The organism is Sphingobium sp. BHU LFT2 (genome assembly GCF_018604485.1).
GTDB lineage: Bacteria > Pseudomonadota > Alphaproteobacteria > Sphingomonadales > Sphingomonadaceae > Sphingobium > Sphingobium yanoikuyae_A.
On the sequence record NZ_JAFCGW010000021.1, the window covers coordinates 1 to 56051 of the forward strand.

Sequence of the window (56051 nt, forward strand, 5' to 3'; positions counted from 1 at the left end):
TCTGGAAACCGTCACCCCGATCCCAGCGACCGGACAGCGACACGTAACCGCTGCCCAGATCCGGCGCGATGCTGGCGGACAGCTCGGTCGCGTCCTTGCTGCCATAGAAGGCGCTGGCGGCGAAGGCCGGCATCTGGTCGCGGGTGGCGCTGGCCAGTTCGATCGTACCGGCGACTGCGCCGGCCCCGAACGCGCCACTGCCGCCACCGCGCGTCACCCGCACCAGCGCCAGCCGGTCGGGCACCAAAGCCGAGAAGGGGATATAGCCGAAAAAGGGATCGGCCACCGGCACGCCGTCAAGCAGCACCAGCGTACGGCTCGACGCATTGCCACCCAGCGCGCGCAGCGTGGCACCCTGGTTCGAGGGATTGGAGGCGCGGCTGTCGGACCGGCGGAACTGCTGGAAACCCGCGACATCGGCCAGCACGCTCTCGATCCGCCCCGATGCCGCATCCTCAAGCCGATCCCGGTCGATCGTCACGGAACCGTAGGCCGGCGTCCCAGGCGGCAATGACAGGCCAGTGCCCGTCACCACGATCGACGCGGCGGCCATCGCTTCGCCAGCACCATCAGGTGTTTCCGCCTGCGCCGCAAAGGGCGCCATTGCCATGCCGAGCGCGAGCCATTTTGTTCTGCGCATATATCCTCCCCTGCCGTCCCGTCATGCGAAGGGGCGGCATCCCTTCGATAGGATGCCGCCCCTTGCCGGAACATTGGCCTTTGGGCCGATGGCCCTTCTCTCGCTCAGAAGAAGAGGATGGCGCCGGCGGCGATCGTGTCGCCCTCCGCCTCATTGCCATTATGCGCCTTGGACGTGCTGTGAATATATTCGCCGATCAGCGTCACCCAGCTGGTCAGGCCATAACGGCCTTGCCCTACCCAGCTGCTGTTCTTGCGTATCAGCGTCGGGTTGGCGAGCGCGTCGGCGGCATTGGCATAATGGAGATTGCTCTCGCCATAGCTGCCGCCGACCGAGAATTTGCCGAAGGTCGCCAGCCCCTGAAGATAGAAGCCGTCGCTGTCGCGCTTGTTGCCGGCGGCATCGGTGTCGAACAGGTTGAGCGCCGTCGTGCCCAGCCCCGAGCCATTATAATAATAGCCGGTGAGGACGATCGGGCCATAGCCGATCTTGGCACCGGTATCGAAACCGCTGCCGGTATAGGAAATGCCGTCGACGCGATTATGCCGTTGGGTAATCCCCGACAGCCAGGCGCGGGCCGAGAAGTCGCCGAACTTGCCGTCATAGACGATCTTGCCCTGAAAGCCGGGCGACTTGTTGCTTTCACCCGGCCCCGTCAGCGATTCGAGCGGCTGGAAGACGCCGACCGAGGCCTGGAAGCCCGACAGGCTGGGCGAGGTATACGTGATCTGCGGCTGGAAGTCCGTGTAGATATAGCCGATGCCGATGCGACCGAGCGACGTGTTGGACGGCGCGACATTGCCGCCGCTCGACCCGACCGACAGCAAAGTGATGTCGTTCAATATGCCTTCCGAGCCGAACAGGCCGATGTCGCGCCCCAGCTTGAACTCGCCCAGGCCGGAACGGCCGATGGTCATGTAGGTCTGGCGGAAATCGATGCCGGCGGTCTGTAGCGCCACCGGCCGGCCACCGGCATTGGCGCCACCGCCGACCGAATAATCCGCGCTGTTGATGCCGGGATACATGCCGAAATGGGCGCCGACGTCCCAGCCGCCCTGGTTGGTGGTGACGTCGAACTTCAGATAGCCGGGCAACAAGCCGTTGCGGATCGCCGAACTATTGCCGCCAACCGGCACCACGCCGCCGACGACATCCGTATTCGGCCCGGCCGCCTGGCCATTTTCATGGGTGTAGAAGCCGTTGACCGATCCGGAAATCTTGACCGTGACGTCGCCAACCTCAAACCCGACGCCGCTGTCGGCGACGCGGACCACGGGCTTGCCGCCCGAGGCGGCGGGCGCGGCAGCAGCAGCCGGAGCCGCAGCATCTTCCTTTGCCAGCTGGGCATATTCCTCGTCGGTAAGGATCCCCTTTTCATGCAGCCTTTTCAGCAGCTCCGTCGTCGTGCCGGCGCTCGCCGGCGTTGCCCCTGCGACGAACAGCAACGCCATGGCGGCGCTGCCGAGGAATGTTCCCCGTGCCATCTCATCCTCCCTCTTGTGCGCCGGTCGTGCCGGCTGTCGGGAAGAGTGGGCGGCGGCGATGGCGGCCGAAATTGGACTTTGGTTCTCGTCCTCCCTCCGCGCACCTCGCTATACTTTTGGTCAGGGCGCGACGGCGATGCCCCACGGCCCGGCGCCAACCGCTACCGTGCCGACGACCTTGCCGGCGGCCAGGTCGATCACCGAAACATTGTCCGAAAGGCCATTGGCGGCAAAAGCGCGCGCGCCGTCCGGGCTGATGGCGACATGCCAGACCCGCTCGCCGACCGGCACATAGGCCCGGACCTTGCGGGTGGCGACATCGACCAGCGCGACATGGTTGGCGCGGCCGAGCGCCACGACCGCCGTCCTGCCGTCCGGCGTGAAGCGTATGCCGCAGGGCAATAGCTGATAATCCTGCACGCCAGGAATGGCGAAATGCAGCGTCTCGACAATCTTGCGCGTGGCCGGATCGGCAATCTGCACCGTGCCGCCCATCTCCGCCGCGATCCACAGTTCCTTGCCATCGGCGGTAAATTCCACATGGCGGGGGCGCTGGTCGGTCTCGGTCGCATCGACCATCGTCTTGCTCGCCAGGTCGATCCAGTTGACGACGCCGTCATCCTCCGATGTCACCACCACCCATTTGCCGTCGGGGCTCTGCGCCACGCCCTCGGGCTCCTTGCCGACATCGACCTGGAAGGCGACCTTGCGGCTGTCGAGGTCGATCGCGGTCAGCGCGGCATTATCCTCATTGGCGACGAACAAGGTCCGGCCATCGCGCGACAGGAAGAATTGCTCGGGATCCTGGCCTGAAGGCAGGTCGGCGATGACCTTGCCGGTAGCGCGGTCGATCATCTGCACCGCATGGTCGTTGCTGGCGCAGAGCAAGATATATTTGCCGTCCTTGGTGAGGGTGATGCCGCGCGGCCGTCCGCCCACCGGCCAGGTCGCGACCGTCTGCATCGTGGCGGCATCGATGACGCTGACGCTATTGCCCCGCTCGTTGGAGACATAGAGCGTCTCGGCCCGGACGGACGGGATCGCCGCCGCCAGCGCAAGCCCCGCCACCACATGTTTCATCATGCCCGCATCCTCTCGTCCTTTTGGCTCAATAGCCGATTAGCCCCCGGCCCGTCGCGGCGGGATTGTACCAATGGCCAATGGGGGCCGTCCCCGCCCTCCCCTACAGTCGTCAGCGACAGGGACGACATGCGGCCAGCACAGGCACGCGGCACAGACGAGGGTTTGGGATGAGGAATTACGGACGGATCGCATTGTTCGGCGCGGCCTGCCTGGCGGGCGCATCGATCACATCGGCACTGATGGCGCATGGCAATGTCACGCCGCAGGCAGTCGACACATCGGCCCTGCCGGAAATCGGCGCCGACTGGGTGCAGCACAACCCCTATCGCGGCAATGCCACGGCAGCCAAGATCGGCGAATCCGCCTATGGCCAGAATTGCGCACGCTGCCACGGGCTGGACGCGGAAAGCGGCGGCATCGCGCCGGACCTGCGCTATCTGGAAGTCGGCGACAGCGGCGATGAATGGTTCATCCAGCGTTACCAGCATGGCTCCAGCCATGACGGCAAGGTCTATATGCCGCCCTTCGGTGACGTGCTGGGACAGAAGGCCGGATGGGCGATCCGCGCCTGGCTCGAAACCAAGCATCAGGAGTGATTGCGATGGATCGCCGCGCCTTCTTGAGCAGCGCGGCGGCCGCCGCGCTGGTTGGTTATATTTCGGGCGGGCAGGCCGCAAAGGCCGCGCCGCTCGGCAAGGTCAGGGAATTGGGTGTCCTTCGGGTCGCAGTCTATAAGGACAACCGCCCCTGGTCCTGGCGCAAGGACGGCAAGCTGACCGGGATCGACGTCGATCTGGCCCAGGCACTGGCCAAGGGGCTGGGCGTGCGCGCCGACATTGCCGAACTGGTCGCCGACGAAAGCGCTGACGACGACCTGCGCAACGGCGTGTGGAAGGGCGGGCTGCTGGGCTTCCAGCCGGCCGACATCATGCTGCACGTGCCGTTCGACCGGCCTTTCGCCGCACGCAACGATCAGGTCGCGATCATCGCCCCTTATTATCGCGAAAGCTTCCAGTTCGCAGGCGTGAAGGGCGAGATCGACGTCAACGCGCCGCCGACCCAATATCGGGGGAAGCGGCTGGCGGTCGAGATCGACTCCATTCCCGATTTCTACCTGATCGGCACATTCGGCGGCATATTGGCCAGGGATGTCGTCCATTTCCCCGGCGGGACGGAAGCCGTCACCGCGCTGACCGATGGCCGGGCCGATGGCGCGCTCGCCAGCCGGGCGCAGATCGAGGCGGTGCTGCACGACAGCGGCGCCACCAACATCGTCCGCCGCACCAGCCCCCTGCCCGCCTTCACCTCGGCCGGATGGGACATCGGCATGGCGGTGAAGGAGAATAGCCGGAACCTGGGCGATGCGATCGAAACCATCCTGGCCGACATGACGCAATCGGGCGCACTCAAGGCGATCTTCGAGCGCCATGGCGTCGTCTATGCGCCGGCCGTCGCAGCGGGCTGATCGGGCGACCCAAGGTCCAATTGGCACAGCCGCCGTGCCCCATAAGGTGCTGCATCGACGGCGTTGATCACGCCGGAAAACAAGGGAGGATGACTATGACGGGACGTTTCACGCGTTCGTTCCTGGGGGTGGCCGCGATCGCGTTGGTCGCCGGCGCCGCGCCGCTATTGGCGGCCGATCCCGCCAGCGGGCCGACCGATGCCGACCTGATGAACGATGCCGCATCGACCGGCGACGTGCTGACCTATGGCATGGGACCGCAGGCGCAGCGTTTCAGCACGCTCAACCAGATCAACACCGACACCGTCAGCAAGCTCGTGCCCGCCTTCGCCTCGTCGCTAGGTGGCGAGAAGCAGCGCGGCCAGGAGGCCCAGCCTCTGGTCTATGATGGCACCATCTATGTTACCGGTTCCTATTCGCGGCTCTATGCCTTCGACTCCCGCACCGGCGAGGAGAAATGGGAATATAATGCCCGCCTGCCCGACGACATCATGCCCTGTTGCGACGTCGTCAATCGCGGCGCGGCGATCCATGGCGACAAGATCATCTTCGCCACGCTCGATGCGCGGCTGGTGGCGCTCAATCGCCATACCGGCAAGGTGGTGTGGAACAAGCAGATCGCCGACTACAAGGCCGGCTACAGCGCGACCGCCGCGCCGCTGATCGTCAAGTCCATGGTCATCACCGGCAATTCGGGCGGCGAGTTCGGCATCGTCGGCGCGGTCGAGGCCCGTGACGTGGATACCGGCGAGCTGATCTGGCACCGCCCGGTGATCGAAGGCAACATGGGCACCTTGCGCGGCAAGGATAATGGCATCACCGGCAAGCTCAACGCGACCTGGCAAGGCGATCTCTACAAGACCGGCGGCGGCGCAACCTGGCTGGGTGGCACCTATGATCCGGAAACCAATCTTCTCTATTTCGGCACCGGTAACCCGGCCCCCTGGAACAGCCATTTGCGGCCCGGCGACAATCTCTACACCGCGTCCACGCTGGCGATCGATCCCGAAACCGGCGTGATCAAATGGCATTACCAGACCACCCCGCATGACGGCTGGGATTTCGACGGGGTCAACGAGTTCATCCCGTTCGACGCGACGATCAATGGCAAGCCGATGAAGCTGGGCGCCAAGGCGGACCGCAACGGCTATTTCTTCGTGCTCGACCGGACCAACGGCAAGTTCGTCAGCGCCAACCGCTTCGTCATGCAGACGACCTGGGCCAGCGGCTATGACAAGAATGGCAAGCCGATCGTGATCCCGGCCGGTCGCCCCGGCGCGCCGAGCGCCACCGAAAAGGGCAGCACCGTCTTCTCCTCGCCCAGTTTCCTGGGCGGCAAGAACTGGATGCCGATGGCCTATAGCAAGGACACTGGCCTGTTCTACATCCCGTCCAACGACTGGGGCATGGACATCTGGAACGAGCCGATCGCCTACAAGAAGGGCGCCGCCTATCTGGGCGCGGGCTTCACCATCAAGCCGATCGCCGAGGATCATATCGGCGCGCTGCGGGCGATGGACCCCAGGACCGGCAAGATCGTCTGGGAATATAAGAACAAGGCGCCGCTGTGGGGCGGCGTGCTGTCGACCGCCGGCAACCTGGTCTTCACCGGCACGCCCGAAGGATACCTCAAAGCCTTCGACGCAAAGACCGGCAAGGAATTGTGGAAGTTCCAGACCGGGTCGGGCGTGGTCGGATCGCCGGTCACCTGGGAACAGGATGGCGAACAATATGTCGCCGTCATGTCCGGCTGGGGCGGCGCGGTGCCGCTGTGGGGCGGCGAGGTGGCCAAGTCCTTCAAGGACATCAATCAGGGCGGTTCGCTCTGGGTGTTCAAGCTGGCCAAATAAGGAGGCGAGGACGATGATCGTCATGGGGCGCGGACAGCATATGCACGGCGGAAATCGCGGGCAATTTGCCGCGCCCCCGCCTATGATCCATCATCATGGCCAGGGGGCGGACATGCAGGTCGAAGACAGTGATGCGATGATGGAAAGGGTGCTGATCGTCGACGATCACCCGCTGGTGCGCGACGGGCTGCGCAGCGTGATCGCGGTCAGTTTCGACGGCTGCGAGATTTTCGAGGCGGCCAGCCTGGAGGAAGCGCTGGCGACGCTGGAGAAACAATCCAATTTCGACCTGGTGCTGCTCGACCTCAATATTCCCGACGTGAAGCGGCTCGATGGCCTGAAACTGCTGCGCAGCCGCCACCCGATCCTGCCGGTGGTGATGGTGTCGGGCGCGTTCGACAGGGGAATCGTGCGCGAGGCGCTGGGCGCCGGCGCGGCGGGCTTCATCCCCAAGTCGATGAAGCGCAGCGCCATCGTCGATGCGCTGCACCGGGTGGTGTCCGGTGAAATCTACATGCCCGACGCGATCGACGAGGCGCCGCAGGAAAGCGCCGAGGAAGCCGACATCCTGACCCGGATCGGCAGCCTGACGCCGCAGCAGCGGATCGTGCTGACTCATCTGGTCCATGGCCGGCTGAACAAGCAGATCGCCCATGACCTGAGCGTGTCGATGACCACGGTGAAGGCGCATGTGTCCGCGATCCTGCAGAAGCTCAACGTCTTCAGCCGGACCCAGGCGGTGATCCTGGCCAACCGGGTCCATTTCGACGGCGACAACTGACCGCGGAAAATAGGAAATCCCGCGCTTAACTTCGCATATTTCCCGCACATTTCGACATTTTGATGCCGATGTTGGAAATCATGTTGCGCGCCCCATCCCTATCGTCCCCTGTTCCCGACTAGCATGGAACAGGGGCTGTAGGACAGGAAGGGACGGGTCAGAAGCTGGCCTTCAGCCCGTCGATCACGAACTGCGCCGCGAGCGCGGCGAGCAGCACGCCGAGCAGGCGGGTAATCACCGCCTCGATCTTGGTGCCCAGGATCGCCATCAGCGGCCCGGCCGCCAGCAAGGCGCCCAGCATCAGCACCAAAGTCACCGCCACCGCGACCAGTACGACCAGCCGGTCGACCATGCCGTCGGCGCGCGACATCAGCAGCATGACGGTCGCGATCGAGCCCGGCCCGGCGATCATCGGCATCGCCATCGGGAAGACGGAGACATCCTCCACCTCCGGCGTCTCGGCGATCTTCTGCGCCCGATCCTCGCGCCGCTGGGTGCGCTTTTCGAACACCATGTCCATCGCAATCATGAACAGCATGATGCCGCCGGCAATGCGGAAACTGTCCAGTTCGATGCCGAGCACGCCGAGCAGCTGCTTACCCCACAGGGCGAAGACCAGCAGGATGGCGGCGGCAATGCCGACCGCGCGGATCGCCATCGACCGGCGCTGGGCAATGCTCGCCCCGCTGGTCAGGCTGGCATAGATGGGCGCGCAGCCCGGCGGATCGATCACCACGAACAGGGTGACGAAAGCGGATATGAACAATTCCATCATGACGGCGCCCCCACCTTGTCGTCGATCACCACATCATAGCCGGTCCCGTTCCACATGCGGACGGTGACCCGGCGGCTGCCATCGGTCGCGACATCGGCGGACCAGATCAGGCTGTCATCCTGTGGCACCGGCGGCGCCTCCCCCTTTGCCGGGGGCGGACCTTCGGGCCGCGCGCCGCGCTTGCAGGTCGCAACCTTGCCAGTCAGAAATTCCGGCGCGTCCCGTTCGGTCGCCAGACGATCGCCATGATCGAGGATCCACTGCCAGCGGCCCTTCTTGTCGCGCCGCCACAGGGTGGTGAAATAGCCGACCGATCCGTCCGGCCGTTTCCAGTTACCGGTGCTGGCGGCGAGCAGGCCGTCGCAGGAGACATAGACGATCGAGGGAGACCAACTGACCGAGGCCGGCGGGTCCGCCTGCTTCTTCAGCCAGTCCTTCGCCACCACCCGCTGCGGCACGAACATCACGGCGTCATCCGCTGCCGTCTCGCGAAAGGCGGTCCATTGCCCCTTTTGCTGGGCAAGCCGGTTGAAGGCGATTTCGGCCGCGATCACCGAGCTGGGATCGGGCTGGTAACGCATCGGCGGCTTGGCCGCGACCAGCATCACCAGGCTGAGGGCGAGGAGCGCGCCGCGCCCCTTCACAGCCCCTCCGGCTTGGCGAGGCCCGCGCGCGCATGGGCGGCGACCAGCGTGTTGCGCAGCAGCACCGCGATCGTCATCGGGCCGACGCCGCCGGGAACCGGGGTGATGGCGCGGACATGTGACAGCGCCTCGGCCGTGGCGACGTCGCCGACGATCCGGCCCTTGCCATCTTCGGTATCGACCACGCGGTTGATGCCGACGTCGATCACCGTCGCGCCGGGCTTGATCCATTCGCCCTTCACCATTTCGGCGCGGCCCACTGCAGCGACGACGATGTCGGCGCGGTGGACGATGCTAGCGATGTCGCGGGTGCGGCTATGGGCGATGGTGACGGTGCAATTTTCGGCCAGCAGCAACGCCGCCATCGGCTTGCCGACGATGTTGGAGCGGCCGACCACGACCGCCTCCATGCCCGACAGGTCGCCCAGTTCATCCTTCAGCAGCATGATGCAGCCCAGCGGCGTGCAGGGCACCAGCGCATCCTGTCCGGTGGCCAGACGCCCCGTGTTGACGACATGGAAGCCATCGACATCCTTGGCCGGGTCGATCGCGGCGATCACCGCCGCTTCATCGATATGCCTGGGCAGCGGCAACTGGACCAGGATGCCGTCGACGCGGTCGTCATGGTTCAGCTCCTCGATCAGGTCGAGCAGATCATCCTCGCCGATGCTGTCGGGGCGCTTGAACTCGAAGCTTTCCATGCCGGCGGCCAGGGTCATCTTGCCCTTGTTGCGGACATAGACGCTGCTCGCGGGATCTTCGCCCACCAGCACCACGGCCAGGCCCGGCTTGCGGCCCGTCTGTTCCACGAAGGCGGCGACGCCATCGGCCACCTTGTCCCGCAGTCCGGCCGCAAAAGCCTTGCCGTCGATAATCTTGCCGATCGTCATGTCGCGTCTATCCATGTCTCGATGATGGCGGTCAGCCGGTCCAACGCCTGCGCCCCGCCCTGTATCCGCAATCGCTTTAGCCGGTTGGTATCACCCGATTCCAGCAAAATCGCGCCCCTGGGCCAATCCAGCCGCTTGGCCAGCAGCGCGATCAGCGCCGCGTTGGCCTTTCCCTTTTCCGGCACGGCGCGCACGCGGGCGGACAGCCAGTGCGCGCCATGTTCGTCGGTCCAGCGCCCGCCGACATCCTCGCGCGTGGCGCCGGGCGTCAGGCGGACCGCCAGAATGAGGTCACCCCCGTCCCGGCGCCAGCCGGTCACATCAGGCTGGAGAAGAGCGGCGGCAGGATCGCCTGGCGGATGATGAGAATGCCCAGCAGGACAACCATCGGCGTCAGGTCGAGCGCGCCGAGGTCGGGCATGACCCGGCGGATCGGATTATAGATGGGCGCCGTCATCCGATCGAGCGCGACCATCACGGTGCGCACGAAATCGCTGCCCATGTTGACGACGTTGAAGGCGATCAGCCAGCTCATGACGGCCTGGATGATGATGATCCACCACAGCACGTCGAGCAGGATGACGATGGTCTGATAGAGGGCGTAGGCCATGCGGTCTCCGAAAGAGCGGTTGGCGCTCGCTCTAGCCGAGGCATGGGGCCGGCCACAAGTCGAGACAGTCCCTTATTCCACCAAAGGACGCCATAGTTCTGCAAAAGCCGGTTCGACAGGAAGGGGTAGCGGGACCAGCCTGTCGCGCTATAGCGGAGCCATGGATTTTCGTGACGCCTCCCCCACCGACGCCCCGCTGATCGCCGCCATGCATGTGGAAAGCTGGCGCATCGCCTATGCCCATATCATGGACCCGGCCTATCTGGCGGGCGGGATCGAGGCCGAGCGGCTGGCCACCTGGACGCAGCGGCTCGAACATCCGGCGCCGGGACAGCGCATCATCATCGCCGAACGGAACGGGCAGCCGATGGGCTTCACCTGTATCATCGGCGGGGCCGATGATCGCTGGGGCACGCTGGTCGACAATCTCCACGCCCTGCCCGCCGCGCGCGGCACCGGCCTTGGCACCGCTTTGCTGGCACGCGGCGCGCAATGGGCGATCGAGGGCTGGCCGCAGACCGGCCTGTTCCTGTGGTGCTACAGCGACAACCTGGCCGCGCGCGGCTTCTATGCCTCGCGCGGCGGGGTCGAGGTCGAGGATTGGGACAAGCCCGGCCCGGACGGCCGGACCCTGCCGGAAAAGCGCATCTACTGGGCTGATCCGGCGATCCTGCTCCGGTAAATCGGCGCTTATTTGCGGATCAGCGTGCCCGCACCGCGATCGGTGAAGATTTCCAGCAGCATGGCGTGCGGCACCCGGCCATCCAGGATGACGGCGGCGTCGACGCCGCTCTCGACCGCCTTGACGCAGGTTTCCAGCTTCGGGATCATGCCGCCGGTGATGGTGCCGTCGACCTGCAGCGCATGGATCGCCGCCGGATCGAGATCGGTCAGCAATTCCTTGTCCTTGTTGAGCACGCCCGGCACGTCGGTCAGCAGGAAAAAGCGCGACGCCTGAAGCTCGGCGGCGATCGCGCCGGCCATGGTGTCGGCATTGACATTATAGGTATGGCCATCGGCGCCGATGCCCACGGGCGCGACCACAGGGATGATGCCGTCCTGGGTCAGCGTGTCGAGGATGCGACGATCGACCGAGACCGGATCGCCGACAAAGCCCAGATCGACATGGCGCTCGATGCCCGAATTGGGATCGGGCGCGCGGCTGTGGCCGACCTTCTCGCACAGGACGAGGCCGCCATCCTTGCCCGAGATGCCGACCGCGCGGCCACCCGCGCCGCTGATCCAGCCGACGATTTCCTTGTTGATGGAGCCGGCCAGCACCATTTCGGCGATCTGGGCGGTTTCCTTGTCGGTGACGCGCAGGCCGTTCACGAACTGCGATTCGACGCCCAGCTTCTTGAGCATCGCGCCGATCTGCGGCCCGCCGCCATGGACGACGACGACATTGATGCCGACCGCCTTCATCAGGACGACGTCCTCGGCGAAGTCGCGTGCAGCCTCCGGATCGCCCATGGCGTGGCCGCCATATTTCACGACGAAGGTCTTGCCCGCATAGCGCTGCATATAGGGCAGCGCCTCGACAAGGGTTTCGGCCTTCGCGAGGAGCGCGGGATCGGGGGCGTAGTTGCTGGTCATGCGCGCGCGCATAAGCCCATATGCGCGCTACGGCAAGTTATCGATCGAGGCGACGGCCCAATGCGACCGCTGCGGAGATGAGCGGCGGCACCAGGATGATCGACAGCAGCACCTTGGTAATCATCTGCCCGACCATCAGGTCCATGATCGGCCGCTCGCCATAGAAGGAGATGGTGATGAACAGCAGGGTGTCGACGATCTGCGACACGACGCTGGCCACCATGCCGCGCAGCCAGACCAGACGGCCCTCGCCCCCGGCCAGGCGCGAGAAGATGAAGACGTTGAGCGTCTGCGACGTGCCATAGGAAATGAGGCCCGCCAGCATCATGCGCGATCCCTGCCCCACGACGATCGGGAAGGCATCGACGGCAGGCGGATACATGCCCGGATCATGCGGCAGGGCGATGACGATATGGATCAGCGCGGCCGACACCAGCAGCGGCACGAAACCCAGGCGCACCAGCGCGGTCGCGGTCTTCTGGCCGTGCAGTTCCGACACGGCGCTGGAAATGATGACCAGCAGCAGGAAGGCGAAGATGCCGGCCTCCACCGCGAGCGGCCCCAGGGCGACCTGTTTCACCCCCAGCACGCCGGCCATGCAGACCATGCCGCCATAGAGGATGGAAAAGACGAAGAGGGAGCGGGTCAGCGGCGCGGGCGATGAAGTCATCGCCAGCCCTTACCGGGATTCGGCCTGCGGGGGAAGATGGCGCGGCATGCCCTGCCCCATCCCCTTTCAGGCCAGCATGGTGCGCAGCAGCGCGCGCAGTTGCGCGGGCTTTACCGGCTTGTTGAGCAGGGGGATGTTGGCGGCGGCGAGCTGGGTCTTGAGCGGTTCGCCGCGATCGGCCGAGATCATGACGGCGGGGATGCGGACGCCGAAATGATCGTGCAGGCGGGTGATGACCGTGTCGCCAGTCTCCCCGTCCTTGAGATGATAGTCGACCAGGATGATGTCGGGCCGGCGGCCATCGGCGAACAGGGCAGCCGCCTGGTCATAGCCGTCGGCGGTGACGACGCTGCACCCCCAGCCGGTGAGCAGGGTGCGCATGCCCGACTGGATCTGCTTTTCATTGTCGACCACCAGCACCGACAGGTCGCGCATCGACCGGTCGCGGGTCGGCTGGCCGGTGTCGCCATCCTCCTCCCGCTGGGGCTGGCCGATGGGCAGGGCGATCGAGAAAGTTGCCCCCTGCCCCGGCTGCGAGCGCAGGCTGATGGGGTGGCCCAGCATGTCGCTGGCCCGCTTGACGATGGCGAGGCCCAGCCCCTTGCCCTGGCTGCGGGTGTCGAGCCGGCGAAACTCCTCGAAGATCAGCGCCTGTTGCTCGGGCGCGATGCCGGGACCGCTGTCGGTCACGCTGATTTCCACCCGGTCGTCATGCTGGATGCAGGCGACCGAGACCGTCCCGCGCGGCGTGTAGCGGATGGCGTTGGAGATGAAATTCTGGAGGATGCGGCGCAGCAGGCGCAGGTCGGTCTCGACCCAGAGCGGCTGCGCCTCGATCCGAAAGGCAAGGCCAGCCGATCGGGCCATGGGGGCAAATTCGACATTCAGCGTCTGGAGCAGCCGGTCGATGCGGAACGGGCCGATTTCCGGCTGAATCGCACCAGCATCCAGGCGCGAAATTTCCAGCAGCGCCTCCAGCAGATCCTCGACCGAGTCGAGCGCGGTCGAGGTCTGGTTGACCAGCGCGCGGGTCGGCAGCGCGAGCCGTCGGTCGCCCAGCGCCGCGACGAACAGCCGCGCGGCATTGAGCGGCTGGAGCAGATCATGGCTGGCGGCGGCGAGGAAGCGGGTCTTGGACAGGTTCGCCTTTTCCGCAACGATCTTGGCATCGATCAGCGCCGCCTCGATCGCGCGACGCTCGGCCACTTCCCCTTCCAGCTTGCGGTTGAGATCGACCAGTTCGCCGGTGCGTTCCGACACGCGCCGTTCCAGCGTCTCGGCGGTTTCCTGAAGGCTGGCCTGGGCGCGAAGCATGTCGGTGACGTCGGTGAAGCCGAACACCTGGCCGCCATCGGCCATGGCGTTGCTGCGCAATTCGAAATGCCGTTCCCCGGCGGTGCAGAGGCAGACCATCGCCTGCTGGTCCGCGCCGCCGCCGCGCCAGTCGAGACAGCCCTGATCGTCCATCGCCAGCGTCTCGCGGCACCAGCGCTGCAATTCGGCATGGCTGCCGAGCGCGCCGGCGAAATTTTCCGGCAAAGCGAGCAGCCGGCGCAGCGCATCGTTCCAGGCGGCCAGTTGTCCGCTGCCGTCGAACACGCAGACCCCCTCCGACAGATTGTCGAGCGTGGATTGCAGCACGACATTGCGTTCGGCCAGTTCGCGGGCGCGGGCGCGGGCATCCTCCGCCTTCGCCTCGGTAATGTCGGTATAGATGCCGACGATGCCGCCTTCGCTGGTGCGCAGTTCGTTGATCTGTATCCAGCGACCATCGGCCAGCCGCTGCACCTGGCCGCCATCGGCAATGCCATGCTTGGCCAGGCGATCCGACACCCAGCGATCGGGCGCGACCTGAGCCCCGGCCGGTCCCTGGCTGTGGGCGGCGATGCGGGCGATGTCGTGGAAGGTCAGATTCTGATCCAGTTGCTCGGCGACCTGCGGCCAGAAGCCGAGATAGGCTTCATTGTAGAGGATCAGCCGGTCTTCGGCATCGAACAGCACGAAGCCTTCGTTGATCGATTCGATCGCATCGCGCAGGCGCACCTGCGCGGCGTCCGCATCGGCATGGGCCTCGGCCAGATCGGCATTGGCCTTGGCGAGGCGGCCCAGCGCATCCTCCAGCTGGAGCGTCCGGTCGCGCACCTTGGCTTCGAGCGAGATGGCGGTTTCGAACATGGAGAAGGCGTTGGCCGACATGTCGGTCGAGCGTTCCACCCGATCCATCAGCGCGCCGTTGATCTTGCGCAGCTTGCGCACCTCCTCACGCAGGGCATCCAGCTCCGCGTCGGTTTCAAGGGCGGTGCGCAGCTCGCTCATCGGCCGATCGCCAATCCGCTGAAGGTCTGGTTGACGTGCAACGCATGATATTGCTCGCCATAGGTGTTGAAGCCAATGACCCGGTTGCCGGCATAGAGGGCTGAAACATCGCGCGAAATCTGGCGCTGTTCGGCATCGATGCGGTTGAGCACGCAGTCGAAGGCGATGATCCGGTCCACCTCGCCCACGCGGGCGTGCAGGTCGGAGAAGAGCTGGCGCATGCCGGCGATCCGATCCACCGGCTCGCCGATATTGAGGACGATCCCCTCGTCGATCGCGCAATAGAAGGTCAGGCTGCCGTCGGCATTGGCGCTCTGGATCGAACGGACATGATATTCGCCGCCGGCCCGGACCATCGGCGGATGCGCCGCGAAAAATTCCATGCCCAGCTCCTCGCCGGCATGGCCGGCCAGGCGCAGATATTCGGCCGCGGCCGGCTCTGCATTGATCTCGGTCACGATGCGTTCGTGCGGGATCGCGCCGGTAATCACCATCTTGGCCGCGCCAGGCTGATAATGCTGCGCCTTGAAGACGTGCATCGGCCGGGTCGAGGAGAGGATCGCCACCACGGCGGCGCGGGCATGGAAGCGGCCACCATCGAAGATCGCGGTCTGGCGGAAGGCAAGATCGTCGCCGGACGATCCGCCGATCAGCGGAATATCGCCCAACGCATCCTGGATCGTCATGGTCAGCAGCTCCTCGCGGTGCGAGAGGCCGTCGACCAGGAACAGCGCGACATGATTGACCAGCCCGCCCAGCCGGCGGCTGTCCCGTTCCGCCTGCGCCGCCAGCGCGCGCACGATTTCGCGCGCGGCGACCGGATCGAAATTGTCGATGTCGTCGAAACAATGGGAGGTCATGCAGAAATCGGCGGCGGGAAAGCCGATCACGGTCAGGCTGTCATGATCATAGCCCGCATCGGTCAGTTCGCCCGAGCTGGTGCAGCCGATCACCGTGGTGCATTCGCTATGCAGGTTGATCGCCCGCGCCAGGCTGTCCCGGTCATAATGCTGGGAACAGAAGATCACGGCGCCGGCCAGCGGCTCCGTGCCGAGTTGATCCACCAGATCCGCCATCGCCTCGAACGGATCGTCGGCATGGGAGGACGCAAATCCTATCCCTGCCCTTACCCCTGCGCCTGTCGCCATTGTCTCTCCCCATCGCCCATTTTCTTATGCTTTGGGGCATTATCATGTAGCGGGTTCCGCTGGCCTGTCACGCGAAACAAGCCGGCTTTTGGCGCCGTGGATCAGGTGGAAGACCAGCAATGCGACGAATGGCATGGCAAGCCCCAGCAGCAGCGTCGCGGACAGGCGCGGCCAGTGCTTTTCCACGGCCTTGAGCGGATAGGAGAGCAGGCCAAGCGCATAATAGCTGACGGCAACCGTCGACAGCCCCTCAACCAGTTGCTGCAGCTGGAGCTGCATCCGCGCGCTGCGGTCCATCGAGGCGAGCAGGCGGCCATTCTGGTTTTCGATATGGGTTTCGATCCGGGTGCGCAGCAGGGCGGTGAACTGCGCCGCGCGGCCGTTGAGCAGCGCCAGCCGATCGGTCAGCGCCGCGCAGGTGCGCACGGCGGGCCATAGCCGCCTTTCGGTGAAGTCAGCGAGCGAGCGATGGCCGGCGATCGGCACGACATCCAGTTCGGCAAGGCGACTGGCGACGATCCGGCCATAGGCGGCGGTCGCGCTCATCCGATAGGCGCAGCCGCTGTCGATCGACAATATGTCGGCGGACAACTGGATCAGTCGCCCCAGCAGCACATCGTCGCGCACCTCGCCGGCGGCCAGCGCCCGGCCGACCTGCTCCAGCGCCTGTTCCAGCCAGTCGAGATCGGCCCAGGCCGTGCGCGCGGGCGGCAGGCCAAGCAGCGCCAGATTGCGATAATTGCCCAGTTCCTGCAGCCGCTGGACGCAGCGGGCAAGATCGCCGGGCAGCAGGCCATTGGCGGCCACCACCATCCGGCCATAGCCATCATCATGAATGCGGAAATCGGTCCAGATGCGCGCGCCGCCACCGACATGGCAGGTGACGAGCTGGCCCGCCGGGAACCCGGCACTGGCCACCAGCTCCGCGGCGGCGCCCTCATCCGCGACTATCGCCAGCCGCACGGCGCGGATCACCGCACCCGGCAGATATTCGGCCCAGGCGATCGCGGCACGGGCGTCGGCCGCGTCGGGAAAATCCCAGCCGACCGGATCGCTGCCACCGCGCACCAGGGTGACCGTGCTGGCCTCGCTATGCTGTTCCCAGTGAAGATGGATGTCGGCGCCCAGCCGGGTCTCGCGATGGCGGCTGTCATGCCCCGGACGCAGATCGCCCGGCATGGCCGGCAAGGCCGCCAGTTCCGCCGTGCGCGCGTCCGCATCGAGCAGGCGGACAAGCTGGATCATCCGTGCCGGGACCGTCAGCGCGGGCTCGCGGCGCAACTGCATCTCGCCCACCACCTGCGGACGCAGCGCATGTTCGGTGAAGCGCCGCTCAGCCACCACGCGCCGGCTCTCCAGCGGCTTCCAGCAGATCCGCCTCCGCATCGGTGAAGACGCGCGAGCGGACGATGAAGCGCTGCCCGTCCGGGCTTTCGAGCGACATGCCGGCGCCCCGCCCCGGCACCACGTCGATCGTCACCTGGGTATGGCGCCAATATTCGAACTGGGCCGCGCCAATCCACACCGGCACATCACCCGCGACATGGCCCAGCAGCACATCCTGCGGGCCGACCCGGAATTCGCCGCGCGGGAAGCACATCGGCGCCGAACCGTCGCAGCAGCCGCCCGACTGGTGGAACATCAGCGGGCCATGCTGGTCGGTCAGGCGCGCGATCAGCGCGTCGGCCGCTGGCGTGGCGAGAATGCGGGCAGGACAATCGGCCATCGATCCGATCCTTCAGAACCAAAACTGGCAGAAGCAAAGCTGGCGGGCATCCGGGGGAGGATGCCCGCCAAAGGTGCGGAGCGCCAAGAAAGGAGAGAGAAGGGGCGCTCCGCGGTGGATCCGTCAGAAGAAGCCCAGCGCCTTGGGGCTGTAGCTGACCAGCAGATTCTTGGTCTGCTGATAATGGTCGAGCATCATCTTGTGATTTTCGCGGCCGATGCCCGACTGCTTGTAGCCGCCAAAGGCCGCATGGGCCGGATAGGCATGATAGCAGTTGGTCCAGACGCGACCGGCCTGAATGCCCCGGCCCATGCGATAGGCACGAGCGCCGTCGCGGGTCCACACGCCCGCGCCCAGGCCGTAGAGCGTGTCATTGGCGATGGCGAGCGCCTCCGCCTCGTCCTTGAAGGTGGTGACGGCCAGCACCGGGCCGAAAATCTCCTCCTGGAAGATGCGCATCCTGTTATGCCCCTTGAGCACGGTGGGCGTCACATAGAAGCCATCGGCCAGTTCGCCGTCATGGGTGGCACGATCGCCGCCGGTCAGCACTTGCGCGCCCTCCTCCTTGCCGATCGCGATGTAGGAGAGGATCTTTTCGAGCTGGTCGTTCGACGCCTGGGCGCCGATCATCGTCGAAGGATCGAGCGGGCTGCCCTGCTTGATCGCCTTTACCCGCGCGATCGCCCGTTCGATGAACTTCTCGTAGATCGATTCCTGGATCAGCGCACGGCTGGGGCAGGTGCAGACCTCGCCCTGGTTGAGAGCGAACATGGCAAAGCCTTCGAGGCATTTGTCGAAATAATCATCGTCCGCATCCATCACATCCTCGAAGAAGATGTTGGGCGACTTGCCGCCCAGTTCCAGCGTGACGGGGATCAGGTTTTCCGAGGCATATTGCATGATCAGGCGACCGGTCGTCGTCTCGCCGGTGAAAGCGATCTTGGCTATCCGCTTGTTCGACGCCAGCGGCTTGCCCGCCTCCACGCCGAAGCCGTTGACGATGTTGAGCACGCCCGGCGGCAGCAGGTCGCCGATGATCTCGGCCAGCACCAGCACCGACATCGGCGTCTGCTCGGCAGGCTTGAGCACGATGCAGTTGCCGGCGGCGAGAGCGGGCGCCAGCTTCCACACCGCCATCAGGATCGGGAAGTTCCAGGGGATGATCTGCCCGACGACCCCCAGCGGCTCGTGGAAATGATAGGCGATGGTGTCATGGTCGATCTCGCTGATCGATCCTTCCTGGGCGCGGGCGCAGCCGGCGAAATAGCGGAAATGATCGATGGCGAGCGGAATGTCGGCATGGGTGGTTTCGCGGATCGGCTTGCCATTGTCGATCGTCTCGGCGAGCGCGATGAGGTCGAGATTGGCCTCCATGCGATCGGCCATCTTGAGCAGGATGTTGGACCGCTCGGTCGACGACATCTTGCCCCAGGCATCCTTGGCGGCATGGGCGGCGTCGAGCGCGGCCTCGATATCCTCCGCCGTGCCGCGCGCGACCTGGCACACGACCTGGCCGGTGACCGGCGAGATATTGTCGAAATACTGGCCCTTGGCCGGTGCCGTCCACTGGCCGCCGATATAATTGTCGTAGCGGTCGCGGATCAGGGTCTGGCCGGCGAATTTATCCAGCGCCTGTTGCAGCATCATCTTGTCTCCTGGGTCGATTTTGTGATCGTCTTTCAGCCTTCAGAAGATGGCAAAGCAGGCCGCCGGTGCAATTGGACCTTCGGTCGGATCGCCCCGTCTGCGGGACGAGGCGGACATGAGACGCGACCTGCGCCGCCCCCTCGACAGCGCCCCGACGGGCTGCTCTATCTGGCAGGCCCCTTCCCTGCCCGGAGAGATTTCCCCCATGTTCCAAGTTTCCCACCTGGTCATCGTCGGTGGCGGGTTCAGCGGCACGCTGCTGGCGATCAACCTGCTGCGCTACGGGACGATGCGGGTGACATTGGTCGAGCGGCGGCCCGAGCGGCTGGGCAAGGGTGTCGCGTTCGGCAGCGCCCTGCCCGATCATATCCTCAATGTCCGCGCCGGCAACATGAGCGCCTTTCCCGATCAGCCGGGGCATTTCGCGCAATGGCTGGCGGAGACGAGCGGCGGATCGGACGCCAGCTTCGCGACGCGGGCGACCTATGGCCGCTATCTTTCCGCGCTGCTGGACAAGACCCGCGCCGAGGCGGGTGACCGGCTGGACGTGATCGATGATGCGGCGGTCGATATCCGCATGACCGGCGATGGCTGTGTCGTCGAACTGGCGTCGGGCAAGACGCTGGCGGCCGATGCGGTGGCGCTGGCGCCGGGCAATCTGCCGCCGCATGACCTGCCGCCATTTCGAGACAAGGCGCCCCCGCTCTATGTGTCCGAACCCTGGGGCGCGGACATTGCCGAGGGGCTGACGCCGAGCGACAAGATACTGCTATTGGGCACGGGCCTGACCGCGGTGGATTGCGCGCAGACGCTGGACAGCGCGGGTTTTCGCGGATCGATCCTGGCGCTGTCGCGGCGCGGGCTGGTGCCGCACAGCCATGCGCCGGCCATGCCCTTCCCCGCCCTGCGCGAACGGCCGGCCGCCCATTGCGCCGGGCTGGTCCGCACCATCCGCCAGCGGGCCGATGCGGTCGGCTGGCGCCGCGCGGTCGATGAGCTGCGCCCCTTCACCCAGGATATATGGCGGGCGGCCTCCCCGGTCGAACGGGCGCGCTTCCTGCGCCACGCCCGGCCCTATTGGGACGTGCATCGCCACCGCATCGCGCCGCAGGTGGCCGAACGAATCGCCGCGATGCAGACAAGCGGGCGGCTGCGGATCGCGGCGGGCCGGATCATCGGCGCGCAGGACGCCGACCAGGGACTGATCGTGCAATGGCGGCCGCGCGGCGGCGAACAGGTGCAGGAAATCCGGGTGGCGCGGGTGGTCAATTGCACCGGGCCGCTGGCCGATCTGGGCCGGGCCGACGATGTGCTGCTGCGCCGGCTGGCGGATCGTGGCGCGATCCGGCCGGATGCGCTGGCGATCGGTATCGACACCAACCGGCAGGGCCATGCCATCGCACGCGACGGCAGCGCGCAGGAGCGGCTGCTGGTGGTCGGGCCGATGACGCGCGGCGCCCATTGGGAAATCGTCGCCGTGCCCGATATCCGCCGCCATAGCTGGGACATGGCGCGCGCGCTGACCGGCGCGCAATGGGTGGAGGCGGAAGGGCTTTAGAGCAAATTCCGATCCGACTGCGTCAGATTGGTTGCTCTAAGTTTTTGGTTTAACGCGTTTTCCGAGTCATCAGGTGATTCCACCTGATTAGAAAACGCTCTAAACCGGCAGCTCGACCTGCGCGCGCAGCCCGCCATCGGGCGTGCGCGCCAGCGACACCCGGCCCTGATGCGCCTGCGCTGCCGACTGGACGATCGACAGCCCCAGACCCACGCCGCCGGTGCTGCGGTTGCGCGAGGGTTCGCCGCGATAGAAGGGCTCGAAGGCGCGGGCGATATCAGCCTGTTCCATGCCCGGCCCGTCATCCTCGATCGTGACGATCGCCCGCCCCTCGTCGCGCATCACCCGCACCCGCGCGCGGTCGCCATATTTGATCGCATTGTCGATCAGGTTGGTGAACAGCCGTTTGAGCAGGATCATGTCGCCCGCGATGATGACAGGCTCCGCGCCCGTCAGGGTCACGTCGCGGCCCATGTCGGCGAAATCGTCGACCAGCCCCTCGACCAGCAGGCCAAGGTCGAGCGGTTCCTTGAGGCGGGGGCGATTTTCATTGTCGACGAAATCCAGCGTCGTGCCGATCAGCGCCTCCATCTGGCGGATTTCCTCCTCGGCCGCGATCCGCACCGATGGGGGCGCGGCGGTGAGGTGGAAATGGAGGCGCGACAGCGGCGTGCGCAGATCATGGGCGATCGCCCCGACGACCGAGGTGCGTTCGCGTACATAGCGGGCGATGCGTGCCTGCATCTCGTTGATCGATTGCGCCGCCAGCCGGATCTCGCTCGGCCCGTCGAGCGGGATCGGCTGCTCCTCCTGCCCTGCCCCCATCCGCTCGGCCGAGGCCGCGAAAGCGCGGATCGGGCGGGTCAGACGCGCGCTGAACCAGAGGCTGAGCGGCACCACCAGTAGGATGCCGACGAGGAAGGCATATTGGCCGAGCAGCCGCCAGAGCGACCGCCCGCCCCGCGCTTCCCGCGTGATCATCCGCCACTGACCGTCGGGCTGGCGGATCGCGGCGATGAAGGTGCCCAGGATGAAGGGATCGGCGAGCCCATCGGGGCCATAAAGCTGCATCTCCGCCACGAACTGGCCGATCCGCTCGCGATCGCCGGGGTCTAGGCGGATGCGCACATCGGCCGCCGGCAGGCTGAGGCGTCGCGCCAGCAGCGCGGCGATCAGCCGATCGGCCGGGTCGGTCGATGCCGTCGGCGCGGCGGCCTGCCGCACCTCATGCACCACCGGCTCGTCGCGCAGCAGGGGCTGGCTATGGACGATGCGGGCAATCTCATAGACCGACAGCGGCACCCGTTCGGGCGGGATGAAATAGAGCAGCAAAGTGAGGCTGAAGGCGGTCAGCGTCAGGATCACGACCAGGGCCAGCGCCAGCAGATGGGCGTGGATCGAATTGGCCCAGCGCAGGAAGCCCGCCTTCATCCGCGCTGCACCGGCGCCTGGAAGATATAGCCTTCGGACCGGACGGTGTGGATCAGTTCGCCGCGTGCGCGGGTGCCAAGCTTGCGGCGCAAGCGGCTGACCTGGGTATCGATCGCCCGGTCGAACACATCGGCATCCTCGCCCCGCGCCAGTTCGACCAGCGCGTCGCGGTTCAATATCTGCTGGGGATGTTCGATGAAGGCGAGCAGCAGGGCGAACTCCCCCTCCGACAGGCTGATGATGATGCCGGCGGGATCGCGCAGCACCCGGCGCACCGGATCGAGCTGCCACCCTTCGAAATGATAATGGGCCAGCACCGGCTGGCGCGTGTCGGCGACCGGGCGACGGCGGCGCTGCAGCGCACGGATGCGGGCGAGCAGTTCGCGCGGCGACAGCGGCTTTGGCAGATAATCGTCGGCGCCCATTTCCAGGCCGGTGATCCGATCCCCCTCCGTCCCCAGCGCCGACACCATGATGATGCCGGCATCCTGCTGTCCCGCGAGCGAACGGGCGATCGACAGCCCGTCCTCGCCCGGCATCATGACGTCGAGGACGATGATGTCGACCGGCTGATGGGCGAGGATGGCGCGCATCGCCGGGCCATCGGCGGCTTCGCTGACGACATAGCCTTCCTGTATCAGGAACGCGCGGACCAGCGCGCGCAGCGACGGATCGTCATCGACGATCAGGATATGCGTGTCGCCCGGCGCGCTGTCGCCTGTCAGCTTCGCTGTCACCCTTATCTCTCCTCTTCCCATTCCGCCCCTTCTAGCCGCCGGCCCGCGCCGGATTTTGTCAGGCCCGACACAAAGGACGGAATAAGCGCCTGCATTCTGCGCCGATTTTGTCGGCGCTGACAAATTAATCCGGCGCCCCCCTGCTAGAAGGATCGCACAAGAGGACCGGAGCAACCGGGCCGGCAGGGAAGAGGAGTGGGCCGCATGGCGGCAAGCCATCATCATGTCCGTCACTGGAGCCGCCGATCGGCGCTGGGCCTTATCGCCTGCGTGCCGCTGGGGATTGCGAGCATGGCCAATGCCGCCGAGTGCGTCGATCCGGCCAGTCTGTCCGCCGCGCAGAAGAGCATGCGCAAGTCGCTGGGCTTTCGCACGTCGAGCGATGCGACCAAGCGCTGCGGCCTGTGCGCCTTCTTCACCGCCGCCCAGCCGGGTTGCGGCAAATGCGCGCTGCTGAGCGGCGGCATCGTGCCGGCCGAGAGCGTGTGCGACAGCTGGGCAAAGAAGAGCTGATGGCGAACGCAGCGCGCCAATATGTCTGGGACTTGCCCATCCGCCTGTTCACTGGGCGCTGGTCGGCCTGATCGGCTTTTCCTGGTGGAGCGCGGAAACCTATCACATGGACTGGCATCGCCTGTCGGGTCAGGCCGTGCTGTTCCTGATCGCCTTTCGCCTGATCTGGGGCCTGATCGGGTCCGGGCCGGCGCGCTTTGCCCAGTTCCTGCGCGGGCCGCGCGCGATCTTCGCCTATCTGACCGGCCGTGCGCCCGCGGCGCCGGGCCATAATCCGCTCGGTGGCTGGAGCGTGGTGGCGATGCTGCTGGCGCTGTCGGTCCAGGTCGGCACCGGCCTGTTCGCGGTCGATATCGACGGCATCGAATCCGGGCCGCTGTCGCATCTGGTCGATTTCGATCAGGGGCGATTGGCCTCCGACATGCACGGCATCAGCTTCACCATCCTGCAGATGCTGATCGGCCTGCATGTCCTGGCGGTGCTGTTCTACCTGCTGGTGCGCCGCCGCAACCTGATCGGGCCGATGGTCAGCGGCAGGGCGAAAGTGACCGGCGAGCCGGTGGCGGTGCGGCGCGCGTCGCCTGTCGCCTTCGCCGTCGCCATCCTGCTGGCGGGCACGCTTGCCTGGTGGGTCTTTGCCGATCCGATGCTGTGACAGACATGAAAGGGACGAGGATGAGGATGCACGATACAGCGCGGATGAAGCGGCCGATCGCGATGCTGGCACTGCTCTGCGCGGCGCCGCTGGCGGCGGCACCCGGCGATATCGTCGCCACCCGGATCGCGGGCTTCCGCGAGGTCGGCGCGGCATTCAAGAATATCAATGACGAGCTGAAATCGGCCACGCCGCAAACCTATGTGATCCAGATTTCGGCGCGGCAGATCCGCGACTATGCCCGCCAGCAACAGGGCTGGTTCCCGGCCGGCAGCGGCCCGAAACCCGGCGTCAAGACGGCGGCCAAGCCCGAAATCTGGAGCCAGCCGGCCGCATTCAAGGCGGCGCAGGACGGCTTTACCGCACAGGCCAACAGCTTCGCCACCGTCGCGGCGAGCGGCGACGTGGCGAAGATGCGGGTTGCGGCCAAGACGCTGGGGCAAAGCTGTGGCACATGCCATCGCAGCTTCCGCGTCGAGGAGAAGCGCTGATGTGGCGCCAGGCGGCCGCGATCCTGTGGCTGGCACAGCCGGCCGCGCTCTGGGCGCAGGCCGCCGACCTGCCGCCCGAGGCGGCGAGCGGCGAGCCGCTGCCGGCCGGTGTCAGCGTCCGCAAGGTCGGCGCGCAGAGCGTCTATGTCGATGCCCATGGCCGCACCCTCTATGGCATGGACATGCGCGCCGTGACCGGGCGCACCGGGCACCAGCCGCTCTGGTGTTCGGGCGATTGCCTGACCCAATGGACGCCGCTCGCCGCGCCCGCCAAGGCGGAGATCGTGCCTGCACCGCCCGAGTTCGGCGGCGATCGCAAGGCGCCCCGACTGAAGCAGGACGGCCCCGACTGGATCGTGATGCAGGGACCGGGCGGGCCGCAATGGGTCTATAAGCGGGTCAATCTGGTCTTCACCCATGTTGGTGAGCGGCCCGGCACGATCGGGCATGAGGGCGAGGACGGCCTCGTCTGGAACAGCCTCAAATATATGCCGGCCGCGCCCAAAATCGAGGCGCCGGCCGATGTGACGGCGCGGCTGGTGGACGGGCGCTATCTGCTGGTCGATGGCCAGGGCAATTTGCTGGTGACGCATAAGGGCAAGGCTTGCGGTTCGGCCTGCGCCAACTGGCGCGTCTTCCCGGCGGGCATGGCGCGACGGGGCATGGGCGCCTGGACCGTGCGGCCCGATGGCGACCGCGCCCAATGGGCCTATCGCGACCGGCCGGTCTTCACCATCGAGGGCGACGACCCGGCCGATATTCCGGCCGATGCCGAGCCGCTGATCCCATGATATTTCGCAAGGAGAGGATGATCGTGCAGAATCATCGCAAACTATTCCTGCTGCTGGGCGCACTGCCACTCGCGGCGTCGGTTTCGGCGCAGGGTGATGCCCCCGCGAAGTCCGCCGCCCCTGCCGCGTTGCCCGCGCCGCCGGCCAATGGCGAGATGGGCTTCGTTGTCAGCCATTTCGCGCCCGCCATCTATCAGGGCAAGGAGGATTGCCCGCAGGGCCTGGCCGCGACCCTGCGCGAAAATTATCTCCAGACCCAGCCGACGGGCGAGCGGACGCGGCTGCTGGAAAAGGCGAACGAGAAGGAACTGACCGCGCGCTGGACCGGCTATGCCTTCGGGCCCGACAATCTCAACATCTGCACCCATCCCGACAAGTTCGACCGGCCGCCCCAGCGCATGGTGCAGGGCAAGGTCGCGCAGGGTCTGAACCTGGACGATGATGCGGACGGCGCGGCGGCGGACGACAGCTGCGGCCATGCCAATTTTACCGGGCCAGCCGGCGAGCCGGGCGTCGACAACCAGATGTGGCGGGCGATGGGCTGCGTGCGGACCTGGCGCGGGGTCGACGGCACGGGCGGCGATATCGTCAAGGGCCTGACCCAGTTTCTGGTAAGCGGCGAACATAGCCAAGTGCTGCTGCTCAGCGGCGTCGACAGTCTGGAAAATGACCCCGACGTGACGGTGATCTACGCCAATACCGAGGATCGGGCGGTGGTGGATTCGCGCCAGAATTTCATCCCCGGTGCCAGCTACAGCGTCACCGCCAATGCCGCCCATCGCAATGTGCTGAAAGGGCGGATCGTCAACGGCGTGCTGACCACCGAGCCGGCCCATATCCGTCTGAAGCAGAATTGGGGCCAGGGATCGGAGCGGGACATTCGCGGCCGGCGCAACGAATATGATTTCACCAGGGCGCGGCTGCGCTTCACCTTCCAGCCGGACGGATCGATCAAGGGCATCGTCGGCGGCTATCAGCCGATCTGGAACGTGATGGCCAGCGCATCGGTCGGTGGCGAAGGCGCGGCGACCACGGCGGGCTATGACTGCGCCGCCATGTATGCGGCCTTGAAGGCGATGGCCGATGGCGATCGCGATCCGGCGACCGGCCAATGCCGCCGCATTTCCAGCGGCATGGAGGCCTGGGCCGTGCCCGCCTTTGTCACCGACCGCCTGCCCCAGCCCAAGGTAGCGCAGCGATGAGCGGGCTGTTTCGCCAAAGGGCGCGCTGGACGCTGCTCGCCGGGTTGCTGCTGAGCGCCTGCACGGTCGAGAAGGCGCCGCAGACCGCCGCCACGCCCGACGCTAGCTTCGCGCCCTTGAAGACGCCGCTGAGCCAGGTGGCGGGGATGCGCCGCCTGACCGAGGCGCAATATCGCAACAGCATCGCGGACATTTTCGGTCCCGACATCAAGGTCGCCGGCCGGTTCGAGCCGATCGTGCGGCCCGTGCATGAGCTGATCGCGACCGGCGCCAGCGCATCGACCATCTCGCCCGCCGGGCTGGAACAGTTCGACGCGATGGCGCGCAACATCGCCGCGCAGGTCTTCGCGCCGGATCGCCGCGCCCAGTTCATGCCCTGCGCCCCGCGCGACGCGGCCGCGCCCGACGCCGATTGCGCCGCACGGACGCTGATGCCGATCGGCCGTTATCTGTTTCGCCGGCCGATGACGCAGGAAGAGATCGGCGCCTTCGTCATGATGGCCGGCAAGGGCGCTGGCGATGGCCAGGGTTTCTATGACGGGATGCAGTTGGCGCTCGCCGCCATGCTGGTGTCGCCGCAATTCCTCTACATCATCGAGAGCGCGGAGCCCGATCCGGAGGCGCCCGGCAGCCTGCGGCTCGACAACCATGCCCGCGCCGCGCGGCTGAGCTATCTGCTGTGGAACACGACGCCCAATGAGGCGCTGCTGCGCGCGGCCGACGAGGGCAAGCTGACCGATCCGGCCCAGCTTGCGGCGATCGCGCAGAAGATGGTGCGATCACCCCGGCTGGAGGATGGCGTGCGCGCCTTCTTCGCCGACATGCTGTTGTTCGAGAAGTTCGACGAGATGGCCAAGGACCAGATCGTCTATCCCCGCTTCAACCCCGATGTGGCGTCGGCCCTGTCCGAACAGATGCTGCGCATGATCGTCGACCAGCTGGTGACGCGGCAGGGCGATTATCGCGACCTGTTCACCACCCGGCGGACCTTCATCAACCGGGCGCTGGGGCCGCTCTATCAGGCCAAGGTGTCCAGCATGCAGGGCTGGGTGCCCTATGAATTTGCCGATGGCGACGATCGCGCCGGGCTGCTGGGCCAGGCCGGTTTCCTGGCGCTCTATTCCCATTCGGGGCGCAGTTCGCCGACCCTGCGCGGCCGGGCGATCCGCGAACTGCTGCTGTGTCAACCGGTGCCCAATCCGCCCGGCAACGTCAATTTCACCGCCGTGCAGGATGTCGGCAACAAGGCGATGCCGACCGCGCGCATCCGCCTGAACGCCCACAATAGCGATCCGGTCTGTGCCGCCTGCCACAAGATCACCGACCCGCTGGGCCTGCCGCTGGAGCGGTTCGACGGCATCGGCGCCTTCCGCCGGACCGAGAATGACGCGCCGATCGATACCGCCGGCGTGTTCGAGGGCACGGCCTTCCAGGGCAATGTCGGCCTGGGCCAGGCGCTGGCGGCGAGCAAGTCGACCACCGAATGCGTCGCCGGCCGCGCCTTCCAATATGCGACCGGGCGCATGCCGGAGGATGAGGAGGCAACCGCGATGGCGCTGGAACAGGGCTTCGCCGCCGATGGCTATCGCATCCAGGCGCTGTTCCTGCGGGTCGCGACCATGGCCGATGCCTATCGCGTCAGCACCCCACCGCTGGCCAAGCCGCAGGTCGCGATGATGACCAGCCCGCATATCCGTGAAGGAGACCGCCCATGAGCTTCACCCTCGATCGCCGCACCGCGCTGCGCGGCATGGTCAACGGCATGGCCGTGGCCGTCGGCCTGCCGCTGCTCGACATCTTCCTCGACGGCAACGGCACCGCCATGGCGGCGACCGGCGCGCCGATGCCGATCCGCTTCGGCACCTGGTTCTGGGGGCTGGGCGTCAATCCGCCGCGCTGGTTCCCCAGCGCCGCCGGCAAGGATTATGAGTTGAAGGTCGAGCTGGCCTCGATCGAGGCGCTCAAGCACAAGGTCAATATCCTGGGCGATTTCACCCTGCCGCTCGATGGCAAGCCCAACCTGCCGCACATCAGCGGCGGCATCGGCATCCGCACCGGCATGGCGATCGATTCCGACCGGGGCCTGCCGGGGCCGTCCTTCGACGTGTCGATCGGCGATGTGATCGGCACCCGCACCCGCTTCCGCTCGATCGAGCTGTCAGCGACCGGCGATCCGCGCAATTCGCTGTCGGGGCGCGGCAATGGCAATCTCAACCCGGCGGAAGTGTCGCCCGCCGCCCTTTATACAAGGCTGTTCGGCGCCGGCTTCCATGATCCCAACAGCGCGACCTTCACCCCCGATCCGGCGGTCATGGCGCGGCGCAGCGTCCTGTCCGGCGTGTCCGACCAGCGCCAGGCGCTGGAGGCGCGGCTGGGTGCGGCCGACAGGCAGCGGCTCGACCAATATTTCACCTCGCTGCGTCAGCTGGAAAACCAGCTCGACGTGCAACTGACCAAGCCGGCGCCGATGCAGGCCTGTGTCGTGCCGCCCAAGGTCCCCGACCTGCCGGTCAATGCCGAGATCGAGAATGTCATGCGCAATCACGAGATCATGACCGATCTGCTGGTAATGGCGATGGCGTGCGACAATGTCCGGCTGTTCAACATGAACTTCAACAATGGCGCATCGTCGCTGACGCGGGTGGGCAGCACCATCACCCATCATCAGCTGACCCATGAGGAGGTGCTGGATAACCGGCTGGGCTATCAGCCCGAAGTCACCTTCTATGTCGACAAGTGCATGGAAGCCTGGACCTATTTCATCAAGGCGATGGACGCAGTGAAGGAAGGTGACCGCACCCTGCTGGATAACAGCCTGGTCTTTGCCCATAGCGAGACCGAATTCGCCAAATTCCACACCATCGACAATATCCCGATGATGACGGCGGGGTCGGCCGGCGGGCGCATCCATACCGGCCAATATATCACCGGCGACGGATCGCCGGTCAGCCGGGTCGGCCTGACCCTGCAACAGGCGATGGGCGTGCCGGTCGACCGTTGGGGCACGGGCAGCCTGGAGACGAACAAGATCATCCCCGGACTGATCGTCTGATCCCCTACTCGACCCGCGCCGCGTAGAGGCCGTGATGCGACAGCATGAACAGGGTCTTGCCGTCCGGGCCACCGAACAGCAGCTGTAGCGGCCGTTCGGGCACGTCGATCCGACCGATCGGCTTGCCGTCGGGCGCGTAGACGAAGACCTGGCCATTGACGACATAGACCCGGCCCTGCGCGTCGCTCACCACACCCTCCCCGCCACGATCGGCGAAGGGCTTGAGGTCGGTCAGCGTTCCGTTGCCGGCGACCAGCGCGCTGTAGGTGCGGTTTTCCGATCCGTTGGTGACATAGATGCGCTGGCCCGGCTTGCCCTGGACGAAGCCATAGCTGTCGAGCGTGTGGGAGAAGCGCAGGCCGCGATGGTCGACCGGTCCCTGGGCGAAGACGCGCCAGGCCGGCAGGGCGATGCTGCCATCGGGCGAGACATAGGCCTGCGCATTGGGCTGCGCCGTGTCGCGGGCGAACATCTCGGCAAGCGTGGTGAATTGATAGGTCTTGGGATCGATCTGGTCCCTGAACTCGCCATTCACCCACCAGTTGACCGGGAAGATGGTGGCGGCAGCGCCCTGTGCCGCAGGCGTCGCCGGGATGACTCTGACCTGCGCGTCCGGCGCGCCGGGGGTGACGCTATAGACGGTGCCGTTGCGGCCATAGGAGGAAAGGACGAGCAGATTGCCCGACTTGTCGATGGTCAGGTTCACCGGATCGAGCGCGGCGTCGCGGATCATCTCCAGCCGGCCCGCGTCGGACCAGCGCCATATGCGCTGGAAGAAACGGTCGATGAAATAGAGCCGGCCCTGTGCGTCCACCGCGCCGCCGCCCACCCCATAGAAGCCGTCAGCGAGCTTCCGAACGCTGGCGCCGCCGAAGGTCGAGGGGGCGACCGGATCGGGCTTCGCCGGCACGTCCAGCACGGCGAACTCGCGTTCGCGTACTTCCAGGCCATGGGTGATGTCCTGAATCGCGTTTTCGAACGGATATTTGGTGAGGCGCAGGAAGGTGCCACAGCCATTTTCGTCGCAGGTGCCGACCCCGCTTTCCGCGTTCACATGGACGTTGCGGAAGCGGATGTCGTGGGAATTGTAGAGCGACACGGCGGTCGGCGCGGGCTTACGTGTGCGGGTGACGCGATAGCCGTGGAAATTGGCAACCAGGATATTGTGGGAATCCCGGATTTCGAGCGCAACGGCATCGCCGCTCTCGCCCGCTTCCCCTTCGGTCTGGGGCGCCAGCAATTCCCAGTTGGCGACGCGGTTGAGGCCGATTTCGGTGCGGACATGATGTTCGACCGAGGCCTGGATCAACCGGCCCGGCGTTTCCGTGTCGGAGATCAGGATGCCCGGATGGCCGAATGTGCTGGGGCTCCAGATATTGGCGAAGGTGCCCCCGCCCCCCTGCGTCACCCAGAGGCTGGCATATTGGCCGCCCCAGCGGCGCGATGCGTCAGGATCGGCGGTGGCGTTGTTGTTATAGGGATTGCGCCGGCTGCCATCGAAGGCATCGGTGCCATGGCCGCCCTGGAACTTGACGTCGTTGACCATGGAACTGGCGCCGGCCTTCCATAGCAAGCCGGTCGCGCGCGGATTGGCGCCATTGGTGTCGAGCGCCAGGCCGGCGACGATCGCGTCACCGCCCTGCGCGCTTTCGACCAGCGCCTTGGGGGCACCGACGCCCTGGAAGGCAGGCGTGCCATCGGGCAGGACGATCTGGGTCAGGCTGGGGTGGAGGCCGAGCAGCACCGTGTCGGCGCGCAGCCGCAGCGTGTCGCTGACCTTGTAGAAGCCGGCAGGGAGGTAGACGACGCGGTGGCTGTCGATCGCCTTCTGCAGCGCGGCGGTGTCGTCCGTGCTATTGTCGCCCTTCGCCCCCAATGTGCGGACATTCACCCATTCGGCGACGGGCGGCAGCGGGCGGATGGCGGGCGCGCCGGGCGCCGGCAGGCTGGCGATCGGCTGCGCCTGCATGTCGGTCTTATAGTCGCCGATCCGGCCAAGCCCCGGCAGGGTCAGGCCATGGGTGAAGGAGGTAACCTTATAGACCTTCCCCTGCCCCGCCACCGTCCGGCCGCTTTCGCGGAAGCGGGCAAAGGTGGGCGTATTGGCGGCCAGCACATTCTGGAAGCCGACCTGGGTATAGACATTCTTCTCGTTGGAGATGATCACGCCGGCCTTCGACACATTTTCGAAGCGGACATCCTGACCCCAGAGCCAGTCGCCATAGCCCCGATCGATCTCGATCCCGACCGGCACATTACGGAAGGCGACATTGAGCAGGGTCAGGCCCGCTTCATGCTCGCGAATGGCGGCGTCGCGCTGTCCCTCGAACGTCGCGTCGACCAGGGCGAAGGGCCAGGCCGGCGAGGTCTTTTCAGCGAGGATGCCATAGCGGCCGCCCTTGAAGTGCAGATCCTCCGCCTCGTTGGCGACATGATAGAGGCCCGCGAGGCCCGAACCGATGTCGAAATCGACATGGCTGACGAAGCTGTGCTGGGCGGAATGGAAGCGGATCGCGGTCGCCGCAGGATTGCCGTCCATGATGCGGAAATCGATATTGCCGAGCGCAGAATAGAAGGTGCCCGGATTGGCGTCGGCAATTGTCTTGTCGAACGGCACGCTGCCGGCCGGGGGGAAGGCGGCGGGCCAGCTTTCCTTGTCGGTCTGACGCTTGCCGCCAGTGAAGATCAGCATATGGGCGACGCCGCGCTGAAAGCCGGGCGTGTTGGCGCCGAGCAGGATCACTGGGCGCTGCGCGCCGATGCCGAAGATGCGCACGCCGGGCCACAGGAACAGGGTACGGCTGATGCGGTAGGTGCCCTGGGGCAGGAAGACGATGCCGCCGCCGGGCGTCGCCGCGGCGGCGTCGAGCGCCTGCTGGATCGCGGCGCTGTCATCGGCGCGGCCATCGCGCACGCCCTTCACCGTCACGGCGCGCGCGTCGTCGGGCATGGCGGTATAGACGGACGGGGAAGCGGCAGCAGGCTGTGCTGCGGCCAGGCACAGCAGGACGGATGCGCAGGCCCCGTTCAATCCACGATACATCTATCAGGCTCCGTAAAAAGAAGATGTCCCGGCCGTGCAGGACCGGGACAAGTTTGGGGGGAGAGATGTTATGTTTTATCAGAAATTGAAGCGGACACCGGCGCGGTAGATGCGGCCCAGCGTGTCGTAGAGCGCCGGGTTGATATCGAGACCGGTGTTGGTCTGGGGCGAGGCGACCGGATCCTTGTCGAACAGATTGTCGACCTTGCCATAGAGGGACACACGGTCGCTGAACTTGAAGGTGGCGCCGATGTCGACATAGAAGGCCCCCTTCATCTTGTTGTAATCGATGGTCGGGTGGTTCGCGGTCGAGGCCGGGCAGGACGACTGGCAGACCACATATTGATTGCCGAAGGTGCCGTCGCTGATCCAGCGTTCCTGCACCGTCAGGCTGAACTTGCCGCTGTCATAGGTCTGCACCGCCAGCCATTTCCAGTCGGGCGTGTTGCCGTTGTTGGCGCCGGCCTGATCGACCGGATCGACACCGGCAATGCCCGCCTCCACAATGAACTTGCGGATATGGGTGCCCAGCGCGCGGACGGTGAAGTTGCCCGGCAGGCCGAGCGGCTGCTGCCACTGATAGCTCGCCTCGATATCGAAGCCGCTGGTCCGCCAGGAGGCAAGGTTGAACGGCTGGACATTGATATAGTTGAGGCTGGGGTTGGCATTGTCGAGGCTGAAGCCGCCGCAGAAGGCCTGATTGCCGTCATAGCAGAACTGGACGATCTGCTGTGCCGACAGGCTGGAGACGACGCCCTTCAGCTTGATGTCATAATAGTCGAACGACAGGCTGAGGCCCGGCAGCCAGGAGGGACGCGCCAGCACGATACCGATTTCGGTGTTGCGGGCAATTTCCGGCTTCAGATTGGGATTGCCGATGGTGTTCTGGAATGCCTGAACCGCTGCGCCCTGGAAGGGATCGCTGAAGTTCGGCAGGGTCGTGACGGTCGGCGCGGCGAACAGTTCCGACAGGTTGGGCGCGCGGACGTCGCGCGAGGTGACGGCGCGCAGGCGGATGCCGTCGAGCGGCGTATCCCAGGTGCCGCCGACCTTCCACGCCCACACTGTTCCCGACGTGCTGTAATGGGTGCCACGCCCCGCCGCATTCAGGTTGGCGCGGCCGACCGCCTCGCTGTCGAACAGCGGCATGTCGATTTCCACGAAGCCTTCATAGACTTCATATTTGCCGCGACCATTCTTGTAATTGCCGGCCGCCCAGTTGCTGCCCTGCGCGCCATTGAGCAGCGGGTCGGCCGGATAATCGGCGCTGTTCGGGCTGAGATCGGACACACCCGCGCCATAGGGATCGGCATTCACGCGGTAAAATTCGCGGCGATATTCGGCACCGAAGGCGACCGACAGCGGCCCTGCCCACAATTCCACCGGATTGCCCGAGAAGTTGAGGCTGGCGACGTCCTGGGTCAGCTTGGTGTGCTGGAACGGGCCATTGTCATGCGGCGCGACATAGGCGAGCGCGGCCGCCGAGGGGGTGAAGCCGCCGAAGATGTTGATCGGCTGGCACCCGAGCGCGCGAGCGGCCGGATCGGCGCAGACGATCGCGCCGTTGAGGGTGATCGCATTGGCCGCCGCGGCATAGCGGTTCTGCAGCACGATATCCTTCACCCGGATGTCCGAGATGGTGATGCCATGTTCATAATAGGCGTCATAATTCCAGTCGGTGCCGGCCGCGCCGAACTTGCCCTTGGCACCGGCGACGAAGCGATATTGCTTGCGATCGGTATAGACCTGCGGATCGGGGAAGGCGGCGTTGGACGAACCGAAGCCGAAGGAGGTGATGCCGGCGGTGGCGCACTGGTCGCGCACCGACTGCGGCAGATAGGGGTTGGAGCATTGGACGGTCAGGTTGGCGCGGCCATAGCCGGGGCTAGGCTGGTTGTTGGTCTTCACCTGCGCGACATTGACCGTGACATAGGCTTCGTTGTTGTCGGCGAAATCATAGCCGATCCGGCCATAGCCATTGATGCGCTCCAGCGAGGATTTGAGCGAGGCGCCCGAACCCGGCGCGCCCGACAAGTCGCCGCCCTCGCAGAAGCTGTTGCCGCGATAGCAGTTGGTGACCGCGCCGGTGCCGGTCGGCGTACCGTTCGAGCCATAGTTGAACTGATAGGGATTGCCATTCTGGTCGAAGGCTATGCCCTGCAGCGGGCCATTGTTGATCAGGCCGTAGCGGGCATATTGATAGGGCTGGGCATAGTCGCGGTAATTATATTGCGGCAGGCCATTGTTGGTCTGGCCGGTATTCATCAGCGTGGTGGCGCGATACCAGTTGCGGCTGCCGGCCAGATCGGTGCCGAAGTCGCCGGCGCCCACGCCGCCTTCATGGTCATATTCGCCGCTGACGACGACATGCAGGCGATCATCCATGAAGGATTTGCCGTAGGCGGCCTGGACCAGCGCGGTTTCGTCATCGCCATATTTGGTGATGCTGCCCAGGATATTGCCTTTGAAGCCTTCGAAATGGGTGTCGGTGATGAAGTTGACGACGCCGCCGACCGCGTCCGAACCGTAGGAGGCCGACGCGCCGCCGGTGACGACATCGACGCGCTTCACCAGCAGCTGCGGAAACATCGAGATGTCGGGCACGCCGGTGACATTGGCGCCGACGACGCGCTGGCCGTCGAGCAGGGTCAGGGTGCGGATCGCGCCCAGGCCACGCAGCGAGAAGGAGCTGAGGCCCTGCTGGCCGCTGGAGGTGGAGAAGGTGCCGGTGGCGGCGCCGGTCGAGCCTTGCAGCGACGGCAACTGGGCGATGGTGTTGAAGATGTTGGGCTGGGCGTTGTTGGCGATCTGCTCCTCACCGATGACGGTGGTGGGCGTCGGCGCATTGAAGCCGCTGGTGGTGATGCGCGATCCGGTGACGATGATGTCGGCGCTCTGTGCGGCCGGCGCATCGCTCGTCTGGGCCTGCGGCGCGGGTTCGGCCGCCGGTTCGGTCTGGGCCTGGGCGGTGCCGGCCAGCGCCATGATGGCGACGGCGGCCAGGCTGACGCCCGCCATATGCCGATGGATTGCGATCTGCACGTTCATTCCTCTTCCCCTCTTGTCACCAGGCGCCCTCCCGGCGTCGGCGCGCCCATGGCGGGCTATTGTGTGAGTATTAATCCCGAGCGGTCGCCACCGCACTTACGACATAGGTCGTAGGCGGCGGCGAACCGTCGCTTTTTCAGGGCTTTGCGGCGTAAAGCGCGTGGTGCGTCAGGATGAAAAGCGTGCGCTTGTCGGGGCCGCCGAACAGGATCTGGAGCGGCCGGTCGGGCACGTCGATGCGGCCGCTTTCCTTGCCGTCGGGGCCGTAGACAAAGATCTGGCCATTGGCGACGAATACCCTGCCCTGCCCGTCCACCGCGACGCTTTCGCCGCCGCGATTGGCGAAGGGCTTCAGCGCCGTCAGCGTGCCGCCCGGCCCCACCGTGCCGCTATAGGTGATATTTTCCGACCCGTTGGTGACGAACAGCCGATCCCCGATCTTGCCGGAGACGAAGCCATTGGCGTTGAGGCCATCGGACCAGCGCCAGCCGGTATGATCGATCGGCCCCTGTTGCCAGACGCGGAAGGCCGGCAAGGACAGGCTGCCGTCGGGGGAGAGATATTCCTTGGCCTTGGGCGTGCCGGCATCGCGGGCGAACATTTCGGCCAGCGTCGTGAACTCGTAGCTCTTGGGGTCGAGCTGGTCGCGAAACTCGCCATTATTCCACCAGTTGACCGGCAGCAGCGTCTTTGCCGTGCCACTGCGCACCGGGGTCGGCTGGATCAGCGTCAGCGCGTCCTTTGGACCGGCGGGGTCGAACGAATAGGCGCCACCCTTCGCGCCGAGCGAGGACAGGACCATGACATGGCCCGAAGCGTCGATGGCGAGATTGACCGGATCGAGCGCATGGTCGCGGACGATCTCCAGCCCCTTGCCCTCGCTCCAGCGGTGGATGCGCTGGAAACGGCGGTCGATGAAGTAGAGCGCGCCCTGTGCATCGACAGCCGCGCCGGAGATCGACCAGAAGCCATCTTCCAGCTTCTCGACCTTGGTGCCCGAGGGCGCGATCGCCGGGACGGCGCTGCCGGCCGGGCCGATATCCAGCGCGGCGAACTCGCGTTCCCGGACCAGCAGCTTGCGGCTCACATCCTCGATCGCATTGTCGAACGGATATTTGCTGGCGCGCAGGAAGGTGCCGCAGCCTTCATCGTCGCAGGTGGCATAGCCGCTTTCGCCATTCACATGGACGTTGCGGAAGCGGATATTGCCCGAATTGGTGATCTTCACCGCGCTCTTTTCTGGCGCATAGGTGCGGGTCACGCGATAGCCATGATAGTTGGCGAACAGCAGGTTGCTGGAGTTGCGGATGTCGAGCGAGATGGCGTCGGGGCCGTCATCCACTTCCTGTTCGGTCTGCGGCGCCAGGAACTCCCAGTTGTGGACGTTATCGAGCACGAATTCGTTGCGGGCATGATGTTCGACCGACATTTCATAGACATGGCCGGGCGTGTCGGTGTCGGTGATGTAGAAGCCCGCCTGGGCAAAGCTGTTGGGGCTCCAGACGTCGGCGAAGGTGCCGCCGCCGCCGTCCGTCACCCAGATGCTGGGATATTGGGCGTCGAGCCGGCTGTCGGTGACCGGGTCGCCGGTGTTGACGCGCAGCGTGCCGAGCATCTTGCCATCGGCGGTCGGCGTGCCGCCGCCGCCCATGATCTTGACGTCCTCGACCAGGCTCTGTTCGCCAGACCGCCAGAGCAGGGCCGAGGCGCGCGGGTTCACCCGGCCGGTGAAGAGGCCGAGGCCCGAGAGGATATTGTCGCCACCCTTGCGGCTTTCGAGGATCGGCAGGACCGCGCCGAGGCCGGCATGATTGGGGTTGTTGTCCGGGATGAAGAGCTGGGTGATGGCCGGGTGCAGGCCAATGAGAATGCTGTCCGGGCGCAGGGTAAGCTTGTCCGTCACCTTGTAGAAGCCGGTCGGGAAATAGAGGATGCGGTTGGCGTCGATCGCCTTTTGCAGGGCGGCGGTGTCGTCCGCCTTGCCGTCGCCGACTGCGCCCAGGGTGCGGACATTGACCCACTGGTCCATCGGCGGCAGGTCGCGGATCGCGGGCGCGCGCGGCGCCGGCATGGCGGAGAGCGGCTGGATGTCGGCGGTGGTGGCATAGTCGCCCGTGTGGCCGAGTGCGGGGACGGCGAGGCCATAGGAGAAATTGGCGACCTTATAGGCCTTGCCCTTGCCGTCGATCGTCCTGCCGCTGTCGCGGAAGCGGGCGAAGACCGGGCTGTTGACCGCCAGGGCGTTTTCGAATCCGACCTGGGTGAAGACATTCTTCTCGTTCGAGATGACGACGCCGGCCTTCGATATATTTTCGAACCGGACATCCTTGCCCCAGAGGCTGTCGCTGTAGCCCCGGTCGATCTCGATCCCGACCGGCGTGTTCCTGATCGCGACATTGACGAGGGTAAGGTCGACCTCATGCTCGCGGATCGCCGCGTCGCGCTGGCCGTCGAAGCTGGAATCGAGCAGGGTGAACTGCCAGGCGGGCGAGGTCTTTTCAGTGACGATGCCGTATCGGCCACCCTGAAAATGGACATTCTCGATCACATTGCCGGCCTGATAGACGCCGGCAAAGGCAGTGCCGAGACGGAATTCCATATGGCTCAAGAAAGCATGCTGGGCCATGCGGAAGCGCACGCCGGCGGCGGCCGGATTGCCCGCGCCGATCTCGATATCGACATTGCTCATCGACGAATAGAAGGTGCCCGAATTGGCATCCCGCACCACTTTGTCGCGGGGCACGACGGTCGGCACCGGGACGGGCACCTTGCCGACCTGATATTGATCGCCGCCAGCGAAGATCACCATGGTCGACACGCCCTGCTGGAAGCCCGGCGTGTTGGCGCCGAGCAACAGCACCGGCCGGGTCGGGCCGACGCCATAGACGCGCACGCCCGCCGGCACGATCAGCGAGCGGGTGATGCGATAGGTGCCCGACGGCAGGAAGACGATGCCATGGCCGGTCGTATCGCGGGCCTGGTCGAGCGCCTGCTGGATCGCGGCGCTGTCGTCGGCGCGGCCATCGCCGACCGCCTTCACCGTCACCGCATGGGACTCCGCCGGCGCGACCGGGAAGACCGAGGTCGTCGCGGCGAAGGCCGGTGCCCCGATGGTTGTTGCCGCCAGCAAAGCCGCGATCATGCTGCGTCCGATCATGTCCGCCTCCCATCCTCATTTTTATAGATGGTGCATGGCTAGGGGAGCGGTCGCGGCTTGGCACTTGCGACAAAGGTCGTAGTTTTCCTGTGGGGTGACGCGGCCTTATAGCGGGAAGACCAATCCCCCTGCCCCAGCGACCAAGGACGCCCGCTTGCCGATTTCCGCCGACCCTGCCCCCGTTTCGCCCAAAGCCGTCGGACGCGCCGTCATCGTCATGGGGGTGAGCGGCTGTGGCAAGTCGACGCTGGGCGCGATGCTGGCGCAGGCGCTGGATTGCCCGTTCCTGGAGGGCGACAGCTATCATTCGGCGGCCGCGGTGGAAAAGATGCGCGGCGGGCAGGCGCTGACCGACGCGGATCGCTGGCCCTGGCTCGACCGGCTGGGCGCGGCGATCGCGGGCACGGTGGCGGCGCAGGGCGTGGCGGTTGCCGCCTGCTCCGCATTGAAGCGCGCCTATCGCGACCGGCTGCGCGCGGCGATCGGCGTGCCGGTGCATTTCATCCTGCTCGACAATGACCGCGACGAGTTGCTGGCGCGGCTGGGCAACCGGCCGGGCCATTACATGCCCGCCAGCCTGCTCGACAGCCAGCTCGCCACGCTGGAACCGCCGCTGCCCGAGGAAGGGGCGATGATCCTGACCACCAATGTCCCGGCGAGCGAACTGCGCGACCGGGCGCTGACCTGGCTGGGATCTGGCCTGGCTGGGATAAGGTCACACCGACGCGACAGTTGAAAGTTCATAGTGTCGATAACCAGTGATGGCGGGCAGAAAATGGGCGTAATGCGCCTGTCACGCGCCGACGAAGCGACAGTGACGCGACACTGGCGCGCTTTCCAAGCGACAGTCAGGCGACAGTGAAACGACAGCAAGGCGACAGTCGGACCGGCGCCGGGCGGCGCGCGCGACGCCGAATAGCGAACCGGCGAAAGGCGTGATGTCGGAAGAGCGGCCTGTTCCATCCGGCAGGATAGATCAGAGAAAGACCGAGTAGGAAAGCGCCGCCAGACGACCGCAGGCGACCAATGTCAGACATTCCTCCCCGGAACGGGGAGGTGGCAGCGCGAAGCGCTGACGGAGGGGCAAGAGCCTATTAGTGCTGGGCTATTGGGCTTGTGCCCCTCCACCGCCTGCGGCGGTCCCCCTCCCCAAGCAAGCTTGGGGAGGAATTGGGTCGCGTGCGGCTCAGCGATAGCGGCCCATCGTCACCTTGAGCCAGACCGGCTTGTCGATGATGTTGAGGCCATAATCGGTCTGGTCGCCGTTCCAGATGCGGTCGAAGACCCAGTTGTCGCCTTCGAAATGGCCTTCCTCGACCTTGACGATCATGCCGTTGGCCGGGGCGCCTTCGCGCGAGCCGAACTGGACGCGGACATGGTCACCGGTGAAGAGAAATTCGTTGGCCGAAAGCTGCGCCACGACCATGCCGCCGACCATCGCCTTGTCCCAGGCCGGGGTGTCGGCATTGGGGAACCATTCGCGCTGGCCGAACTGCCACTGGCCGAAGCTGGCCGTGACCGTCCAGTCGCCCATGGTGGTGCTGAGCGGCGTGCCGTCGTCCGGCCGCGCCGCGCCCCAGGTCGGATGGCCAAAGGCGATCTTCGCCCAGGGGCGCATCGCCGCGCCGATCACGCCGAATTTCGAGGCGAAGGCGTGGATGGTCGCATCGTCGAAGCTCTTGGCGCCGAGCGGATAGTTGAAATAGTCGGCATCATCCATGCCGAAGGGCGCGAAGCCGATCGCACCGCGCCCCAACGCCGACCAGAAATAGCGGGCATATTCGGCAGCATTGCCGATTTCGGGCACCATCAGCGCATTGTCGGGACGGGTGTAGAGATCGAGATGTTTGAAGACGTTGCGGCTGCCCCGGTCATAAATGTCGGGCGCGGCGAGATCGAGCGAGGGGGCCGCCGCCTTCCAGATGTCGATCACGTCGCCCTGCGGCCCGCCACTCGACACGCTCATCGGGTCGACCGGCTTGTAGGGATCGGTCAGCGAGGCGTTCACATACATGGGCAGCGGCTTGATCGCCTTGCCGGCCTTGGCCAGTTCCTCGATATAGCGGGCGGTGTACCAAGTATTGAAGGTGCGATCGGCGGTATCGCCGAACACGCTCTTCCAGCTGCCCGCCGGCTTCTTGAGGGCACGGGTCAGTTCGGCCGGGACCGGGCCGTCGAACAATTTCTGCGCGGTGGCGCTGAAGTCGCGGGGATTCTGGTAGCTGCCGACTTCGTTTTCGGGCTGCACCATGATCACTGTATTCTGCGCATCATGATCGCGCACATAGGTCATGAGCTTGAGGAACGCGCGCTTGTCCGCCGCCAGCGTGGCCGCGCCATGGGGCGAAAGCACGCCATGATCCTTGCCATCGGCGGTCTTCATGCGCGGGAAGCGGCGATTGTCGAGCTTCACCCAGTCGGGGGTATAGGCAAGGCCGGTATTCTTCCAGGCGCCGAACCAGAGGAGCACGATGCGCTTGTCATGGGCACGCGCATCGTCAAGCAGGGTCTGGACGAAGCTATAGTCGAACTGGCCTTCCTTGGGCTCAAGCTGCTCCCAGGCGACCGGCACTTCGACGGTATTGGCATGGATGCTGTCGAGCCGGTCCCAGACCTGCTTCAGGGGGGCGGCATAATTGCTGCTGTTATTGACCTGGCCACCCAGCATCAGGAAGGGCGCACCATCGACGATCAGGGCGTGGCGGCCATTTTTGCTCTCGATATGCGGCACCTGTCCGGCAGTCTGGGCCAGCGCGGGGGTTGCGAGCAGCATGGCGCCCGTGAGCAGGGGAAGAAGATTGCGCATCAGATCGGGTCTCTCAGGGCTGTTCGTCTAGGGAAAATATGCGGGTGGCGGTGGTCCATTTGGCGCCGGGGACGGACCAGGACAAGGGCCGCTGGACGCCGTCCATCTGCGCTTCCCAGGCCTGCACCGCCGGATCGGCGGCGTCGGCCGCCGCCTTGGCCGCCGGGTCGAAATCCGGGCCGGTCTCCATCAGCATGACCAGCCGGTTGCCGCTGCGATAGATGTCCATCGCCCGGACATCCGCAGCGCGGATGCTGGCGCCGATGGCCGGCGGCAGCGCGCCGGACGCATGCCATGCCTCATATTGGGCGATGGCAGCCGCATCGTCAGCCAGGTCGATCAACAACACATGACGCATCACATCACCCAGCCGCCGTCGATCACATGGACCGCGCCGGTGGTGAAGGCGGCATCGTCGCTGGCGAGATAGAGGACCAGGCCGGCAATCTCCTCCGCCTTGCCGAGGCGTCCCATCGGCTGGCGCGCGACGAAGGCGGCCTGGGCGGCTTCATAATCGCCGGTGTCGTGCAGCCGCTGCTGCAGCGAAGGCGTGTCGACGGTGCCGGGGCAGATGCAGTTGCAGCGAATGCCCTGTCCGACGAAATCGGCGGCGACCGCCTTGGTCAGGCCGATCACGCCCGCCTTGGTCGCGCCATAGGCAAAGCGGTTGGGGATGCCCTTCACCGAGCTGGCGATGGAGGACATGTTGACGATCGCGCCCGCGCCCTTTTCCACCATGCCCGGCAGGAAGGCCGAGATGGTGTGATATTGGGCGGTCATGTTGAGCGCGACGGCAAAGTCCCAGTCGGACTGGCTGCATTCCAGGATATTGCCGGCATGGACGACGCCGGCAATGTTGGCGAGGATGTCGATCGGGCCGATGTCAGCGGCCAGGGCGCGCACGGCGGCGCCGTCGGTCACGTCGAGGGCGAGCCGCTCGCAGCCCTCCAGCCCGTCAAGCGCGTCGAGATCGCGGTCGGTGGCGAAGACGCGGGCGCCCTCCGCCACGAAACGCTCGACCGAGGCGCGACCGATGCCGCGGGCGGCGGCGGTGATGAGCGCGGTCTTGCCGGCGAGGCGGCCGTTCTGCGGGGCGCTCATGCGCGCGCCACCATCGGCAGACATTCGGGACCGATGGGATCGAAAGCCTTGTAGGTCAAAATAAACTCCTGATGGCCCAGTTGTTCGGAAAGGCTGCGGTCGCCCGCCGCGACGGCGAGGATGGCATCATAGATTTCCTGGCCGACCTGATCGAGGGTCGCTTCCCCCTCCAGGATGCGGCCGGCATTGACGTCCATGTCGGCGGCCAGGCGGCGGCCGGTTTCGGGATTGGCGCAGATCTTGATCACCGGCGAGATCGCCGATCCAACCACCGATCCGCGCCCGGTGGTGAACAGGGTGACATGCGCGCCACAGGCAATCAGCTCCACGATCTCGGCATTGTCGGAGATATTGGGGAAGCCGAAGCGCGGTTCGCCATCGGGCACTACGTCGAGCAGATAGAGGCCGCCCATCGGGGGAATATCACCCGGCTTCAATATGCCGTCGATCCGCGAGCTGCCCGACTTGCTGTAGGCGCCCATGGATTTTTCCTCCTGGGTGGTGAGGCCGCCTTCGGCATTGCCCGGCGCGAAGCTGCCAAAGCCCATGACGGTATAATAGGCCTCCGCCTTCTGCACGCAGGCCTCGATCGCCGCGGCGAGTTCGGGCGTGGCGGCGCGGTCGGCCATGATCTTCTCGCAGCCGACCAGTTCGCCGGTCTCCTCGAAGATGCAGGCTGCCCCTTCCGCCACTAGCCGGTCGAAGGCGCGGCCGACCGCCGGATTGGCGGTGATGCCGCTGGTGCCGTCCGACCCGCCGCAGATGGTGGCGACAACCAGTTCTTCCACGCCCATCGGCACGCGCTCGACCGACGCGATCTGCGCCCGCACCCGTTCGACCGCTTCCAGCCCGGCGGCGATGGTGGCGGCGGTGCCGCCCTTCTCCTGGATCACCAGCAATTCGGCCGGGCGGCCGCTGGCCTCCACGACGGCGCGCAATTTCTCCCGGTTGAAGCTTTCGCAACCGAGCGAGACGATGACGAGGCCGCCGACATTGGGATGGGTCGCGATCGCCTCCATCACCTTGGCTGCATAGGCGTTGGGATAGCAGCCGGGGAAGCCGATCAATTGAACATCGGGATCATCGGCCTTGTCGACGATGCGGCGCGCGACATGGTGCGCGCATTCCACCAGATAGGCGACGGCGACGACATTGCGGATGCCCTTGCGCCCGTCGGATCGGAGCCAGCCCTGGATCATGCGCCCTGCTCCAGCGCGGTGCGGGTGTGGCTGCTGATATAATCGCTCTTCATATTGTGCATATGGACCCATTGGCCGGCGACGACGGGCGCGGTCATCGAGCCGATCGGCGCGCCATATTTGATGACCTTGTCGCCCTGCGCCAGCGCCACGCGGGCGATCTTGTGGCCGATCGCGATGCCTTCGCGCGCGGGGATGGTGCCACCCGCGACGGACAGGATATCGCCCGCTTCGATCGCGCTGACGCAGATCAGCACATTGTCGTTAGGGTGCAGCAGGATGAGGCGGCTGTCATGTTCAAGCATGGCTGTGGGCCTTGGCAAGAGGATGGGCACGGGCGGCGGCGTCGAGCGCCGGCCAGAGCGTGTCGGGGAGAACGGCGCCGAGGCGGGCGATCGTGTCATGGACCTGATCCGCGCCGACCAGGCCGGGGATCACGGCCATGACCTGCGGGTGGCGCAGCGGAAATTGCAGCGCAGCGGCGGGCAGCGCGACGCCGGCGTCGCGGCAGAGCGCCGCCATGGCATGGGCGCGGGCGAGGATCGCCGCGTCCGGGGCGACATAGTCGAAATGGAGCGGGCCGCTGAGATCGCGGGCGAGGATGCCGCTATTATAGGGACCGCCGACGATGACCCGCACATCGGCGCTGGCGCAACGGTCGAGCAGTTCCTCCGCGCCGCGATCGAGCAAGGTGTAGCGGCCGGCGATCAGGATCGCGTCCAGCTCCACCCGGTCGAGCAGGTCGTGGCAGATCGCGACCTCGTTGACGCCGATGCCGATCGCGCCGATCGCGCCGGCGTCTTTGAGGTCGCGCATCGCCCGATAGCCGCCGTCGAGAAAGGCGGCGAGATGATCCTCATGCGCGTCGCCATGGGTCAGGCGACCGATATCATGGGCGAGCAGCAGGTCGATGCGGTCGCGGCGCAGGCGCTTCTGGCTGCTCTCGAAGGAGCGCAGCACGGCGTCATGGCCATAATCGAAATGCGGCTCGAACGGGTCGGCATCGACGAAGCCATGGCGTTCGCCTTGCGCGTCGGTGGGGCGCAGCAGGCGGCCGACCTTGGTCGAGACCCGCGCCCTGCCCTGCGGGTCATGGTCGGCAAGCGCCGCGCCCAGCCGCCGTTCGGCAAGGCCAAAGCCATAATGGGGGGCGGTGTCGAAATAGGCGATGCCGGCGGCAAAGGCGGCGTCGAGGGTGGCGCGCGCCTCCGCATCGCTGACGACGCGATAGAGATTGCCGATGGGCGCGGTGCCCATGCCCAGGGTCGGGAAATCGATCATGCGGCGGCTCCCTGCGTGACGCGATAGAGACGCGCGGCATTGTCGGCGAAGATGGCGCGATGCGCCGCGACCGGCACCAATGCGCGGGCGAGGTCGAACCAGGCGGCATAATCGGACGCGAGGGTCAGCACCGGCCAGTCGCTGCCCCAGAGCAGGCGATCCGGGCCGAACAGGGCAACCAGTTCGGCGATGAAGGGAGCGGCGGCGCCCTCCCCTGCTCCCGGCGCCAGCTCTGTCAGCAGGCCCGACAGCTTGCAGGCGACATTGGGGCAGGCGGCGAGATCGGCCATGGCGGCGCGCCAGTCGGCCGGGATCGTGTCGCCGACGAGCGGCTTGGCGGCATGGTCGATGATGATGCTGAGGTCGGGCTGGCGCTGGGCCAGCCGGGCGAGCGAGGCAAGATGCTGCGGCCGCACCAGCGCGTCGAGCACCAGGCCTTCGCGGGCCAGCGCCGCGAAGCCGGGTGCCAGTTCCGGATCGTCGAAACAGTCGGGCGCGCGGCCCTGCATCATCGGGCGGATGCCGACCAGTGGGCCGGCGACCTGCAGCGCGGCGACGCGAGCGGCGACGTCTCCCGTAAGATCGACCCAGCCGACGACGCCGGCGATGCGATCGGTTTCGGCCGCCAGCGAGAGCAGCCAATGGGTGTCGGCGTCCGATTCCTGGCTCTGCACCAGGATCGCGGCATCGACCTTGTTGGCATCGAGCTGCGCGAGCAGATCATCCAGCCCATAGTCGCGATGGATCGCCGGCAGGTCGGCACCGGGCCATGTGCAATCGTTGCGGCCGAGCTGCCAGAGATGGACATGGGCGTCGATCATGCCGCCCCACCCTTGCCGCGCATGCGATGGGCATAGGCCGCGACCACCAGGAAGCAGAGCGCGGGCACCAGCATTGCGGCGTTGATCGTGCCGGCCATGTCGGAAATCAGGCCCATGACCGCGGTCAGCACCGCGCCGCCGATGATGGCCATGACGATCATCGATGCGCCCGGCTTGGTCAGCGGGCCGAGCCCGTCGAGCGAGAGGACGAAGATGGTCGGATACATGATCGACATGAAGAAGCTGGCGGCCACCAGCGCGACGACGCCGGGCAGGCCGAGCCAGACCGAGCCGACCAGTGCGAGGCCGAGATTGACGAGCGCGAACAGCCGCATCAGCCGCGCACCATCGAAGCGGGAGAGCAGCGCCGCGCCGGCAAAGCGGCCGGCCATGAACAGGCCGAGCGACAGGGTCAGCAGCCAGGCGGCATGCTGGGCGGTGATGCCCGGCAGCGCGGCCTGCGCATAGCGGATGAGATAGCTCCAGATGCCGACCTGCGCGCCGACATAGAAGAATTGGGCGGCGACCCCGGCCAGATAGCGCGGGCGACGCAGCAACTGGCGATAGCCGGCCAGCGGCGAGGCGGCGCCGGCATGGCCCTCCACCGCCGCCTTCGGGAAAGGCGTGCGCGCGAGCAAGGCCGCCCAGGCCAGCACGACCAGCGCGATCAGCAGATAGGGCAGGCGCACGGCCGAGGCAGCAGCGGCGCCCTGTGCCGGGGCATCGGACAGGATCAGCGTCGCGCCGAGCGCCACGCCGGTGATCGAGCCGAGCGGATTGAACGCCTGGGCGAGATTGAGGCGGCGGGCGGCACCGGCGGCATCGCCCAGCACCGCGACCATCGGGTTGGCGGCGGTTTCGAGGAAAGCCAGGCCACTGGCGATCACGAACAGGGCGAACAGGAAGAAGGGATAGCTGACCGCGGCGGAGGCCGGCAGGAACAGCAAGGCGCCGAGCCCGAACAGCAGCAGGCCCAGGATCACCGTCGCCTTGTAGCCGAAACGCTGCGCCGTCAGCGCGGCAGGAATGGCGAAGCAGAAATAGCCCAGATAAAAGGCCGACTGGACCAGGCCCGAGGCGAAGTCCGAAAGGGCGAAGGCGTGCCGGAAATGGGCGATCAGCACGTCGTTGAGATTATTGGCAAGGCCCCAGAGGAAGAAGAGGCCGATCGTCAGCATGACCGCCATCTTTGTGGCGCCGCTATCTTCCTGTCTGTCTACCCTGGCATCTGCCTGCATCACCCATCCTCTCTATTGGCGAACATGGCAGGCCCGTCCCTGTTGGGATCGGGCCTGCGCAGTCGGGGGAGGTTATACGCCTCCCATGCGGATCAGTAGGTGATCCGGGCCGTCAGGCTGATGCGACGGTCATTGACCACCACGTCACGCGGACGGCTGTCGATGCCGAAATAGGTCGCACGACGGGTGTTGGTCAGGTTGGTCCCGTCCAGCGCCAGCGCGAACTGCGGCGTCACATTATAGCTGATCGACGCGTCGAGCTGACCGAAGGGCTTGTTGAACACCGGCAGGCTGCCGGTGCCGTTGCCCGCCGTGGTCACGACATATTTGCTGCGCCAGTTATAGGCAACGCGGGCCGACAGGCCGCCCTTCTCGTAGATGCCGACGATATTGTAATTATATTTCGACAGCAGTTCGAGCGGAACGTTGGTGACCGGGCCGCTGGTGGCGGGCGACGGTGCCTGCGAGTCCACATAGGTGAAGTTCGCCTGCATGCCGAGGCCGTCGAACGGACCGGGCAGGAAGTCGAAGAACTGCTGATAGGCGAGTTCGAAGCCCTTCACCTTGCCCTTGGCGACATTGTTGTAGGACGTCACTTCATATTCATAGCTGTTGCCATTGTCGAAGGTGACGTCGCGATAGGACACGGCGGTCTGGATGTAGTTCTTGATATTCTTGTAGAAGGCCGCTGCGGTCAGCGAGCCGGTCCGCGAGAAATACCATTCCACCGTCGCATCCAGATTGTCCGACTTCATCGGCTTCAGATACGGGTTGCCGCCGCTGGCCGTGTGGATCTGATCCTGCTGCGCGGCGCCCGGTTCGCTGATCGTCAGGCTGGGGTTGAGCTGCGTGAAGGTCGGACGCGAGATGTTCTTCGCGGCGGCGAAACGCAGCTGCAGATTGTCGGTCAGGTGGACGCGCAGGTTCAGGCTCGGCAGGACCGAGGTATAATCCTGGGACACGGCGATCGGGTTGAATACGGTCGGGCCGCTGACTTCATTGCCATTTTCGTCCAGCACGATCGGGGTCTGCTGATAATAGCCCGACACGTCGAGATTGGTGCGGACCACGCGGACGCCGATATTGCCGTCGATCGGATCGGCCTTGAAGAAGGCGGTGGCATAGCCGGTGAAGGTCTTCTGCCGCTGCTGGTTGGTGCCGCTCTGGGTATAGGCTGGCGCGCTGGCAATGCCCAGCGTGTCGAGCGTGTTCTGATAGTTGCGGATGATGCCGCGGTTGAAGGCGATGATGTTGCCGAACAGGTCGGCGTCGCCACGGAAGAAGTCGCCCAGGTCAACCGTTTCCAGTTCGCTGGGGATGCCCGACAGGCCGGTATAGCGATAGCCGGTGTCGATCGTGCGGTTCTTGCGGTCGGCATAGCGGAAGCCGGCCTTGATCGACGACAGGATGCCGGCATCGAAGCGATATTCGGCGTCGAGGCGCGCGGTCTTGTCCGACGCCTTCGATTCATTGAGGTTATCGAGATAGAAGGCGCTGGTGTAGGTCGCCGGGTTGGTGAGGCCGGTTTCCGAACCGATGTTCACGACCGGGACCGAACCGGAAATATCCTGATAGAGGGTGTCGGCAACGCCGTTCAGGCCGAAGATCGAGCGCAGATTCTTGGTCTTGGCATCGACATACTGGCCGTCGGCGGTGATCGTCAGATTGTCGACCGGCTTCCACTTCAGGTTCAGCGAATAGTCCGTCGTGGTCGAATGACGGGTCTGGGCGCTGGTGTTGTTGCCGACCGGCACGTCGATGAAGGTGCCGCTCTCGAAATCGCCATTGTCGGCATAGGTGAAGGCAGCGCCCGGCTGCGGAATGATCGCGCTGCCCGAGCTGTAGGCGAAGAAGCTATAGTCGTCGAAACGGAACTTATAGTCCGAACGGAAGACTTCGGCGGTCAGCTCCAGCGTGTCGCTGGGGCGCCACTGGAGCGCGACATCGGTGCCGAGGCGACGACGATCGCCATAGACTTCGCCGATACCGGTACCATGCGGCAGGGTCGTGGTCTGGCCGGTGCGGCCCAGGCTCGCCAGCACTTCGGCGTCGGTCGCGTTGGTCGGATCGAGCGTGTAGAAGGGCTCGGTCGAGATCGTGTCCTGACGGAAGGCGGTCTTCTGGAAGGAGACGCTGGCGAGGATACCGATTTCACCGATGCCGGTGTCCCAGCGGTCGCTGACCATCAGCGAGGCCGAAGGCTTGAACTTGTCGGTCAGGTCGAAATAGCTCTGGGTCGCGGTGGCGGCGACCTTCAGGCCATCGAAGTCGAACGGCTTGCGGGTGCGGAAGTTGATCGTGCCCGAGAGCTGATCCTCGATCAGGTCGGCCGACGGGTTCTTGTAGACGTCGATGCCCGACAGCAGTTCGGACGGGATGTCCTCCAGGTTCAGCTGGTTGGCGCCCGAGGCGGTGAAGATGTCGCGGCCGTTGAGTTCGGTGCGGACCTGGGTCAGGCCGCGGATCGCGACCGAGCTGCCTTCGCCATATTGGCGCTGGACCTGGATGCCGGTGATGCGCTGCAGCGCTTCGGCGACGTTCCGGTCGGGCAGCTTGCCAATGTCTTCGGCGACGATCGAGTCGACGATCACGTCGCTGTTGCGCTTGATCGACTGGGCGCTGGAAAGGCTGGCGCGGACACCGGTGACAACGATGCCATCTTCGGACGCAGGAGCATCGCTCGACTGTTCCGCAGCCACATCCTGGGCGTACGCCTGCACGCTGCACCCCAGCATGACGCTGGCGAGCGAGATACCGGCGAGCAATTCCGCACGCGACGGCACGTTAAAATTCTTGAACATTTGGTCCCTTCCTCTCCCCTGGCCCCTGGTCGGAGCACTGATCGATTCGGCGCCGCGATGCCGCGGCAAAAACATATTCCCCTGCCGTGATATTTCCCTATTGGGAGCGATACCAACGCGGCGCCCTATTACTCTCCGTTTCCAATTTGTGAAATATAAAAATTGATTTCACCTGTAGATGGTGTGTAGGGAAGGACCAACAGATGATGGCGCTACCAAAGGCGAGATAGCGCCCGATTGGTGAGGGGATCGGGATGGAAGGCAAGGCGCGCTACCAAGCGCCGGCCCTGAAGAAAGGGCTGGAAATTCTGGAGCTTCTGGCCGGTTCCAGCGAGCCGCTGATCATGTCCGACATTTCCGCCGCGCTCGGCCGGTCGGTCAGCGAGATTTTCCGCATGCTCCAGGTACTGGAGGAACATGGCTATATCGCCCGCGCCGAGGATGGCTATCGCCTGACCAACCGGCTGTTCACCCTGGGCATGAGCCAGCCGCCGATTCGCGATCTTGCCTCGACCGCCCTGCCGGTGATGCAGGAACTGGCGCGGCAGGCCGGGCAAAGCTGTCATATGGCGGTGGTGTCGGGCGCGGAAATGGTCGTCATCATCGCGATCGAGGCGCCGGGCCTGTCCGGCTTTGCCGTGCGCGTGGGCTATCGCCGACCGCTGCATCGCTCCAATTCCGGCCGCATCCTGCTCGCCTTCCAGTCGCCCGAAAATCGCGAGGCGATGCTGAAGGACATCCGGGCCAGCGATCCGCAATTGGAGGAAGGCGATCTGGTCGCGCGGCTGGACGCCGCCGTCGCGGCGGGCGGCGCGGTGTCACCCAGCCCGATGCTGACCGGCATCACCGACCTGTCGGCGCCGATCCTGGTCGGCGGGGTCGCCCGCGCATCGCTGACCATGCCCTTCGTCGACGGCGCCGCCAACCGGGCGAGCATCGAGCAGTGCAATGATCGGGTGCGCGGCGCTGCGCAGGCGATCGGCGCGGCCATGTCGCCGATCAAGGATGCGCCGTCCCGCGCCACCGCTATGGAGGAGGATCAATGACCCTGCTGGATCGCCGCACCGCGCTGATCGCCGCCGCCGGCCTTGCCGCCCTGCCCGGCCTTGCCGCCGCGCAGACGACGACGGCCGACGAGGTGATCGAACTATGGCCCGGCCCGCCGCCCGGCAACACGGGCGCGCGGATCGTCCGCAAGATCGACGACCAGTCGAAAGACCCGTCCAAGCCCGATCGCTGGGTGACGGGGATCGCCCGCCCGGTGCTGGTGGTGCGCCGCCCTGCCCGCCCCAATGGCGCGGCGATGCTGGTCGTGCCGGGCGGCGGTTATGGCTTCCTGTCCTACGACAATGAAGGCACGAGCCAGGCCGCCTGGCTCAACGACCGGGGCATCACCGCCTTCATCCTGCTCTATCGCCTGCCCGGCGAAGGCTGGGCGCAGCGGCAGGATGTGCCGTTGCAGGATGCCCAGCGCGCGATGCGGCTGATCCGCGCGCGGGCTGTCAATTTCGCTGTCGACAAGGGCCGGGTCGGCGTGCTCGGCTTTTCGGCCGGCGGCCATCTGGCGGGATCGCTGGCGACGCGGCATGGCGAGCGCGTCTATGCCCCGGTCGATGCCGCCGATCGCGAAAGCGCGCGCCCCGATGTCGCCGGCCTCATCTATCCGGTGGTCAGCCTCGACGCGCCCTTCACCCATGGCGGGTCGCGCGACATGCTGCTGGGTGAAGGCGCCAGCGCCGACATGCGCCGGGCGCGATCGGTGGAGATGCGGGTGGACGCCGATACGTCGCCCATCTTCCTGGTCCATGCCAGCGACGACGGGCTGGTGCCGCCGGCCAACAGCATCGCCCTGTTCCAGGCGATGGAAGCCGCAAAGCGGCCGGTCGCGCTCCATATCTTCGAGGATGGCGGCCATGGTTTCGGCACGCGCCTGCCCAAGACGATGCAGGCGTCGGCCTGGCCCGGCCTATTCATGACATTCGCCGCCAAGCAGGGATTGCTGGCGCAATGAAGACAGCGCTGTCGATAGGTCTGCTCGCGCTTGTCGCCAGCGCTGCGTCCGCGGCACCGGACTCCTATCAAAGCGCGCCCGAACGCCGCACCGTCGCGGAAAAGGATTGGGGGCCATGGCTTGGCCCGTTCCGCGCGAAACTGGTGCCCAGCCTGATGCAGGATTTTGGCGAACGCTATCTTTACGCCCCGGCCAATGCTGCCCTGCCTGCGCCGAAGGATGGCGAGCAGCGCGTCGTGTTCCTGGGCGATTCCATCACCGATCGCTGGAACCTCGCCGCCAGCTTCCCCGGCAAGCCCTATGTCAATCGCGGCATCGGCAGCCAGGTGACGGCGCAGATGCTGCTGCGCTTCCATCAGGATGTCGTGGCGCTGAAGCCGAAGGTGGTGGTGATCCTGTCGGGCATCAATGATGTCCAGGGCTTCCTGCAGCAGGAAACACCTGAACAGATCGAGGCCAATTGGGAAGCGATGGCCGACATCGCCACCGCCCATCATATCAGGGTCGTGTTCGGATCGATCCTGCCGGTCAACAACTACACGGATGCGGCGAAGGATGTGGTGGCGGAGCGCAAGCCGGCCGAACTGGTCGCGCTCAACCAGTGGCTGCGCGCCTATTGCGCACAACACGACCATGTCTTTGCCGATTATCATGCCGCGATGGTCGACCAGAATGGCCTGATGGCCGCCGCCTTTACCCAGGACGGCGTGCATCCGCTGGACACTGGCTATGCCGTGATGGCGCCGATCGCCGCCAGGGCGATCGCGCAGGCGCTAGGAACAAGGAAATGAGGACGACGATGCTGCGTTTCACCGCCCCCCTTCTCGCCGCTGCCTGCGCGGTGGCGCTGGCCGCGCCGGCCCTCGCCGAAACCAAGGTGCCGGGCGATCCCCATGCCAATGATCCGGTCGGCATCGTCGCCGATCCCTGCCCCACCCATGAAAAGCCGAGCGACGAGGCAGGCTGGAAACTGTGGAACCTGCACATGCTGACCCGCGATTTCGGGCAGCTGTGCCGCTATGCCGCCGCCAACAAGGCAATCGAGGGCCAGAAAGTGCGGGTCGTCTTCATGGGCGATTCCATCACCGACAACTGGATCAACCTGGACCCGACCATGTTCCAGAACGGGCTGGTCGATCGCGGCATCAGCGGCCAGACGACGCAGCAGATGCTGGTGCGCTTCCGCAATGACGTGATCGCGCTGAAGCCGCAGGCGGTCCACATCATGGCGATGACCAACGACATCGCCGGCAATACCGGTGCGGCGACGATGGAAACGGTGCTGGGCAATATCCAGACCATGGCCGACCTCGCCCGCGCGCACGGCATCAAGGTCATCATCGCCTCCGTCCCGCCCGCCGCCGCCTTCCCCTGGAGTCCCGGCATGACGCCCGCGCCGCAGGTCGCCGCGATCAATAAGTGGCTGGCCGACTATGCCCGCGCCAATGGGTTCACCTTCGTCGACTATCACAAGGCGATGGCGCAGCCCGATGGCGCGATGAAGCCGGGCCTGTCGAGCGACGGCGTCCATCCGACCAGGGAAGGCTATGCCATCATGCGTCCGCTGGCCGAGGCCGCGATCGCCAAGACTTTGGGGGAAAAGTGATGCAGGATTTCGGACGCCGATCCTTCCTGGCGGGCGCGGCTGCGCTGGGCCTGGCCAATGCTGCCCGCGCGGCCAGCCCGATGGGCACCGCCAAAGGCCCGGTGCAGGCAAGCTGGCCCTCGCTGGTCGACAATTACCGCTATCCCGACTGGTTCCGCGACGCGAAGCTGGGCATGTGGTCGCACTGGGGGCCGCAATCGGTGCCGGCGCAGGGAGACTGGTATGGCCGCTTCATGTATATGCAGGGCCACCCGATGTACGAGCACCACCTCAAGACCTACGGCCATCCGTCGGTCGCGGGGATGAAGGACATCCAGAATCTGTGGACCGCCGACAAGTGGGATCCCGATGCGCTGATGGCCAAATATCAGAAGGCCGGCGCGAAATATTTCATGGCGCTGGCCTGCCATCACGACAATCTCGATTGCTATGACAGCCGCTATCATGCCTGGAACAGCCTGCGCGTCGGGCCGAAGAAGGACATCGTCGGCATCTGGGAAAAGGCGGCGCGCAAGGCCGGCCTGAAATTCGGCGTGTCGAACCATGCCGCCCATGCCTGGCACTGGTATCAGCCCGCCTATGGCTATGATCCGGTCGGCCCGCAGAAGGGCGTGCGTTACGACGCGTTCCGGCTGCGCAAGGAAGACGGCAAGGGCCAATGGTGGGACGGCCTCGACCCCCGCGAACTCTATACCGGCGGCCATGCCGTGCTGCCCGACGGCATCGACACGATCGAGGCGATGGACAAGTGGCACGACGCGAATAACGGCCAGTGGATCGAGACCGGGCCGAAGGATGATCCGGCCTATGTCACCCGCTGGCTGCTGCGCCAGACCGACCTGGTGGCGAAATACAAGCCCGACATGGTCTATATGGACGATCATGAACTGCCCTTCGGTCCCGTAGGGCTGGAAGCGGCGGCGGACTATTATAACCGGTCGATCGAATGGCACGGCAAGATCGACGTGGTCATGACCGGCAAGCAGTTGAAACCCTATGCCCGGTTCGGCATCGTCCAGGATGTCGAGCGCGGCTATACCGACCATATCTGGGACGAGCCCTGGCAGACCGATACCTGCATCGGCGACTGGTTCTACAATATCGCCCGCCTGACCGACAAAAGCTACAAGAGCGCCGAGCAGGTGATCCAGCGGCTGGCCGATGTCGTGTCGAAGAACGGCAATCTGATGCTGTCCATCCCGCAGCCCGGCGACGGCTCCATCGACAGCGAGGCGGAGAAGATCCTGGACGCGATGGCCGGATGGATGGTGCATGGCGGCGAGGCGATCTTCGGTTCGCGGCCGTGGAAGCGCTATGGCGAAGGGCCGACCCAGGCGATCGTGGGCATGCAGAATGAGGAGAAGGCCAAGCCCTTCACCGCGCAGGACATCCGCTTCACCACCAACAAGGGCGCGCTCTATGCGCTGTTCCTGGGCAAGCCGGCCGGATCTACGACCATCCGCTCACTGGCGCGCGGCCAAGGGACTGGCACAATCGAGCGGGTGACGCTGCTCGGCGGCGGCCAGCTTGCCTTCCGTCAGGATGGCGCGGGCCTCCACTTCACCATGCCGCACGGCATCGATTTCGTCCCCGCCGTCCGCATCGACGGCCGGGGTCTGGTTTAATGCAAGTACAGGGAATGACTGGGATGATCGCAAAGGGCTTCAAGGCAAGACTGGCCGGGATCGCATTGGGTGCATCCTGCATCGCCATCGCCGCACCGGCACTGGCCGCGCCGATGGCGCTGCTGGATCGCAATGGCAGCCGGGTCGCGATCGAACCCTATGCCCCCAATATCGTGCGCGTCACCATCGCGATGGATCCCGACCTGGCGCAGGCGGCACCGGGCGAAGGCCCCAATGCCAAGGCCGATGCCAGCGGCTGGACCCATAGCAGCGACGCGACCGGCGACATCTTCACCTCCTCGGCGATCTCGCTGACCATCGATGCCCAGCCCTGGCCCGGCGCGCCGACCCAGATGCAGCGCTATTTCGCCCCGGCCCTGCCGCCTGTCAGCCTGTCGGTGAAGGACGCCAGCGGCACCGTCCTCACCAAGATGACCGGCTGGGAAATGGCGCCCGTGACGGTCAATGGCGAGAAGACCTTCAAGGTCGGCGCCAGCTTCGACGCGCCGCTGGACGAGCATTATTACGGCCTGGGCCAGAACCAGGAAGGCTATATGGA

47 protein-coding genes and 2 pseudogenes are annotated in these 56051 nt (G+C 65.8%); 20 read left to right on the forward strand and 29 right to left on the reverse strand.

Features of this window, described 5'->3' with window-relative positions; all coding sequences use genetic code 11:
* The 3 genes from JQK15_RS23540 to JQK15_RS23550 all read right to left on the reverse strand — a co-directional run.
* A partial coding sequence (locus tag JQK15_RS23540; protein ID WP_214868568.1) for a TonB-dependent receptor occupies positions 1-640 on the reverse strand: 640 nt, incomplete at its 3' end.
* A 104-nt stretch (positions 641-744) separates the two neighbouring features.
* Positions 745-2124 carry a porin gene (locus JQK15_RS23545; protein ID WP_214868570.1) on the reverse strand — a complete coding sequence of 460 codons (1380 nt, stop codon included), beginning with the start codon at positions 2122-2124 and terminating at the stop codon, positions 745-747.
* Positions 2125-2244: 120 nt separating this feature from the next.
* Positions 2245-3207, reverse strand: coding sequence for a PQQ-dependent catabolism-associated beta-propeller protein (locus JQK15_RS23550; RefSeq protein ID WP_214868572.1), 963 nt, complete (start codon positions 3205-3207; stop codon positions 2245-2247).
* Between the two features lie 167 nt (positions 3208-3374).
* On the opposite strand from JQK15_RS23550, the gene pedF reads away from it, so the two are divergent.
* The 4 genes from pedF to JQK15_RS23570 all read left to right on the forward strand — a co-directional run bounded on the left by pedF (position 3375) and on the right by JQK15_RS23570 (position 7303).
* Positions 3375-3803: a cytochrome c-550 PedF gene (pedF, locus tag JQK15_RS23555; protein ID WP_004208341.1), complete on the forward strand. Its 429-nt coding sequence runs from the start codon at positions 3375-3377 to the stop codon at positions 3801-3803.
* Positions 3804-3808: 5 nt separating this feature from the next.
* Positions 3809-4672: a substrate-binding periplasmic protein gene (locus JQK15_RS23560; protein WP_214868574.1), complete on the forward strand. Its 864-nt coding sequence runs from the start codon at positions 3809-3811 to the stop codon at positions 4670-4672.
* A 95-nt stretch (positions 4673-4767) separates the two neighbouring features.
* Complete coding sequence (locus JQK15_RS23565) at positions 4768-6522, forward strand: methanol/ethanol family PQQ-dependent dehydrogenase (protein WP_214868576.1); 1755 nt, start codon at positions 4768-4770, stop codon at positions 6520-6522.
* A 13-nt stretch (positions 6523-6535) separates the two neighbouring features.
* The gene (locus tag JQK15_RS23570) at positions 6536-7303 is read left to right on the forward strand and encodes a response regulator (protein WP_037509058.1); all 768 of its coding nucleotides are present in this window, start codon (positions 6536-6538) and stop codon (positions 7301-7303) included.
* 157 nt (positions 7304-7460) lie between these two features.
* On the opposite strand, the gene JQK15_RS23575 is transcribed toward JQK15_RS23570, so the two are convergent.
* From JQK15_RS23575 to JQK15_RS23595, 5 genes are read right to left on the reverse strand one after another with little or no spacing between them, the layout of a single operon-like run.
* A complete protein-coding gene (locus JQK15_RS23575) occupies positions 7461-8078 on the reverse strand; it encodes a MarC family protein (protein WP_004208345.1) in 618 nt (205 codons plus the stop codon).
* On the reverse strand, positions 8075-8722 hold the full coding sequence (locus JQK15_RS23580) for a Cif family virulence factor (protein WP_010338454.1): 648 nt from the start codon (positions 8720-8722) through the stop codon (positions 8075-8077). The genes JQK15_RS23575 and JQK15_RS23580 overlap by 4 nt, the downstream gene beginning before the upstream one ends.
* Positions 8719-9612 carry a bifunctional methylenetetrahydrofolate dehydrogenase/methenyltetrahydrofolate cyclohydrolase FolD gene (gene folD / locus JQK15_RS23585; protein ID WP_159367044.1) on the reverse strand — a complete coding sequence of 298 codons (894 nt, stop codon included), beginning with the start codon at positions 9610-9612 and terminating at the stop codon, positions 8719-8721. Before folD ends, JQK15_RS23580 begins: the two co-directional genes overlap by 4 nt.
* On the reverse strand, positions 9609-9932 hold the full coding sequence (locus JQK15_RS23590) for a DUF167 family protein (RefSeq protein ID WP_214868578.1): 324 nt from the start codon (positions 9930-9932) through the stop codon (positions 9609-9611). The genes folD and JQK15_RS23590 overlap by 4 nt, the downstream gene beginning before the upstream one ends.
* On the reverse strand, positions 9929-10222 hold the full coding sequence (locus JQK15_RS23595; RefSeq protein ID WP_004208349.1) for a YggT family protein: 294 nt from the start codon (positions 10220-10222) through the stop codon (positions 9929-9931). Before JQK15_RS23595 ends, JQK15_RS23590 begins: the two co-directional genes overlap by 4 nt.
* A gap of 160 nt (positions 10223-10382) precedes the next feature.
* Between JQK15_RS23595 and JQK15_RS23600 the strand changes: the two genes are divergently transcribed.
* Positions 10383-10904 carry a GNAT family N-acetyltransferase gene (locus tag JQK15_RS23600; protein WP_214868580.1) on the forward strand — a complete coding sequence of 174 codons (522 nt, stop codon included), beginning with the start codon at positions 10383-10385 and terminating at the stop codon, positions 10902-10904.
* Positions 10905-10912: 8 nt separating this feature from the next.
* On the opposite strand, the gene argB is transcribed toward JQK15_RS23600, so the two are convergent.
* The 7 genes from argB to adh all read right to left on the reverse strand — a co-directional run bounded on the left by argB (position 10913) and on the right by adh (position 19322).
* Complete coding sequence (gene argB / locus JQK15_RS23605; RefSeq protein WP_004208351.1) at positions 10913-11830, reverse strand: acetylglutamate kinase; 918 nt, start codon at positions 11828-11830, stop codon at positions 10913-10915.
* A 25-nt stretch (positions 11831-11855) separates the two neighbouring features.
* On the reverse strand, positions 11856-12488 hold the full coding sequence (locus JQK15_RS23610) for a queuosine precursor transporter (protein ID WP_010338459.1): 633 nt from the start codon (positions 12486-12488) through the stop codon (positions 11856-11858).
* Positions 12489-12554: 66 nt separating this feature from the next.
* The gene (locus tag JQK15_RS23615; RefSeq protein WP_214868581.1) at positions 12555-14804 is read right to left on the reverse strand and encodes a hybrid sensor histidine kinase/response regulator; all 2250 of its coding nucleotides are present in this window, start codon (positions 14802-14804) and stop codon (positions 12555-12557) included.
* Positions 14801-15952, reverse strand: coding sequence for an FIST N-terminal domain-containing protein (locus JQK15_RS23620; RefSeq protein ID WP_004208354.1), 1152 nt, complete (start codon positions 15950-15952; stop codon positions 14801-14803). The genes JQK15_RS23615 and JQK15_RS23620 overlap by 4 nt, the downstream gene beginning before the upstream one ends.
* Positions 15953-15994: 42 nt before the next feature.
* Entirely contained in the window at positions 15995-17296 is a 1302-nt protein-coding gene (locus JQK15_RS23625) for a DUF3422 family protein (RefSeq protein WP_214868583.1), read from the reverse strand.
* Positions 17286-17678, reverse strand: a complete 393-nt coding sequence (locus JQK15_RS23630) for a DUF779 domain-containing protein (protein WP_037520202.1) — start codon at positions 17676-17678, stop codon at positions 17286-17288. Before JQK15_RS23630 ends, JQK15_RS23625 begins: the two co-directional genes overlap by 11 nt.
* Before the next feature lie 123 nt (positions 17679-17801).
* Complete coding sequence (gene adh, locus JQK15_RS23635; protein WP_185707768.1) at positions 17802-19322, reverse strand: aldehyde dehydrogenase; 1521 nt, start codon at positions 19320-19322, stop codon at positions 17802-17804.
* Between the two features lie 208 nt (positions 19323-19530).
* Between adh and JQK15_RS23640 the strand changes: the two genes are divergently transcribed.
* The gene (locus tag JQK15_RS23640; RefSeq protein ID WP_214868585.1) at positions 19531-20883 is read left to right on the forward strand and encodes an FAD/NAD(P)-binding protein; all 1353 of its coding nucleotides are present in this window, start codon (positions 19531-19533) and stop codon (positions 20881-20883) included.
* A gap of 99 nt (positions 20884-20982) precedes the next feature.
* On the opposite strand, the gene JQK15_RS23645 is transcribed toward JQK15_RS23640, so the two are convergent.
* Entirely contained in the window at positions 20983-22314 is a 1332-nt protein-coding gene (locus JQK15_RS23645) for a sensor histidine kinase (RefSeq protein WP_214868593.1), read from the reverse strand.
* Positions 22311-23051, reverse strand: a complete 741-nt coding sequence (locus tag JQK15_RS23650) for a response regulator (RefSeq protein WP_010338467.1) — start codon at positions 23049-23051, stop codon at positions 22311-22313. The genes JQK15_RS23645 and JQK15_RS23650 overlap by 4 nt, the downstream gene beginning before the upstream one ends.
* Positions 23052-23255: 204 nt before the next feature.
* Between JQK15_RS23650 and JQK15_RS23655 the strand changes: the two genes are divergently transcribed.
* From JQK15_RS23655 to JQK15_RS23685, 7 genes and pseudogenes are all read left to right on the forward strand, one after another.
* A complete protein-coding gene (locus JQK15_RS23655) occupies positions 23256-23564 on the forward strand; it encodes a high-potential iron-sulfur protein (RefSeq protein ID WP_214868595.1) in 309 nt (102 codons plus the stop codon).
* Positions 23564-24219, forward strand: a pseudogene (locus JQK15_RS23660) (cytochrome b/b6 domain-containing protein). Before JQK15_RS23655 ends, JQK15_RS23660 begins: the two are co-directional and overlap by 1 nt.
* A 26-nt stretch (positions 24220-24245) precedes the next feature.
* Positions 24246-24710 (forward strand): c-type cytochrome, encoded by a 465-nt coding sequence (locus JQK15_RS23665; RefSeq protein ID WP_185707770.1) that lies wholly within the window; start codon positions 24246-24248, stop codon positions 24708-24710.
* Entirely contained in the window at positions 24710-25501 is a 792-nt protein-coding gene (locus JQK15_RS23670) for a COG4315 family predicted lipoprotein (protein WP_214868596.1), read from the forward strand. The genes JQK15_RS23665 and JQK15_RS23670 overlap by 1 nt, the downstream gene beginning before the upstream one ends.
* Positions 25502-25518: 17 nt before the next feature.
* Positions 25519-26703 carry a hypothetical protein gene (locus JQK15_RS23675; protein WP_214868598.1) on the forward strand — a complete coding sequence of 395 codons (1185 nt, stop codon included), beginning with the start codon at positions 25519-25521 and terminating at the stop codon, positions 26701-26703.
* The gene (locus tag JQK15_RS23680; RefSeq protein ID WP_214868600.1) at positions 26700-28418 is read left to right on the forward strand and encodes a DUF1592 domain-containing protein; all 1719 of its coding nucleotides are present in this window, start codon (positions 26700-26702) and stop codon (positions 28416-28418) included. Before JQK15_RS23675 ends, JQK15_RS23680 begins: the two co-directional genes overlap by 4 nt.
* Positions 28415-29755: a DUF1552 domain-containing protein gene (locus JQK15_RS23685; protein ID WP_010338474.1), complete on the forward strand. Its 1341-nt coding sequence runs from the start codon at positions 28415-28417 to the stop codon at positions 29753-29755. Before JQK15_RS23680 ends, JQK15_RS23685 begins: the two co-directional genes overlap by 4 nt.
* 4 nt (positions 29756-29759) lie before the next feature.
* Here JQK15_RS23685 and JQK15_RS23690 read toward each other — a convergent pair whose 3' ends face one another.
* From JQK15_RS23690 to JQK15_RS23700, 3 genes are all read right to left on the reverse strand, one after another.
* Positions 29760-32798 (reverse strand): glycosyl hydrolase family 28-related protein, encoded by a 3039-nt coding sequence (locus tag JQK15_RS23690; RefSeq protein ID WP_214868602.1) that lies wholly within the window; start codon positions 32796-32798, stop codon positions 29760-29762.
* Positions 32799-32876: 78 nt separating this feature from the next.
* Positions 32877-35846, reverse strand: coding sequence for a TonB-dependent receptor plug domain-containing protein (locus JQK15_RS23695; RefSeq protein ID WP_214868604.1), 2970 nt, complete (start codon positions 35844-35846; stop codon positions 32877-32879).
* 136 nt (positions 35847-35982) lie between these two features.
* Entirely contained in the window at positions 35983-39003 is a 3021-nt protein-coding gene (locus JQK15_RS23700; RefSeq protein ID WP_214868606.1) for a glycosyl hydrolase family 28-related protein, read from the reverse strand.
* Between the two features lie 154 nt (positions 39004-39157).
* Here JQK15_RS23700 and JQK15_RS23705 point away from each other — a divergent pair, with 154 nt between their 5' ends.
* Positions 39158-39739 (forward strand): gluconokinase, encoded by a 582-nt coding sequence (locus JQK15_RS23705; protein ID WP_214868608.1) that lies wholly within the window; start codon positions 39158-39160, stop codon positions 39737-39739.
* A gap of 450 nt (positions 39740-40189) precedes the next feature.
* On the opposite strand, the gene JQK15_RS23710 is transcribed toward JQK15_RS23705, so the two are convergent.
* From JQK15_RS23710 to JQK15_RS23750, 9 genes are all read right to left on the reverse strand, one after another.
* Positions 40190-41809, reverse strand: coding sequence for a DUF5597 domain-containing protein (locus JQK15_RS23710; protein WP_214868610.1), 1620 nt, complete (start codon positions 41807-41809; stop codon positions 40190-40192).
* Positions 41810-41822: 13 nt separating this feature from the next.
* Positions 41823-42167 (reverse strand): L-rhamnose mutarotase, encoded by a 345-nt coding sequence (locus JQK15_RS23715; RefSeq protein WP_214868612.1) that lies wholly within the window; start codon positions 42165-42167, stop codon positions 41823-41825.
* Positions 42167-42934 carry an SDR family oxidoreductase gene (locus JQK15_RS23720; protein WP_214868614.1) on the reverse strand — a complete coding sequence of 256 codons (768 nt, stop codon included), beginning with the start codon at positions 42932-42934 and terminating at the stop codon, positions 42167-42169. Before JQK15_RS23720 ends, JQK15_RS23715 begins: the two co-directional genes overlap by 1 nt.
* Positions 42907-44109, reverse strand: a complete 1203-nt coding sequence (locus JQK15_RS23725) for a UxaA family hydrolase (RefSeq protein WP_010338260.1) — start codon at positions 44107-44109, stop codon at positions 42907-42909. The genes JQK15_RS23720 and JQK15_RS23725 overlap by 28 nt, the downstream gene beginning before the upstream one ends.
* Positions 44106-44414, reverse strand: coding sequence for a UxaA family hydrolase (locus JQK15_RS23730; protein ID WP_214868616.1), 309 nt, complete (start codon positions 44412-44414; stop codon positions 44106-44108). The genes JQK15_RS23725 and JQK15_RS23730 overlap by 4 nt, the downstream gene beginning before the upstream one ends.
* Complete coding sequence (locus tag JQK15_RS23735; RefSeq protein WP_214868618.1) at positions 44407-45390, reverse strand: aldo/keto reductase; 984 nt, start codon at positions 45388-45390, stop codon at positions 44407-44409. The genes JQK15_RS23730 and JQK15_RS23735 overlap by 8 nt, the downstream gene beginning before the upstream one ends.
* Positions 45387-46211 carry an amidohydrolase family protein gene (locus tag JQK15_RS23740; protein WP_214868620.1) on the reverse strand — a complete coding sequence of 275 codons (825 nt, stop codon included), beginning with the start codon at positions 46209-46211 and terminating at the stop codon, positions 45387-45389. The genes JQK15_RS23735 and JQK15_RS23740 overlap by 4 nt, the downstream gene beginning before the upstream one ends.
* The gene (fucP, locus tag JQK15_RS23745) at positions 46208-47449 is read right to left on the reverse strand and encodes an L-fucose:H+ symporter permease (protein WP_214868632.1); all 1242 of its coding nucleotides are present in this window, start codon (positions 47447-47449) and stop codon (positions 46208-46210) included. The genes JQK15_RS23740 and fucP overlap by 4 nt, the downstream gene beginning before the upstream one ends.
* A gap of 92 nt (positions 47450-47541) precedes the next feature.
* On the reverse strand, positions 47542-50250 hold the full coding sequence (locus JQK15_RS23750; protein WP_214868634.1) for a TonB-dependent receptor: 2709 nt from the start codon (positions 50248-50250) through the stop codon (positions 47542-47544).
* Positions 50251-50504: 254 nt separating this feature from the next.
* On the opposite strand from JQK15_RS23750, the gene JQK15_RS23755 reads away from it, so the two are divergent.
* From JQK15_RS23755 to JQK15_RS23780, 6 genes and pseudogenes are all read left to right on the forward strand, one after another.
* Positions 50505-51296 (forward strand): IclR family transcriptional regulator, encoded by a 792-nt coding sequence (locus tag JQK15_RS23755; protein WP_214868636.1) that lies wholly within the window; start codon positions 50505-50507, stop codon positions 51294-51296.
* A complete protein-coding gene (locus tag JQK15_RS23760; protein ID WP_214868638.1) occupies positions 51293-52261 on the forward strand; it encodes an alpha/beta hydrolase in 969 nt (322 codons plus the stop codon). The genes JQK15_RS23755 and JQK15_RS23760 overlap by 4 nt, the downstream gene beginning before the upstream one ends.
* Positions 52258-53052, forward strand: coding sequence for a GDSL-type esterase/lipase family protein (locus JQK15_RS23765; protein ID WP_214868640.1), 795 nt, complete (start codon positions 52258-52260; stop codon positions 53050-53052). The genes JQK15_RS23760 and JQK15_RS23765 overlap by 4 nt, the downstream gene beginning before the upstream one ends.
* An 8-nt stretch (positions 53053-53060) precedes the next feature.
* Entirely contained in the window at positions 53061-53867 is an 807-nt protein-coding gene (locus tag JQK15_RS23770) for an SGNH/GDSL hydrolase family protein (RefSeq protein WP_214868642.1), read from the forward strand.
* Positions 53867-55492: an alpha-L-fucosidase gene (locus JQK15_RS23775; protein ID WP_017500715.1), complete on the forward strand. Its 1626-nt coding sequence runs from the start codon at positions 53867-53869 to the stop codon at positions 55490-55492. The genes JQK15_RS23770 and JQK15_RS23775 overlap by 1 nt, the downstream gene beginning before the upstream one ends.
* 23 nt (positions 55493-55515) lie before the next feature.
* A pseudogene (locus JQK15_RS23780) lies at positions 55516-56051 on the forward strand (alpha-glucosidase); the annotation flags it as partial.

Coding starts and splice junctions, on each gene's coding strand:
- JQK15_RS23545 (WP_214868570.1), bottom strand. CDS start 2,124: ATGGCACGGGGAACATTCCTCGGCAGCGCCGCCATGGCGTTGCTGTTC.
- JQK15_RS23550 (WP_214868572.1), bottom strand. CDS start 3,207: ATGATGAAACATGTGGTGGCGGGGCTTGCGCTGGCGGCGGCGATCCCG.
- pedF (WP_004208341.1), top strand. CDS start 3,375: ATGAGGAATTACGGACGGATCGCATTGTTCGGCGCGGCCTGCCTGGCG.
- JQK15_RS23560 (WP_214868574.1), top strand. CDS start 3,809: ATGGATCGCCGCGCCTTCTTGAGCAGCGCGGCGGCCGCCGCGCTGGTT.
- JQK15_RS23565 (WP_214868576.1), top strand. CDS start 4,768: ATGACGGGACGTTTCACGCGTTCGTTCCTGGGGGTGGCCGCGATCGCG.
- JQK15_RS23570 (WP_037509058.1), top strand. CDS start 6,536: ATGATCGTCATGGGGCGCGGACAGCATATGCACGGCGGAAATCGCGGG.
- JQK15_RS23575 (WP_004208345.1), bottom strand. CDS start 8,078: ATGATGGAATTGTTCATATCCGCTTTCGTCACCCTGTTCGTGGTGATC.
- folD (WP_159367044.1), bottom strand. CDS start 9,612: ATGACGATCGGCAAGATTATCGACGGCAAGGCTTTTGCGGCCGGACTG.
- JQK15_RS23595 (WP_004208349.1), bottom strand. CDS start 10,222: ATGGCCTACGCCCTCTATCAGACCATCGTCATCCTGCTCGACGTGCTG.
- JQK15_RS23600 (WP_214868580.1), top strand. CDS start 10,383: ATGGATTTTCGTGACGCCTCCCCCACCGACGCCCCGCTGATCGCCGCC.
- argB (WP_004208351.1), bottom strand. CDS start 11,830: ATGCGCGCGCGCATGACCAGCAACTACGCCCCCGATCCCGCGCTCCTC.
- JQK15_RS23610 (WP_010338459.1), bottom strand. CDS start 12,488: ATGACTTCATCGCCCGCGCCGCTGACCCGCTCCCTCTTCGTCTTTTCC.
- JQK15_RS23615 (WP_214868581.1), bottom strand. CDS start 14,804: ATGAGCGAGCTGCGCACCGCCCTTGAAACCGACGCGGAGCTGGATGCC.
- JQK15_RS23620 (WP_004208354.1), bottom strand. CDS start 15,952: ATGGCGACAGGCGCAGGGGTAAGGGCAGGGATAGGATTTGCGTCCTCC.
- JQK15_RS23630 (WP_037520202.1), bottom strand. CDS start 17,678: ATGGCCGATTGTCCTGCCCGCATTCTCGCCACGCCAGCGGCCGACGCG.
- adh (WP_185707768.1), bottom strand. CDS start 19,322: ATGCTGCAACAGGCGCTGGATAAATTCGCCGGCCAGACCCTGATCCGC.
- JQK15_RS23640 (WP_214868585.1), top strand. CDS start 19,531: ATGTTCCAAGTTTCCCACCTGGTCATCGTCGGTGGCGGGTTCAGCGGC.
- JQK15_RS23645 (WP_214868593.1), bottom strand. CDS start 22,314: ATGAAGGCGGGCTTCCTGCGCTGGGCCAATTCGATCCACGCCCATCTG.
- JQK15_RS23655 (WP_214868595.1), top strand. CDS start 23,256: ATGGCGGCAAGCCATCATCATGTCCGTCACTGGAGCCGCCGATCGGCG.
- JQK15_RS23665 (WP_185707770.1), top strand. CDS start 24,246: ATGCACGATACAGCGCGGATGAAGCGGCCGATCGCGATGCTGGCACTG.
- JQK15_RS23670 (WP_214868596.1), top strand. CDS start 24,710: ATGTGGCGCCAGGCGGCCGCGATCCTGTGGCTGGCACAGCCGGCCGCG.
- JQK15_RS23675 (WP_214868598.1), top strand. CDS start 25,519: ATGATCGTGCAGAATCATCGCAAACTATTCCTGCTGCTGGGCGCACTG.
- JQK15_RS23680 (WP_214868600.1), top strand. CDS start 26,700: ATGAGCGGGCTGTTTCGCCAAAGGGCGCGCTGGACGCTGCTCGCCGGG.
- JQK15_RS23685 (WP_010338474.1), top strand. CDS start 28,415: ATGAGCTTCACCCTCGATCGCCGCACCGCGCTGCGCGGCATGGTCAAC.
- JQK15_RS23690 (WP_214868602.1), bottom strand. CDS start 32,798: ATGTATCGTGGATTGAACGGGGCCTGCGCATCCGTCCTGCTGTGCCTG.
- JQK15_RS23695 (WP_214868604.1), bottom strand. CDS start 35,846: ATGAACGTGCAGATCGCAATCCATCGGCATATGGCGGGCGTCAGCCTG.
- JQK15_RS23700 (WP_214868606.1), bottom strand. CDS start 39,003: ATGATCGGACGCAGCATGATCGCGGCTTTGCTGGCGGCAACAACCATC.
- JQK15_RS23710 (WP_214868610.1), bottom strand. CDS start 41,809: ATGCGCAATCTTCTTCCCCTGCTCACGGGCGCCATGCTGCTCGCAACC.
- JQK15_RS23715 (WP_214868612.1), bottom strand. CDS start 42,167: ATGCGTCATGTGTTGTTGATCGACCTGGCTGACGATGCGGCTGCCATC.
- JQK15_RS23720 (WP_214868614.1), bottom strand. CDS start 42,934: ATGTCTGCCGATGGTGGCGCGCGCATGAGCGCCCCGCAGAACGGCCGC.
- JQK15_RS23725 (WP_010338260.1), bottom strand. CDS start 44,109: ATGATCCAGGGCTGGCTCCGATCCGACGGGCGCAAGGGCATCCGCAAT.
- JQK15_RS23730 (WP_214868616.1), bottom strand. CDS start 44,414: ATGCTTGAACATGACAGCCGCCTCATCCTGCTGCACCCTAACGACAAT.
- JQK15_RS23735 (WP_214868618.1), bottom strand. CDS start 45,390: ATGATCGATTTCCCGACCCTGGGCATGGGCACCGCGCCCATCGGCAAT.
- JQK15_RS23740 (WP_214868620.1), bottom strand. CDS start 46,211: ATGATCGACGCCCATGTCCATCTCTGGCAGCTCGGCCGCAACGATTGC.
- fucP (WP_214868632.1), bottom strand. CDS start 47,449: ATGCAGGCAGATGCCAGGGTAGACAGACAGGAAGATAGCGGCGCCACA.
- JQK15_RS23750 (WP_214868634.1), bottom strand. CDS start 50,250: ATGTTCAAGAATTTTAACGTGCCGTCGCGTGCGGAATTGCTCGCCGGT.
- JQK15_RS23755 (WP_214868636.1), top strand. CDS start 50,505: ATGGAAGGCAAGGCGCGCTACCAAGCGCCGGCCCTGAAGAAAGGGCTG.
- JQK15_RS23760 (WP_214868638.1), top strand. CDS start 51,293: ATGACCCTGCTGGATCGCCGCACCGCGCTGATCGCCGCCGCCGGCCTT.
- JQK15_RS23765 (WP_214868640.1), top strand. CDS start 52,258: ATGAAGACAGCGCTGTCGATAGGTCTGCTCGCGCTTGTCGCCAGCGCT.
- JQK15_RS23770 (WP_214868642.1), top strand. CDS start 53,061: ATGCTGCGTTTCACCGCCCCCCTTCTCGCCGCTGCCTGCGCGGTGGCG.
- JQK15_RS23775 (WP_017500715.1), top strand. CDS start 53,867: ATGCAGGATTTCGGACGCCGATCCTTCCTGGCGGGCGCGGCTGCGCTG.